This is a genomic window from Salipiger sp. ABF4_146 (genome assembly GCF_056161345.1).
In genome coordinates this window covers 167,756-224,693 of the sequence record NZ_JBSWYX010000006.1, presented here as the reverse complement: position 1 = coordinate 224,693, position 56,938 = coordinate 167,756, and the positions used below count along the sequence as shown (strand labels likewise).

Here is a 56,938-nt window from a genome sequence, read left to right as displayed (position 1 = left end):
CACGGACCTTGGCACCGATATCGATCAGCAGCGCCTCGGGGTCGGCTGCACGGTCGAGCCGATGCACGGTGAACCGCGCCTCAAGCTCGGTCTGAACGTCAGGCTGAAGGGCGGTGATGGTCAGGATCTCGGCGGGCATCGGTCTCTCGGTCAGGTCGGAAGAAGGGGGCGCCGCCCCCGGCCAAAGCCGGAGGCGGTATGGTCGCGTCGGCCTTAGCCAGCGCCGACGATGGCCTTGTATTCGAGGAAGTCGGCCAACCCGTAGCGGCCGTACTCGCGGCCGTTGCCGGATTGCTTGAAACCACCGAAGGGGGCGGCGGCATCGAAGTCGGGGTAGTTGAGATGCACGCAGCCGGCGACCAGCTGCCGCGCCATCGCCATCACCCGCGCCTTGTCCTTACCCTGCACATAGGCGGCGAGGCCGTAGACGGTGTCGTTGGCCAGTGCGATGGCCTCGTCTTCGGTCTCGTAGGGCATCATCACCAGCACCGGGCCGAAGACTTCCTCGCGGGCGATCTCCATCTCGGGGGTTACATCGGTGAAGACGGTCGGCGCCACGTAATAGCCCGCCTCAAGCCCCGCCGGCTTGGCGGTGCCGCCGGTGACGGGCCGTGCGCCCGCCGCAATCGCCCGCTCCATCATCGCGGTGACGCGGCCATGTTGCAGTTCACTGACCAGCGGGCCGAGTTCGGTGGCCGGGTCGGTGGGATCGCCGGTCACCATGGCCTCGGCGGTGCGCTTGGCGATCTCGACGGCCTGATCGAACAGCGCCGCGGGCACCAGCATGCGGGTCGGCGCGTCGCACGATTGCCCGGTGTTGAGCATGCAGGAGGTCACGCCGGTGCTGACCGCCTCTTCAAGATCGACGTCGTCGAGCAGGATGTTGGCGGATTTGCCGCCGAGTTCCTGATGCACGCGCTTGACCGTATCTGCGGCAGCCTTCGAAACGGCCGCGCCGGCGCGGGTCGAGCCGGTGAGCGAGACCATGTCGACCTGCGGGTGCGACGAGAGCGCCGCGCCGACCACCGGGCCGTCGCCGTGGATCATGTTGAGCACACCCGCCGGAACGCCGGCCTCATGCATCACCTCGGCAAAGAGGATGGCGTTGAGCGGCGCCACTTCTGACGGTTTCAGCACCATGGTGCAGCCGGCGGCGATGGCCGGGGCGATCTTGCAGGCGATCTGGTTGATCGGCCAGTTCCACGGGGTGATCAGCGCGGTGACACCGATCGCCTCGCGGCAGATCAGCGTGGTGCCCTGCATCTGCTCGAATGAAAAGTCGCGCAGCGCGTCGATCATCGCCTCGAGGTGGGCGGTGCCGGCGGCGGTCTGCTCGGACAGAGAGATCGAGGCAGGCGCACCCATCTCGCGGGTGAGGATCTCGGCAATCTCCGGCTCGCGGCGCTTGTAGACCTCGAGAATGCGCTCGAGCAGCGCGAGGCGCTCTTCGCGCGTGGTGGCGGCGAAGGCGGGGAAGGCACGGCGCGCGGCCGCGACGGCGGTGTCCACGTCCTGCGTGTCGCCCATGGCGATGCGGGCGAAGGGCTGGCCGTCGGCGGGGTTGACCACCTCGCAGCTGTCGCTGCCATGCGGGGCGACCCACTGGCCGTCGATGTAGAAACTGTTGGCGTTGGGGAAGGTCATGTCGGTCATGGTGTCCTCAAATATCTTGAAGTTCAGACGTCGGCGCGCGGCAGCGGCGTCTTGCCCGCGATCATGTCGGCGGCCTTTTCGGCGATCATGATGGTGGGTGCATTGGTGTTGCCGGTGGTGATCGTGGGCATGACCGAGGCATCGACCACGCGCAGCCCCTCGATGCCATGCACGCGCAGCTGCGCGTCGACCACCGCCATCGGATCGGTCTCGGTGCCCATCTTGCAGGTGCCGACTGGATGATAGCCCGAGATGGCGTTGTCCTTGATGTACTCGAGGATCTGCGCATCGGTGGTGCGCTCGGCCCCGGGCGAGACCTCGGCCCCGCGATAGCGTTCGAACGCCGGCTGCTCGCCGATCTCGCGCGCCATGCGAACGCCCTCGATCATCTCGCGGCGGTCCTTTTCCTCGGTCAGATAGCGCGGGTCCATCAGCGGCGCATCGCCCATCTTGCCCGAGGCGAGGGTGATCCGTCCGCGACTGTCGGGACGCATCTGGTTGATGTCGATCTGATAGCCCGCCGAAGCCAGCTTGCGGTGGTTCTCGGGGTCTTCGATCACCAGCATCGGGGTGAAGAAGAACTGGATTTCCGGCGGCACATCCGGGCTCGACGAGCGGAAGGCGCCGGCGCTCCAGAACGGGTGCGCGCCGGGGCCGGTCTTGGTCAGCAGGTAACGCAGGCCAAGGCCCACCGCGCGGTCGATGCGCTGGAACCGGTCGAAGGTCGCCTTCGGGTCGCGCGTTTCGTACTGCACCGGAAGGCCGAGATGGTCCTGCAGGTTTTCGCCCACCCCGGGCAGTGCGTGGCGCAGGTCGATGCCGTGCCGCGAAAGTTCCGCCTCCGGTCCAATGCCCGAGACCATCAGCAGCTGCGGCGAGTTCAGCGCGCCGAGGCAACAGATCACCTCCTTCGCGGCGTGCAGGGTCTGCACCTTGCCCTTGCGCGATACGGTGACGCCGGTGACACGGCTGCCCTCCATCTCGAGCTTCTGCACGTAGGTCGAGGACATCACGGTCAGGTTCTTGCGATGCTGCACCGGGCGGATGTAGGCCGAAGCCGTGTCCGAGCGTTTGCCGTCCGCAACGGAGACGTCATAGAGCCCGACGCCCTGCTGGCGGGCGCCGTTGAAATCCTCGTTGTAGTCCATGCCCGCCTGCTTGGCCGCCTCGAGGAAGGTCAGGTCGATCGGCGCCGCACCGCCCGCGCCGCCGGTCTTCAGCGGGCCGCCGGTGCCGTGATAGGCGTTCTCACCGCGGTGGCTGTGCTCGAGCCGTCGGAAATAGGGCAGCACCTCGGCATAGGACCAGCCTTCCAGCCCCTGCTGGCGCCAGCCGTCGTAATCGGCGGCGTTGCCGCGGATGTAGACCATGCCATTGATCGTCGAGGTGCCGCCGAGCCGCTTGCCGCGCGGCCAGTGCACGCGGCGGCCGTTCATGCCCTCTTGCGGCGTGGTGCGGTAGGACCAGTCAAAGCCCTTCTTGCCGAAGATGAAGCCATTGGCCGTGGGCATCGAGATGAACAGGCTGCCCCGGCCCGAGCCGGCCTCGACCAGCAGCACCTTGCAGGCGGGGTCGGCGCTGAGCCGGTTGGCCAGCACGCAGCCCGCCGAGCCGCCGCCGAGGATGATGTAATCGTAGGTCATGGAACCCTCCGCTCAGTGAGACTTGGCAGGAATGCCCGCGGTGCGGTGGCCGACAAGAAAATCGAAGTCGCAGCCACGATCGGCTTGCAGCACGTGATCCACGTGCAGACGCTGGTAGGCGCGCACGTCGGGGATCACCGGGGTGAAGGCTTCGCGGCGCCGGGCCATCTCCTCGTCGCTGATCTCCAGCGACAGCTGGCGGTTCTCGACGTCGAGCGTGATGTAGTCGCCATCCTCGACCAGCGCGATCGGGCCACCGGCGGCGCCCTCGGGTGCGGTGTGCAGCAGCACCGTGCCGTAGGCGGTGCCCGACATACGCGCATCCGAGATGCGGATCATGTCGGTGATGCCCTTCTTCAGCACCTTCGGCGGCAGACCCATGCTGCCCACCTCTGGCATGCCCGGATACCCTTTCGGCCCGCAGTTGCGCAGCACCATGATGCAGGTCTCGTCGATGTCGAGATCATCATCGAGCACGCGCGTCTCGTAGTCTTCCAGCGTGTCGAAGACCACGGCGCGGCCACGGTGCTGCATCAGATCCGTGCTGGCCGCGCAGCGCTTCAGCACCACACCGCCGGGCGCGAGATTGCCGCGCAGCACCACGATCGAGCCATCCTCGACCACCGGATTGTCGAGCGGGCGGATGACATCCTCGTTGAAGTTCTGCGCCTTGGCGACGTTCTGCGCGATGCTCTTGCCGGTGCAGGTCGGCGCGTCGCCGTCGATGATCCCGGCGTCCGACAGCATCTTCAGCAACGGCGGCAGCCCGCCCGCGTTAAAGAACTCCTCCATCAAGTGCTCGCCGGTCGGCATGATGTTGACCTGCGTGCCAATGCCCGCGCCGAGCCGGTCCCAGTCCTCAAGCTCGAAGTCGAAGCCAAGCCGCCCGGCGATAGCCTGCAGATGGATCACCGCGTTGGTCGAACCGCCGATGGCGGCGTTGACCTTCACGGCGTTCTCGAACGAGCGGCGGTTGAGGAAGGTCGACAGCGGCACGTCCTCTTTCACCAGTTCGACAATCCGCCGTCCAGTCAGCTGGCCAAGCGCAAAGCGGCGCGCGTCGACCGCAGGGATCGCGCCATTTTCCGGCAGCGCCACGCCAAGTGCCTCGGACAGCAGTGCCATGGTCGACGCCGTGCCCATCGTGTTGCACGAGCCCACCGAGCGCGTCAGCCCGGCTTCGGCGTCCATGAACTCGTCAAGGCTGATGTCACCCGCCTTGTAGCTTTCGCTCAGCCGCCAGACGCTGGTGCCCGAGCCGACCGGCTTGCCGCGCACGTTGCCGCTCATCATCGGCCCGCCCGAGATCAGCATGGTCGGCAGATCGCAGCTTGCCGCGCCCATCAGCAGCGCCGGGGTGGTCTTGTCGCAGCCCGCCATCAGCACCACGCCATCGAACGGGTTGCCGTGAATGGTCTCCTCGACGTCCATGCTGACGAGGTTGCGCAGCAGCATCGCCGAGGGGCGCAGGTTGGCCTCTGGCAGCGGCGTGACGTGGAACTCCACGGGCATGCCGCCGGCCTCGTAGATGCCGCGCTTGACGAATTCCGCCAGCTTGTCGAGGTGGCCGTTGCACGACACGAGTTCCGACCAAGTGTTACAGATGCCGATCACCGGACGCCCGTCGAACATGTCTTTCGGGTAGCCAAGGTTCCGCATCCAGCTGCGGTGCATGAAGGCATCGACGTTCGCGCCTTCGTACCATTCGCGCGATCTCAGTTTCTTTTTCTGGCTCATTTCGGCTGTCCCTTTCGGTCCTGCGGGTGCCGAGCACCCGTCTGGGCGCAGGTTCCGCTGCGTGCGGCCCGCCGTTCGGGCGCTGTTTCCCACGGCGCGGCAATTTTTGTCAACAAATAACAGATAACTTTTATCGTCTGGCAAATCCCGAGAATCCTGCTAGGGTCAACGCAGATCACGCCGCATTCGCCCGCCCCTTGCCGGGGGCGGCGCATCCTCTGGTGCGGCCCGACAGACCTGAGGTGGGCATGAGCGAAATCGCCATCGACAAGCGCAGTCTTGAAACCCGCGCGACCGAGATCATCCGCGAGCGCATCCTGCGCGGCGAGATCCGCGCTGGAGATAAAATCATGGAAAACCATCTGGCTGCGGACCTTGGCCTCAGCCGCGGCACCGTGCGCTCGGCGCTGCACCGACTGGTGCAGGAAGAGCTGATCATGCAGGTGCCCTACTCGGGCTGGCGCGTGCCGGAGCTGACCGAGCAGGATGCTTGGGAACTGACCGGCGTGCGCAGCGCCTTCGAGGGGCTGGCCGCCAGACTGGCGGCGGAACAACTCACCGACGAGGGCCGCAGCCAGCTTCAGGCTGCCTACGATCACCTGCTCGCGTGCAGCGAGCGCGGCGAGTTGCAAGAGATCGCCGAGGCCGATCTGGCGCTGCACCGCACGATCATGGCGCTGTCGGGGAACACCCGCCTGCTGCGCTACTTCACCATGGTCGAGCACCAGATCCGCCTGATGATCGCCCAGTCCAACGCCGGCTGGAGCGGCCCGCCGCAAGAGATCGGCATCGGCCATGCACAGCTGGTCGAGGCCATCCTTGCCGGTGACGGCGACGCCGCCGAGCGCTACGGCAAAGCGATCTAACACTCCCCGCCACCCGGCGCCTTCCAAACCAACGCCCCGCACGACCCGCGGCGGCGAACACTCCCCCACGTCCCCGAAAGGAGACCCGAAATGACCTCTCACACCCCCGGTCCGACCCCTGCCCTGACCACCGGCCGCGCGTTGCGCGACAAGCTGGCGGCGGGCACCCCGACCTTCGGCCCTTGGATCAACATTGCCGATGCCAATGTGGTCGAGCTGATGGCGCGGCGCGATTCCGATTTCCTGATGATCGACGGCGAGCATTCCCCGATCGACGCCCGCGCCCTTGGAGCGCTGCTGCCAGCGGCGGAACTGCACGGCATGCCGACGCTTTACCGCGCGCCGTCGCAGGCCAGCGCGACGATCAAACAGGTGCTGGATGCGGGCGCCAGCGGGATCATGCTGCCGATGGTGGAAAGCGCCGAGCAGGCGCGCGCCATCGTCGCCGCCGCCCGCTACGCGCCCGTGGGAAAGCGCGGCATCGGTCCGTGGCGCGCCTCGGGCTACTACGATGATGCCGACGCCTATTTCACCGAAGCCAATGACGCCACGACGCTGATCCTGCAGATCGAAAGCCGCGCCGGGCTCGACAACCTCGACGAGATCGCCGCGGTCGAGGGCGTCGACGTGCTGTATGTCGGCCCCGCCGATATGGCCAGCTCGCTGGGTCTGCCGCAGGGCGACTGGGGCGACGAGATGATGCGCGTCTTCGAAGCGGTCGCCCGCGCCGCCCGCGCCAATGGCAAGCGTGCGGGGCTGGACCTGTCCTCGACCGAGCGCCGGGCGGATTTGATCGCGATGGGGTTCGATGTGTTCACCTTTGGCGCCGATTACGGCTTCCTTGCCGCCGCGGCGGATGACAGCGCCGCCGACATGCGGCGTGCTTTCGCGGCGACCTGAGGGCCAGCGCGTTGGGGCGGGGCCGCGGCGGCCCCGCCCTGCGGGTTCATTCGGCGGCCAGCGGGCTCCAGTCGGGGGCCACACCGGTCGCCGGACTTCCGTCAGGGCGGACAAGTACTTCGCCCAGATCGGGATCTTCGAGGTCAAGCACGCCGACCTGCCCCATCAGCGTGTCAAGCTCGGTGCGCAGCATGCGCAGCACGTCCTCGCCGCCCGCCAGACCGTCCGCCGCGACACCAAGAAGCGTCGGACGGCCGCCAAAGACGAAATCGGCCCCAAGGCACATGGCGGTCAGGATATCGGCACCGCGGCGAATGCCGCCGTCGAGCATGATCGGCACGTCCGGGCCCAGCACCTCGCGCAGACGCGGCAGCAGCACCGGTGCCACCACCGAGCGGTCGAACTGACGCCCGCCGTGGTTCGACACGATGATGCCGTCGGCGCCCAGATCGACCGCGCGCCGCGCATCGCCGGGATGCATCACGCCTTTCACCACCAGCTTGCGCGGCCACAGTTCGCGGAACAGCTCAAGGTGCTCCCACGTCTGCACGGCGAAGGAATGGTCGTTGGCAAATTGCGCCACCTGCACCGCATTGCTGCCTGCCGGTGCGTAGGGCGCCCAGTTCTCCATCACCGGCATGCCGCCCGCGCGCAGGTACTGCAGGCTCCACGCCGGGTGCAGCATGCCGTCAAGCAGCACCTTGGGACTCAGCTTCGGCGGGAAGGTGAATCCGTTGCGGATATCGCGCTCGCGCGGGGCCTCGACGGGGATGTCCACCGTCACCACCAGCGCCTCGCAGCCCGCCGCCTCGGCGCGGCGGATCAGGTCGCGGGTGATCTCCAGCGTGCCGGCGGCGTAGAGCTGGTACCACAGCACATCCGGTGCAACCTTGGCCGCCGCCTCCATCGAGCTGACGCTGGTGCCCGACATCATGAAAGGCACCCCGGCATTCTGCGCCGCCTCGGCGAGCATCAGGTCGGCACCGGGGCGGAACAGACCCGCATATCCGGTGGCCGAGATGCCGTACGGCATGGCACGTTCACGCCCGAACAGATGCTTGCGCGGGCTGCGCGCCTCGACGTCGATCAGATAGCGCGGCAGGAAGCGGTAGTCGTCGTAGATCGAGCGGTTCTCGCGCAGACCCAGTTCATCGCCAGCGCCGCCGTCAATCCAGTCGAAGAGGATTTTCGGCAGGCGGGCGCGGGCCCGGCGGCGGTAGTCGGAAACGGTGACGGGTTTGGCTCTCATGTCGGATCTCCAGCATGACGGGGCCGGCACGCCGGCCAGCGGCGCGTCGGGGAAAAACAGATAAGGGTTGGGTGGCGGCGGTCAGCCCAGGCGGGCTTCCGGCACCTCCTCCGGGACGGGACGGGCGAAGGTTCGCGGGAACAGCGAGGCCAGAACGATCCGCGCCGCACGCCGTGCTTCTTCGCGGTTCACCGCATTCGGGGCCAGACGCAGGTTGAACCACAGGCCCTCGATCAGAGAGCTCACCGCGAGGGTGATCAGGTGCACGTCCTCATCCGCGCGCCCCTCTTCGCGCAGGATCGCGGCGCAGAGCTCTTCGGTGAGGCCGTATTCCTGCTCCTGCAGCTCTGCGAAAAGCTTGCGGTAGCTGGCGTGCAGGTGGCACTCGGAGAGAAAGGAATGCCACAGGGCGATCTTGCGCTTGCTCGCGACCTTGCGGTCGAAGCTGGCCGAGACCAGCGCGTCGAGCCGCTCCGCCGGGCTCGCGCCCGGCTGGTCGGTGGCCGCGCGACGGTGCTCGACATACTCCGAGGTGACGCGGGTGAGCGCCGCAAGCAGCAGCGCGCTCTTGGTCTTGAAGCGGAAGGTGACATTACCATAGCTCAGCCCCGCCTGCGCGGCGACATCGGCAAGCGTCGTGTTGGCGAGCCCCTTCTTGCCGATCACCACGATGGCGGCTTCGATCAGCTCCTCACGGCGCGACTCCGCCGTGGCCCGCTTCTTCGGCGGCGGCGTGTCGCTGGCGCTTTTTGCTCTGCGTCCCATGTCCCAGGTCTCTCCAAGTTTCCGGTCGCGCGCGGCGTCAGGCCAGCGCGCCGCAATCCACCGGATGATCCGCGCCGGTGACGAAGGCGGCGTCATCGCCTGCCAAGAAGGCGATCACCTCTGCAACTTCGCCCGGCGCGATCTTGCGTGCAAGCGGTTGCGTCGCCAGCCATTCCTCCTGCGTCGCGCGCGGTCCGGCGGCAAAGAACCCCTCGACCATGGCGGTGTCGACGACACCGGGGCTCACGCTGTTGCAGCGGATGCCATTGCCGCGCCGCGCGCAGTCCATGGCGATCTCGCGCGTCAGGTTGACGATCGCCGCCTTGCTGGTGGTGTAGGCCAAAAGCTCGGCGTCCCCGCGCGAGCCCGAGACCGACGCCATGTTGACGATGCTGCCCCCCTTCGACATCTGCGGAATGGCCGCCTGACAGCCAAGGAAGGTGCCCTCGACGTTGACCTGCATGATCTTGCGGAAGCTGTCGAGAGAGGTCGACCACAGGGTCCCCTCGGCAAGCAGCCCGGCGCAGTTGACCAGAATGTCGAGCCGGCCGAAGCGGGCGACCACCTCGTCCACCGCAGACGCCCAGGCGGCGGCGTCGGTGACATCAAGGGTCAGGAACGCCGCGCCTTCGGGAAGCACATCGGGCGTCGCGATATCGGCGAGCACCACCGTGGCGCCAGCCGCTGCGAGCCGCGCGGCCGAGGCCGCACCGATGCCCGACGCGCCGCCGGTGACCAGAGCGACCCGCCCTGCAAGGTCTGTGTCGATAGCTTGACTCATGCGCGGTACCCCGGCTCCTCGACGTCGAGGATGGCGCGAATTTCGCGCAGGTGGTTTTCGGCGAAATCGGGGTAATCGATCCACTGCTGCGCGGTCTTGCGCGCCACCTCGTCAGGCGCGATGCGCAGCGGCTTGCCGGTCATGTAGGCGGTGACCAGCGTTTCGCAGGCGCGCTCGAAGTAATACAGCAGGTCGAAGGTCTCGGCGACGCTGCGTCCGGTGACCAGCACGCCGTGGTTGCCCATGACGACGATCGGGCGTTCGCCAACCATCGAGGCCAAGCGCTCGGCCTCTTCGCCCAGCCCCATCCCGTCGAAGCCCTCGTCCACCTGCACCTGATCGAAGAAACGCATGGTATTCTGGTCGATCGGGTAGATCGTGGAGTCCTCGAGCGAGGCGATGATGGTCGCGTATTTCGAGTGCAGGTGCATGATGCAGCGCGCCTGCGGCACGCGGCGGTGGATCGCGCCATGGATCGCCCATGCCGTGGGATCGGGCGCATCGGGCCGTTCCATTGCCGTGGGATCGCCAGCATCAAGGTGCAGCAGATCCGACGCGCCGATGCGCGAGAAGTGTCGCCCGTTGGGGTTCATCAAGAACTCGCGCCCGTCGTCGGAGACGGCGAGCGAATAGTGGTTCGCCACGGCCTCATGCATCCCCAGACGCGCGGTCCAGCGGAACGAGGCAGCAAGGTCCTCGCGCGCGGTCTGCAGGTCAGGGGTGTTGGCGGGCCAGGTATCAGTGGTCATCAGAAGCCTCTCTTGAAGTCGTGTGGTCGGGGTCAACGGGCGAGGTAGCCGCCGTCGACCACGTATTCCGATCCGGTCACCGCCCCGGACGCATCCGACGCAAGAAACAGCGCGACGCCGGCAAATTCGCCCGGCTGGCCGAGACGCCCCAGCGGCTGCGCGCCTTCGACGCGCCCGCGGGCATCTTCGGGATCGGCATGGGTGTCGAAGTAATCCAGCACCATGGGCGTGGCGAAATAGCCGGGCAGGATGGCATTGCAGCGCACGCCGGTGCCGGTTTCCGCAAGGAAGCGCGCCGAGGAGCGGGTAAGCATGCGCACCGCCGCCTTGCTTGCGCCATAGGCCGCGACGCCTTCGGCGACGATGCCGCCGTCGCCGGTCGCGCCGTTGATCGAGGCGACATTGATGATCGAACCACCACCGGATTGGGCCATGCTCTGCGAGGCGAGCTTGCAGCCGAGGAAGGTGCCGTCGAGGTTGACCTGCATGGTGCGCGCCCAGATCTCGGGCGTGCAGGTCTCAACCGCGTCGCCGTCGAGTGCCACGCCGGCAGCATTCACCAGCACGTCGACCTCTCCCGCCTCAGAGCGGATCAGGTCGAGGACGCGCTGCCAGTCTTCCTCGCGGGTCACATCCATTTGCAGGCAGCGGCAGTGCAACCCGTCGATCGGACGGATGTCGGCGGCAAAGACAGTGGCGCCCTCGGCATCGAAGCGCAGCGCCGTGGCCTGCCCCAGCCCCGAGGCAGCGCCGGTCACCAGTGCGATCTTTCCCGATAGTTTGCTCATGCGGCGGCCTCCTGCGGTCGTGCGGCGGCGCGCTCTGGCGCCGAGAAATGGAATTCCGCCGGGTTCACGCGCAGCGTCTCCCACCAGTAGCGCAGCGTGCTGCCCGACCAGTTGGTGACGATCCGTCCGTCGGCGGTCTTGTACCAGCTCGAGCATCCGTCGACCCAGACGGTCTTTTGCAGGTCGCGGTCGAGCTTTGTGTTGAAATCGGACATCGCCTCGGCGCGCGGCACCATGACGCCGCCGCGCGCGGCCATCTGCTTGTAACATTTGACGATGTATTTCGCCTGACACTCGAGCATGAAGATGGTCGAGCCGTGGCCGAGGTTAGTGTTCGGCCCGTAGAGCATGAAGAGGTTGGGAAAGCCCGCAACCGAGATGCCGCGATGCGCGATCGCTCCCTCGGCCCAAGCGGCATGCAACTCTTGGCCGTCCAGACCGCGGATTCGCATCGGCGCCAGCATGTCCTGCGACTTGAAGCCGGTGGCAAAGATCAGCACGTCGGCGGGCACGTCCGCCTCGCCGCTGCGCACGCCGGTCTCGGTGATCGCCTCGACGCCTTCGGTGCGCAGCGAGACATTGTCGCGCGCCATGGTCTTGAACCATTCGTTCGACAGCAGAATGCGCTTGCAGCCCGCCGGGTAGTCCGGCGTCAGCGCGCGGCGCAAAGCGGGATCGCTCACCGCCGACTCCAAGCTGTTCTGGCTCTGCTTCTGCCACGTTCGGCCCAAGGCACTGCCCTTGAGGAAGGCGCGGAAGGTCAGCTCCAGCGTAATGTAATCCCACCAGCGCTGCGCCCGCATCAGGAAGGGAAAGCGGCGGAACGCGGCTTTTTCGGTCTTCGAGATCACCCGGTCAGGCTTTGGCGTGACCCAGTTCGGGGAGCGCTGGAACAGCGACAGATGAGCCACGCTTTTGGCGATCTCGGGCACAAACTGGATGGCACTGGCACCCGAGCCGATCACCGCGACCCGCTTGCCGCTCAGATCGACGCCGTGATCCCACTCAGCCGAGTGAAACGCGGCGCCGCCAAAGCGCTCAAGCCCCTGGAAGTCAGGGATATTCGGGCGGTTGAGCTGGCCGGTGCAGGTCACGAGGCTCTGACCGAGGTACTCGACGCCCTCGGTGGTCGCGACGCGCCAGAGGCCGGCCTGCGAATCCCAGTCCGCCCCGGTCACCTCGACGCCGAGGTGCAGATGCGGCCCCAGCCCGAACTTGCGCACACAATCTTCAAGGTACGCCTGTATCTCGTCCTGCTTGGCGAAGCGGCGATTCCAGTCGGGGTTGAGGTCAAAAGAGAAGGAGTAGAGCTGCGAAACGATGTCGCAACCCGATCCGGGGTAGTCATTGTCGCGCCAGGTGCCGCCTACGCGCTCGCCCTTCTCGAGAATGACGAAGGGAATCCCCGCTTCCTTGAGCTTGATCCCCATGCACAACCCACCGGCGCCGGCACCGATGATGACAACCGGATGCGGCGCGGACAGCGGTCCGCTGAGGGGGCTTGCAGGCGAGTCTCCTGACATTTCGACAGCTCCTTGATCAGTCGCCTATTGCCTAAAACTGACCAACATGACAGTCAAATGTTTATTTTAAATTGTCTTATACCAATGGCTTAGGGCCTATTTTTTGATTTACACAAACTTTATAATAGAAAAACATCTGATTTCGTTGCACCTTCCGCCGCGACTGAACCGGCCAAAGACGGAGATCGCATGACCACACCTATGGAGACAGGTTCCGACCGCAAAACGGTCGCCGGGAACGCGGCGGACACGCCGCCGGTTCGACCGCGCATCCCCCTCGTTCGCTTCGGGACGACCGAGGGGGCGCCGCGATGACCGACACACCACAGAACGCTTCGACCGCGATCGAAAGCAGACACGTCTGGAAGCTCTTTGGCTCCCGGCAGAAAGAGGCCCTCGCGGCCATGAAATCGCAGAACCTCAGCCGCCAAGAGGCGGTCGAGCAGTTCGAATGCGTCGCCGGGGTCGCAGACGTCAATCTCAGCATCCGCACCGGCGAGATCTTCTGCATCATGGGCCTGTCTGGGTCAGGCAAATCCACGCTTGTCCGTCACTTCAACGGGCTGATCCCGCCCACCGACGGCGATATTCTCGTGCAGGGGCAGAACGTCGCGAAGCTCTCGCCCAAGGCGCTGCGCAAGCTGCGCGCCGAGAAAATCGCGATGGTGTTCCAGAACTTTGCGCTGATGCCGCATCGCACGGTGCTCGACAACGTCGCCTTCGGGCTGGAGCTGCGCGGCGTCGATCCCGCAACACGCCATGACCGCGCCCGCGAGATGCTTGCCCAGGTCGATCTCGACGGCTGGGAACACGCCTGGCCCGAAGAACTGTCCGGCGGCATGCAGCAGCGTGTGGGCCTTGCCCGCGCCTTGGCGGGTGATCCGGAAATCCTGCTGATGGACGAACCCTTCGGCGCGCTCGACCCGCTGATCCGGCGGCAGCTTCAGGACCAGTTCATCGAGCTGTCGCGCAGGATGCGCAAGACAACCGTGTTCATCACCCACGACCTCGACGAGGCCATGCGCATTGGCGACCGCATCGCGATCATGCGCGACGGCCGGGTGATTCAGGTCGGCACCCCCGAGCAGATCCTGCGCGAGCCGGCGGACCAGTATGTGGCCGATTTCGTCGCCGGGGTCTCGGACCTCGAAAGCCTGACGGCGCGCGACCTGATGCAGCCCGCCACGGCGGACGTCGGCAGCGCCCGCGTCGCGCCGGACGCCTCGGTCGCCGAGATCGCCGCGCTGGCAGCGCAGACCGAAGCCCCGATCGCCGTGACCGAGGCCGACGGCCAAGTCATCGGCTCCGTCGACCGGGTCGCCATCCTCAAGACACTGGGTGAAAGGAGCACCGGATGACCGACCAGCCCATGCCGCAATCCACCCGCGCGGCGCAGACCGCAGAGCCTGCCCGCCCGCGCGGCGCCGAGGTGCTCTCCCATGCGATCGGTGGCCCGCTGAAAGCAGCGCGCCTTGGACTCTGGGGCGTTTTCGGCCTGCTCTCGGCCGCCGAGCTGGTTGGCCTCGTCGCCATCTTCGCCAGCCTATTTGACGCGCCCTCCGCGGGCCCGGTGATCTCTGGCCTGCTGCTGATCGTTCTGGCCCGCGCCGCCTTTGGTGCCGCGCTCGCCTACGGCCTGCTGTCGCCCGAGCCGGCCTCGGAAACCGAAGGCAAACGCGTGTCGGTCGCCGCCGTGATCCTTGTGTTCACCTATGTGTTGACCCTTTACCGGTTTCTTGCCGCCGACCCGATGGCCGGCGTCGAACGCTTCCCCGCCCCCGACGGGCTCGACTCCGCCACGGCGCAGGTGTTCGACAATGCCGTCAACTGGATGAAGACCAACTGGTCCGGCTTTTTCGACGTCCTGACGCAAATCCTGCGCGGCACCCTGGGCTTCATCGACACGCTGTTCGTCGGCACGCCGTGGCCGGTGGTCGCGCTGATCCTGCTGCTGATGGCCTTCCACCTCTCTGGCCCCCGCGCCACGGTCTTTACCGCTGTCGCACTGGCCTACCTCGGCTTGTTCGGCTTCTGGGAAAAGAGCATGTCGACGCTCGCCATCGTGGCGACCTCGGTTCTGATCTGCGTCATCGTGGGCCTGCCGATGGGCATCCTCTGCGCCAAGAGCAAACGGGCGCTGGCGGTCTTCGAGCCGGTGATGGACGTGATGCAGACCCTGCCCACCTTCGTCTACCTGATCCCCGCGGTGGCGTTCTTCTCGGTCGGTCAGGCCCCCGGCGTGATCGCCACGGTGATCTTCGCGCTGCCGCCGGTTGTGCGCCTCACCGCGCTTGGCATCCGGCAGGTGCCCGAAAGCGTCACCGAGGCGGCCAATGCCTTTGGCGCGACCGGCGCGCAGCTGCTGTTCAAGGTCGAACTGCCGCTGGCGGTGCCCTCCATCCGGCTGGGCGTGAACCAGACCATCATGATGTGCCTTTCGATGGTCGTCGTCGCGGCGATGATCGGCTCGGGTGGCCTTGGCCTCGACGTCATCCGCTCGCTGCAAATGCTGCAGACCGGTCGCGGCCTGCTGGCCGGCCTCGCCATCGTGTTCTGCGCAATGATGCTCGACCGCATGCTGCGCGGGCGCGAACGCAAAACCAAGAAGGGGCACTAAGCCCCCTCTCCCCTCCCAAAAAATACTCTTCGACAGGAGAAAAAGACATGACCAAGACCCTCCAAGTCAGCACGCTCGCGGTGATCGCAGCCCTCGGCGGCACCGCCGCAAGCGCCGACACCCGCGTCGTTATCGGCGAGCTCAACTGGCAGGGCTCGCGCGCCCTTGAGCAAGTCCTCAACCAAGTGATGACCGAGCATTTCGACGCCGACGTCACCACCATTTCGGCAACCCAGAACGCCCTTTACGAAGGCATGGACCGTGGCGACGGCAGCGTCGACGTGGTGGCCGACATGTGGACCGACAGCCTGCCTGCGCAGATGCAGAACTACGTCGTCGAGGGCAGCCGCGAGACCATCTTGCTGAACGAAACGCCCTACATCGGCACCGAAGGCATCTACGTGCCCGCCTATGTCGCCGAGGAAATGGGTGTGACCCGGCTCGAGCAACTGGCCGACCCGGCCGTCGCGGAGCTTTTCGACAACGACGGCGACGGGCTGGGCGAGCTTTGGGCCGGCGCTCCGGGCTGGGAGTCGACTTACCAGAACCTCGTGCGCGCCAAGTCCTATGGCTTTGACGAGACCATGCAGATGTCGCAGGTCGACCAAGCGGTCGCCATGGCGCAGCTTGATGACGCCTATAGCGATGGCCGCGCCTTTGCCTTCTACTACTGGACGCCGGAGTGGATCTTCGCGAAATACGATCTCGTGCGCCTCGAAGAGCCCGAGTTCAGCGGCTTCACCACCGCGGATTTCGAAGGCACGCCGCAGTACAATCCCGATGGCTGCTACACCCATTACCAGCCGGCTGAACGCAACGACTGGCTCGAGGCAGGCTCGATCACCTGCTCGAACCCGCCGCAGAGCATCCACGTCGCGCATTCCGCCGAACTGGCCGAGCGCGCCCCGGAAATCTCGCAGTTCCTGACGCAGGTGCACTTCGAGGCCGACGACGTCAGCCAGATGGTGCTGGAGATGGAACAGGACGGCCGCGCCGTGGAAGACGTTGCCGCAGACTGGATCGACGCGCACGGCGAGATGATCGAGACCGAGTGGCTCGCGGGTCTCAAGTGACCCCCTGCCCTGCGGTGCTCGGTCACCGCAGGGCGCACTCACTTTTACTCAGAGGTTTCTGAGAAGCTCGGGTTGGGTGTTCCTGAGATTTCCAAATGCCACGCTTTGGACGGCTGCCGAGCCTGGCAGCGGGGCTGATCACCGTAGCGCTTGGCGCAGTGATCGCCCTTGCCGGCACAGATCTGCCCCTGTTTTGGACAACACCGGCTCTACTCTTGGTTGAATGATACTTCGCCTACACCGGCGCGACGGTGATGATTTCGCCCGCCTCGTCCGAAGCTGGGTCGGTGGCGCTGCAGGGCCTCGGTGACTTTATGACCTTCGCATTCGTCGCAACATCATCACTGCTGGCCGGCCCGATCTTTCAACTTAGTGAATGGGCGACGATCAAGGTGATTGTTCTGGTCTCACTGGTTCTGGTGCTTGTGCTGACGTGGAGCGAGAGGCCCCAGCCCCTGCCGAGTGAGCCTCGGTCGCGTGCGCCCGTCCAGCACCGGAGCGCGCTAGATTGTGCATCTATCTGATCTGCTCGGGCAATATCCGGGCCGTGCCGCGCAGGCCCGCGACAGTCAAACCAGTGAGCCGCCGCAGATGGGTACGATCGGGCTCGGCAAGTGCGGCACTTCGGGGCCACGCCGGCAGACAGCGGCGCGCCGGACATAGATGCCGGAGACCCCACGGCACTCATCGCGGCTTGCCGCGTTGCCTGTGACATTCCCCGCATCTGTCCCGGCCCCGGCCGCGCCACATGTTCGGTCCATCCCAGTTGCGCTAGGCTGACGGGTCTTTTGCGACGCGTGGCGCGGCTTTTGCGCGCGATCTTTGGGGCCGGCAACACCCGAGGACTTTGCGCCTGCCGGATCTAAGGACCGGCAGGGGGCACTCTTTATCTTCCGCTGGTGGCCTCGGCGCTCCCGTCGGTCGTAAAGGTCAGCGTTGTGGCGTCGCTGCCGTGGGCGGGCCACTCGGGCAGCCCGGCGCCATTGGGCGCACCGTTCTTCACGAAATTGGCAAGATACCCTTTCGCAGTTGCGCTGGCGCTGCGGTCGAGATCGGTTGTGTCGTCTCCGAAACGCCCATCGAGTGTGCCGAAGAAAAACGGGATCTCAGAGGCATGCGCCGCGCCACCCGGATTGCTCGCACGCTGGCTCTCGGCCACATAGTCGTAGACGTAGTGCCAGACCGGCATGCCCTGCGCCTCCATGAGCGACGCCAGATCCCGCGCGCCCCGCAGCATCATCCCATCTGGCCCACCGATGTCCGCCGAGGTTGCGCCGATCATCACCGGAGTGTCGGAGAAACGCCCGCTTTCATAGGCGTCGATCGTATCGACCACGACCACACCATCCGTCACCGGCATGTGGAAATCCGGCGGCGTGTCATGGCCGCGCTGGAACAGGACAGACAAGTTCAGACCATCGACGATTGCGTCCTCGTCAAGCGCCCGCAACGCGGAGGCGGCCTCCGGGCCTGTGCCCTTGATCCCCTTGCCCTCGGCGAAGGCACGCGCAGCCTGTGCGGCTGCGTCGGGCGCTGCGGACATGCCACTGCCGCCATCGCCCCCGGATTGGATCACCGCGCCGGACGCCATGCCGCGGGTCAGCGGAGACGTCAGAAGGATGTGCACCGAGCGGCCCCCGGCGCTTTCGCCGACCAAAGTGACCTGCGCCGGATCGCCCCCAAAAGCCGCGATGTTCTTTTGCACCCAGTCCAGCGCCGCCGCCTGGTCTAGAATGCCAAAGTTGCCGCCTCTTTCCTCCTCGGTCGCCTCTGCCGAGAGCGCCGGGTGCGCGAAGAAACCGAACCGCCCAAGCCGGTAGTTCAGGCTCACAACCACCATCCCGTCGCGCGCCAAAGCCGCACCATCGTAGACCTGCGGAGAGGCGCCGCCATTGATGAAACCACCGCCGTGTATCCAGACCATCACCGGCAGTTTGTCTGTCTCGGACACGCCTTCGGGCCGCCAGATATTGAGGTAGAGGCAGTCTTCCGAGGGCTCGGCGCCCAGTGGCGCCGCGTCTGAGGGAAAGGGTTTCTGCGCGCAGTCGTGACCGTAAGTTGTCGCCTCGAAACTGCCCGACCATGGCGCGACCGGCTGTGGCGCCTTCCAGCGCAGCGCCCCCACCGGGGGCTGCGCGTAGGGCAGTCCAAGAAACGCCTCCACGCCCCTCTCGACCATGCCAGTGACCCGTCCGTTCGAAAGTGTCGCGCTTGGATCCGCCAAGACCGTTCCTCCCATTCCGAGCATTGCGAGGGTTGCTATGCCGATGATTTTCAAAGTTCTCATGAGTTTTTCCTTTTGGCCCGCGGTCTCGTCACGGGCGGAATCTGTGCTCGGGCAGCGCAAGGGGGCTGCGCAGCACCATCTTCGTCGCGTCCGTGCCGACGCAAATCTCGTACTCTCCCGCGGCGATCTGCCATCCACCCCGCCAGCGGGCGAACATGCGCGGCTCCAGATCGATGCTGATGCTGCGGGTTTCACCTGGCTCCAGCCATGTCTTGGCGAACCCGGCGAGACGCCTGCTGAGATCGGGCCCAGAGACATAGATCTGCGTGACCTCGGCGCCGGCGACGGTGCCGGCATTGTGGACCTCCACACGGGCGGTCAGGCTACGGCCCTGCACATCGACGCGCAGCGCTGCATGGTCGAACTTGGTGTAGGACAGCCCGAAGCCGAAAGGGAACAGCGGGGCATGTCGTTCGCGGGCAAACCAGCGATAGCCCGTGTCTGCGCCCTCTACATCGTAATCGATATGAAAGATCTCGCCGATGCGCGCCATGCCGGGGTTCGAGGTGGTGGTCTCGGGCTCGCGCTGCTCAGGGTGCGGCAACTGCGCCTCGGAGGCTGGGAAGGTCACCGGCAGCCGTCCCGACGGGCAGACCCGGCCAAAGAGGATGCCCGAGATTGCCTCGGCGCCGCCTTGGCCGGGATAAAACGCCGCAAGCACGGCCCGCACGTTTCCGAGCCACGGCATCAGCACCGGTCCGCCGGTCTGTAGCACCACGATCGTCTTGGAGTTGGCAGCGCCGAGGGCTTCGATCAGAGCATCCTGCCCGTCCGGCAGCGCTAGGCCCGACTGGTCAAGTCCCTCTGATCGCCATTCCTCGGCGAAGACGATCACAAGGTCTGCAGCTTGTGCCGCTTTGGCCGCCGCCTGCGGATCACGCCCGTCGCTGAAGCTCACCTCGGCAGCGCCGGATTCCGCCCGTACTGCCTCGAGTGGAACAGAGGGGTGGAAAATCCGCTGCACCGGCATGCCCATGATGTCCGTGCCCTTGGTCGCAAAGCTGCCGATGGGATTGACGTTCGAAGAGCCACCCCCCGACAGCACGCCCTTGTCAGCGTGATGACCCACCACAAGAATCCGCTGCGCCGCGCCTTTTTCCAGCGGCAGCAGACCATCGTTCTTCAGCAGCGTGATCCCGCCCTCGGCAGCGCGCTGCGCCAGCAAACGATGTGCAACATGGTCTATCGCGCCAGCAGGCTTCGGCGGCTGGTCTATCACGCCGGCGGCGAACAGGCTGCGCATCTGCCGCCGCACCGCATCGTCGATCCGCGATTGCGGCACCCGTCCCGAAGCCACAGCCTGCCGTAGCGGCGCGCCGAAGAACGGCTCGGGGTCAAGGTTTGCTCCCGATTGCACGTCGAGGCCGGCCAAGATGGCGGCCTCGGTCGAATGGGTTGCGCCCCAATCTGCCATGACCCAGCCGGGAAAGCCCCACTCGGTCTTGAGCACGGCGTTCAGGGTGAATTCATTCTCGGAGGCGTAGCTGCAGTTGATCAGATTGTAGCCAGGCATGATCGCCCCCGGTTGGCCGATCTCGATGCCAATCTGGAACGCCAGCAAATCACTCTCGCGCATAGCGTCTTCGGACAGGTCCGAGCTGACCATCACGCGCCCGGTTTCCTGCGCATTCAGCACAAAGTGCTTCATGGTCGACACGACGCCCTGTGATTGGATACCCGCGACCGAATGGCCGGCAATTTGCCCGGTGAGGAGCACGTCCTCGGAAATGTACTCGAAGTTGCGCCCGCCACGCGGCTCGCGCACCAGATTGGCACCGCCCGCAAGCTGGACGGCAAACCCTTTGGCCCGTGCCTCGTGCCCGACCATCGCGCCAGTGCGGCGCGCCATCTCGATGTCAAAGCTCGCACCGAGCAGCAGCGAGGCCGGCAGCGCGGTGCTGTTGTCGCCGGGCCGTACGTTGCCGAGATTGCTGACCCCGAGACTCGCGTCGGCCTGCTGCATCGCGGGAATGCCCAAGCGTTCGATCGCGGGATAATAGGCGGCAGAGCCAAGCGCGCCATCGGGTTTCGGAGTGTCGCCGAGCGGGATCGCCATCGGCCCGGAGAGCCAAGAGAACTTTTCGTCTTGGGTCATCTCGTCGACGACCAGCCGGGCGCGGGTATCAGGATCGAGCGTCTTGTCGAGCCATGCAGGTTGACCGGGATTCATCGTTTTCTTCTTTCTACAGGGTCGCCCAAGAGGATGATTTCAAAGCGCTTCCGGTCAACTCACCAAACCGGGAGCACCTCGCGCATTGAACACGCGGCGCCGCCTTCAGTTTCATGAGCACGCTTCATGGGTGTCAGTTCCGCCACGTTCCTTTCCTGCCCCGAGGCGCTGCCTAGCTCGTGCAGCAATCCCGAGACGGCGGGATACGCGCCGTCCCACACAGATCGAAGAGAGGCTGACCATGCAGTATACCATCCTCGGAACATCCGGCCTGAGCGTTTCGAAGCTCGCGCTCGGCACGATGACCTTCGGCGCGGAATCCACCGAAGAGCAATCCTTCGCCGTTCTCGACGCCTTCATCGAAGCGGGCGGCAACCTGATCGACACCTCCAACGTCTACGCCGGTGGCGAGACCGAGGCGATCATCGGGCGCTGGTTCGCCGACCGCCCGCTCGATCTCACCCAGCACGCCATCCTCGCCACCAAGGGTCGCTACAGCGTTCGCCCGGAGATCAACGCGCACGGCCTGTCGCGGCGCGCTCTGCACAATGCGCTTAACGAGTCGCTCGAGCGGCTGCAGGTAGAAAGCATAGACCTCTATCAGTTGCACGCGGCCGACATGCTGACCTCGGTCGAGGAAACCGTGCATTTCCTCGCTGACGCCATCCGCGCCGGCAAGATCCACACCTACGGTCTGTCGAATGTGACCGGCTGGCAGCTGCAGCTCTTCGTTTCCACCGCAGAGCGGCTCGGCCTTCCCAAGCCGGTCTCACTGCAGCCCCAGTACAACCTGCTCTCGCGCGAAATCGAATACGAGATTCTGCCGGCCGCGCAACACAACGGCATCGACCTGCTGCCATGGTCTCCGCTGGCCGGCGGTGTGCTGACCGGTAAGTACGAGCGTGGCGGGTCGGCTCCGGAAGGCACCCGCGCCGGTGACGGCAGTGCGCTCTACGAATGGTCGACAGCGGAGTTCCTCGATGGCCCGCGCAGCTGGGACATCGTTGGCGCCGTCTCCGAAATCGCCCGCGACCACGGCGCGACGCCGGCGCAGGTGGCGCTGAAATGGCTTGCGGACCGTCCCGGCGTCGCTGCCCCCATCGTCGGCGCGCGCAATGTGGATCAGCTCAAGGCGAATCACGCGGCGGCAGACCTGACGCTCGACGTCGCGGCGACCGACAAGCTTGACCGACTGAGCCGCCCTGTGCCGCGGAATACCTACCCCTATGGCGACTTCGGCGTCGCTCAGCGGGAGCGGTTCCTCGACAAGGGCGCGCAGGTCGTGTTCGAGGTCGTTAAAGACGGCTCTGATGCCCCGCTTGATGGCAAGGTGACGTAACACCGTACGCCGCGCCAGGAGCCTTCTGGCGCGGCGCTTGCCGGGGCGTTTCTACACGACTGTCCCACCAGCTACGGCTGCAACCTTCGCTTCTAGGGCAATGATCGTCTTCAGCAGGGCCACGACCGCTGTGCGCGGCGTGGCTGAAGCCCGGGCCAAGGCATCGCGCATCTCATGAATACGGTTGCCCGTAAGGGTGGCACCGCCTTGCTGATGAGGCGCCCGCCTTGCGTGACTTGAGGCCTGCGGGCCCTGTCGGAGATAGCGAGTCGCCGGATTGTTCGGATGCGCCAAGGTCACCAGACGCTGTGGCGCGTCCCGGTTCACGCGCTGCCGCAGTGCCGGAAACCGCGTGGACTGGCTCTGGCGCGCGCCAACGGGCGCGCAGGCCCGTCTGCAAAGCGCCCATCTCGGCATCACAGGTGGTTTCTTGGTGTGAAACTTTTGTTGTGAAAGCCTTGCAAGAATACCAGAGATTCCGCGAGTTAGCCGAAAACATTCTCCTTTTTATAAAACAAAACCATTAACTAAACAGATTTTCCCGCCTTGGCATTTTCAGACCAAAGTGGCGCGAAAAAATCATCAAAAAGCCTGCAAATTTCGTGCGATTAAATTTTGTGCAATTGCGAAATCCGGCGTTCCTCAGGCTTGCCCGACCGCCGAAACCTGCTGTTTGTGAACCTATCCCGCGCTGAAAAAGCGCCTCACGAAACGCAGAAGAGCCCGACCATGACCCTGACCAATCTGGCTGAAGCCAACACCGTGATGCCCCGGATGGAGCGCCTTCTGGACGGTTTCGAGCCGGATTTCGAGTTCCAGCCGGTGCCGCCACTTCCCGAGGGCGAATTCGCTGACCGCCTGCGCCGGATCCGTCAGGAAGCGAGCGCAGCCGGCCACGATGTGCTGCTGGTCCATGCCGACAGCATCGGCTCTTACAAGGTGTCGAATTCCTACCTGCGCTACATCTGCGACTGGGCCCGCGAAGGGATGCTGATCATCCCCACCGACACCGACATGCCGCTGGCGCTCTACACCGTGTTCTCGAGCTCGGTGGTGCTGCCGCCGGCGGGCGAGCCGGTGCTGGTCGACAACATCTGGCAGATCGGCACATGGGGCCGCGAGACATACAACCGTCCGGGCCGCGCGCTTGATCGGGTTGTCGACGCGACCGCCAAGCACCTCGAGAGCCTCGGTCTTGCCAAGGCCCAGATCGGCCTGATCGGCGATGCCACCTCGGCCCCGTATTGGGCTGGCCTCGCGACCGTGCTGCCGGGCTCCCGGTTCGAAAAGGCCCATGGCATCGTCGACCGCATGCAGCGCCGCCGTTCGAAGGCCGAGCAGGCCGTGGTCCGCGCCGCGGCGCAGCTGGCGTGCATCGGCATGCAGGCCGCCTACCACGTGATCCGCCCCGGCGTGACCGACCACGAGATCTATGCGGCCTTCACCTTCGCCCAGATGGCGCGCGGCGGCGAGACCGGCGATGGTTATCAGATCGGGATCAACCCCTACGGCACGCATTGCGGTAAACCTTATGGGCACGTCGTGCGAGACGGGGACCTCATCAACCTGTATATTTCCGCCGTGCAGTACCATGGCTACACCGCGCAGATCGCGCGCATGATCGCCGTCGGCACCATCACCGATGAACAAGAAGAGGTTCTGGCGATGTGCACCGAGGGTGTCGAGGCCGCGGCCGCGCTGGTCAAGCCTGGCGCGCTGATTTCTGACGTCGCCAACGCCTCCTTCGAGCCCTACATTTCGCGTGGCTACCTGAGCGATGCCGACAGCCGGAACATGCCCTACAACTGGAGCGCCGGCGACGACGGCGCACCGCTGCAGGTTCCGAGCCAATACGTCCCCAACCCCGACTGGGAGGCCAAGGGCCGCCGCATCAACCACGTCTGGCCGGCCACCAAGGGGCCGCACAACCCCAACGTCGGCCACTCGGTCTCGATGCCGAAGATGCCGCCCTACAACATCCAGTCGAACAACCATGCCAAGCTCGAAGAGGGCATGACCTTCGTTCTTCACTCGCAATGGCTCGAGCCGCTGAAGGCAGGCGCGAACATCGGCGATTGCTATCTCGTGACGGAAACCGGGGCAGAGAACCTCTCCCGTCACGTGCCCCTCGCGACGCACCGCGTTCCCGCATGACGTCGCACCCACACCCCCAAAAGGTCCAACTAGAGGATACTTCCATGACTCTCACCCGACGCACCCTGATGGCCGGCTCCGCCGTTCTGGCGATGGCGGTCGGCGGCCTTGGCGCCCCGGCTTCCGCACAGGAAGAAGTGACCCTGACCATCGCCAACACCCAGTGGCTCGACGCGCTGCGCGGCGAGAACCTCTGGGCCGCCGTGAAGAAGTTCGAGGACAGCCACCCGAACATCACGCTCGAGCAGCACACCATCTCGCGCAACGAATTCAACGACCGTCTGATCACCGAGATGGGCGCGCGTCAGGGCCCCGACATCATCATCGCGCAGGACGGCCTGTTCTACACGCTGATCGGCGCCGATTTCCTGATCCCGCTCGATGACGTCACCGAGGGCGTCGACAACCTCAACGCCACCAACGAAAACGGCGTTGTCGACGGCACCCGCTACGGCATCGGCTGGCACCGCGCCGTCTATGCGCTGATCTTCAACAAGGCGATCCTCGAAGAAGCCGGCGTCGAACAGCCGTCGAATGTCGAAGAGCTGATCGCGGCCGCGCAGACCGCGTCCGAGGCCACCGGCGCCATCGGCTTCACCGGCCGTCACTCGATGAACGAGTTCAGCCCGTGGTCGAAGGACTTCCTCAACTGGGCCTATGGCTACGGTGCGGAACTGGTCGACGACGAAGGCAAGATCACCTTCGACACCCCGGAAATGGCGCAGGCGTTCGAAGCGTTCAAGGCGGTCTACTCCAGCGGCATCATGCCCGTCGGCGACCAGATGAGCACCCAGCGCACCCGCTTCAAGGAACAGCAGGTTGCCTTCTCGCTCGACAACTCGGGCGGCTCGCTGAACATCGCCACCGGTGGCCCGCTGCCGGGTGACGAGCTTGGCGCCAGCGCCCTGCCCTTCCCGAACCCCGGTGCGCACCAGCAGATCTTCCTTGGTGTGAACACCTGGTCGAGCGAAGCCGAACAGGACGCCTCGAAAGAGTTCCTCAAGTGGCTGATCTCGGAAGAGGGCCAGACCTCGCTGCGCGCCGCCTCGGGCCCCGACGCTCTGGCGACCGACGTGCCGGTGACCGATGAGTTCGTCGCCGCCAACCCTTGGGCGACCACCTTCGCCGAGATGGCTGCGGACTCGCGCTCGACGCTGATCCCGGGCTACGAGCTCGAAACCCAGTCGATCCTGCGCCCGCTGATGAACAGCCTCGAGAAAGTGCTGCTCGACGCCGCAACCACCGAAGAGGCACTGGACGAAGCCCAGGCCGAAATCGACGCCGACTACAACTAAGACGGCCCCGCAGGTGAAAGGACCGCGACCTATGCCAAACCCCCTCGTTTCGCGCGAGCGTCTTTTGGGACTTGTTCCCTACGCGTTCGTCGCGGTCCCCATGGCCTATATGGCGGTGTTCGTGTTCGGCCCGCTCATCCAGCAAATCTGGATGAGCTTCACCGACACCCGCCTCATGAACCCAACCCAGGGCGATTACATCGGCCTGGAAAACTACCGGGACCTGCTCTCGGACAACCAGTTCTACACCTCGCTCAGCGTCACCATCGTCTACACGATCCTGACTGTTGTGCTGGGGGTGCTCGTCGGCACCGTCTCGGCGCTCGCACTCGACAAGCCGTTCAGGGGCCGGGCCATCCTGCGCACCATCCTGCTGTTCGGCTGGGCCGTGCCATCGGTCGCCGCGACGCTGGTCTGGTTGTGGATCTTCAACGGTCCCTCGGGGGTCGCCAGCGACATCACCGAAGCGCTGGGACTGGGCCGCATCCCGTGGCTGACCTCGGTCGACTGGGCGCTGACCTCGATCATGTTCGTAACCATCTGGCAGGTGTCGCCCTTCGTGATGCTGGTGATGATGGCGGCGCTGCAATCGGTGCCCGAAGAGGTCCGCGAGGCCGCCCGCATCGACGGCGCCGACAGCCTCAACGTGTTCCGCAACGTGACCCTGCCCTGCGTCATGCCGACCATGCAGATTGTCGCGCTGCTGGTCGCGGTCTGGTCGATCCGCCGCTTCGAGGTGATCTACCTGCTGACCGGCGGTGGCCCGATCGGCTCGACCTCCACGCTGGTCGTGCAGTTGCGCCTGACCGCCTTCGAAGACTTCGAGCTTGGCATGGCCTCGGCCTATGGTGTCGTCGGTCTGGTCCTCGCGCTGCTGGTCGCCTTCGTCCACTTCCTCTTTGAGCGCCGCCGGGCGCAGGTGATGTCGAAATGAAAACCAACCCGTTCTCCACTCTGCTTCGCGTGCTGCTGATCGGCGTGCTGGTCACCTTCGCCGGCTTCCCGATCTACTGGATGGCCTCCACCGCGCTCGGCACCGACACGCAGCTGTTCAACACCGGTCAGGTGCCCTACCCGCAGCTGTCCAACCTGCCCGACCTGATCGTTGCGCTGAGCCAGCTGCCGGTGTTGCGCTGGCTGACCAACACCGCGGTGATCGCCGCCGGCAACACCATCCTGAGCCTGATGCTGGGCTCGGTGCTGGGCTACGCGCTGTCGCGCTTCAAGTTCCACGGTCGCGGGATCATCGGCTTTCTTATGTTCATGACGCAGGTGATCCCAGAGGCGCTGCTGGTGGTGCCGCTCTACGCGATGTTCATCTCGCTCGGCCTGCTCAACAGCCTCTGGGGCGTGATCCTCGCCAACGTGGGCTTCTCGCTGCCCGTGGCCGCCTTCATCCTCAAGGGCGCGATCGACGCGATCCCCTACGAGATCGAGGAATCCGCGATCATCGACAACTGCCCGCGGCTTGGCATCCTGTCGTTCATCGTCTTCCCGCTGATCGCCCCCAGCCTCGCCGCCGCGGCCGTGATCTGCTTCTTCGGCGGCTGGAACGAGTTCCTCTTTGCCGTGACCTTCCTGATGGACCCCGACCTGTGGCCCGCCGCCGTCGGCCTCGCGAGCTTCATCGGCGAATACGAAACCCCGCTGTCGGCAGTGATGGGCACCGCGCTGATGTTCTCCATCCCGGCCGTCGTCTTCTTCCTTCTCGTCCAACGCAAGATCGTCGCAGGCCTGACCTCCGGCGCAGTTAAGGGGTGATCCCATGCCCAAGATCGACTTCAACGGAATCTCCAAGACCTTCGGCACCAACACGGTCATCCGCCGGTTCAACGCCAGCGTCGAGGACGGCGAGTTCCTCGTGCTGCTCGGACCGTCGGGCTGCGGCAAGTCCACCCTGCTGCGGATGATCGCCGGTCTGGCCGACATTTCGGGCGGTGAGCTGCTGTTCGACGGCCAGCGCGCCAACGACTGGAGCCCCAAGCAGCGCGGCGTCGCCTTCGTGTTCCAGAGCTACGCGCTCTACCCGCATATGACAGTGCGGTCCAACATCGCCTTCCCGCTGGTGATGGACGCCTTCAAGAAATGGCACCACATCCCCGGCATCAACCTGCTGCACCGCTGGCAGGTGATGAACCGCCCCGAGGTCAAGCAGGCCGTCGATCGCATCGCTGAACAGCTGGAGCTGACGCCGCTGCTCGATCGCCGCCCCGGCAGCCTGTCGGGGGGCCAGCGCCAGCGCGTCGCCCTCGCCCGCTCGCTGGTGCGCGACCCGTCGCTTTACTTGCTCGACGAGCCGCTGTCGAACCTCGACGCGAAGCTGCGCACGCAGATGCGCTCGGAGATCACAACCCTGCACCAGAAGGTGAAGAAAACCTTCGTCTACGTCACCCACGACCAGGTCGAGGCGATGACCATGGCGACCCGCATCGTGGTGATGAACGGCGGCGTGATCCAGCAGATCGGCACCCCCGACGAGATCTACGACATGCCCGCCAATACCTTCGTGGCGAAATTCGTCGGCGCGCCGCCGATGAACCTGATCCCGGTGCAGATCGACGGGGCGCGCCTCGCCGCGACCGAAACCGTAAGCTGGGCCCATCAGGGCGGCAGCCCCGAGGACTCCAGCGCGGCCATCTTCGGCATTCGCCCCGAAAAGCTCGAACTGCGCCCGGCCGGCGAAGGCCGCATCCCGGGCCGCGTGGCAGTGATCGAACGGCTTGGCGCGGAAACCATCATGGGCTGCCGGCTCGGGCTCGAGCATGCCGGCGACGGCATCTCGACCGAAGACCTCGTCTTCGTGCGTATGCCCGGCCACCCCGGCCTGTCGCATGGCGACGCCTGCGCGCTCGACTATGACGACGCCGACGCGGTGTGGTTCGACAAGCCCACCGGCCAGCGCGTGGCGCCGGTCGGCGGCAGCCTTGCGCCCGCCGCTGCAGCCAGCCTCGCCTAACCAAAGATCAAGGAGACAAACGTGGACCGCTTCCTCGTTTCGGCCACCGGCCACAGCCTCAACTACCTGCCGCACTACGTCGCCGAGACGCAGGGCTTTTTCGCCGACGAGGGGCTCGACGTTTCCGACGTCGTGCCGCGTCCGTGGGACCTGGTGCTGGATCACATCCGTGACGGCGACGCCGAGGCGGCGCTTGGCGGCATCTGGGTGCCGTCCATGTTCCACGGCCGGGGCCGTCGCCTTGTGCCCTTCGCGCAGGTCGCCAACCGGGCACCGCTGGCGCTGGTGGGCCGCGCGGCATCCGACGCCTTCGATGCCGCCGCCCTCGTCGGCAAGACGGTTCTGATGAAAGGGTCGAACGGCGCCAGCGTCGGCATCTACCTCAAGATGATGTTGCGCGAAGCGGGCATCGATCCGAAATCGGTCAACTACATCCAGGACCTCGACGCCGGGATCCTGCAAGACTGCTACGCCCGTGGGATGGGGGATTACCTGCTGATCGACCTGCCCGGCGCGCTGGCCTACCAAGCGGCCGGCAAGGGCAAGGTCGCGGCGGTCTTCGCCCGTGACGGCGGCGATATTCCTTGGAGCGTCTATTACACCGAAGGCCTGCCCGAGGGGGACACGCGCCCCGAACGGTTCGCCCGCGCACTTGATCGCGGCATGGCATGGGTGAACGCCCGCGAGGCCGACAGCTTCCGCGACTTCCTGGTCAAAACCTTCCCCAAAATCGACGCCGATATCGCGGTGTCCGTGGTCGACCTCTACCGCGCGTGCGGCATGTGGAACACACCGCGCATTCCCGATGCGTCCTATGCCCGCTGGCAACAGGGCATCGCGGATGCCTTCCTGACGACCGCGCCCATCCCCTATGACGACCTGAACGACAGCGCTCCCACGGCAGCCCTTGCGGGGCCGGTCAGCGCATGATCCGCATCGCCATCACCAACCCCAACACCACCGCCTCGATGACCGAGGGCATCGCGCGCGCGGCCCGCGCCGCTGCCGCGCCCGATGTCGAGGTGATTGCGGGCCAGTCCGCCAGCGGTCCTGATGCCATCGAGGGGCCTTTCGACGGCGCGATGGCCGTGCCCGGGATGCTGGCCCGGATGAAACAGGCCGAGACGGAAGGCGCGCAGGCGCATGTCATCGCCTGTTTCGACGACACCGGGCTGGACGCGGCGCGGGCGCTGCTGGACGGGCCGGTGGTCGGCATCGGCGAGGCGGCGATGCATGTTGCCTCGCTGCTCGGGCACAGCTTCGCCGTGGTCACCACGCTGTCGCGCTCGGCGCCGGTGCTGGAAGACAATGTCGCGCGCTACGGCTTTGCCAGTCGCTGCCGCGCGGTTCTGGCCAGCGACATCCCGGTGCTGGCGCTGCACGATCCCGCGACCGGCGCGGCGCAGAAAATCTCGGACCACATTGTCGAGGCCAAGGCCCGTGGGGCCGAGAGCATCGTGCTTGGCTGCGCCGGCATGGCAGACTTTGCCCGAGATCTGGAAGCGCAGCACGGCCTGCCGGTGATCGAAGGTGTCGGCGCCGCCACCGGGCTTGCCAGCCTGCTGGCCCGCTCGAAAGCCAGCAGTTCGCGCACCGGCATCTGGGCCCGCCCCACCCGGGCCCACCTGCTGGGGTGAGCATGCAAGACGGTCCCGGCCAGCCCGCAGCGCGGTCACTCCCGCGGCTGTGGCACCGAGACGTTGTCGAGCTTGCGCACCAACTGGTCGATGCGGCGATAGCGCTCTATCGCCGCGTCGCCCATCATCGCGTGCACCTGCCACGACAGGCAGTTGATCAGCGTCACCGCCGCAGTGAACGTGTTGAACGGCGCCGGGCTCTGGGTGCGGCAGCGCAGGGTGATGTCGGCGGTCCGCGCGCTCGCCCCGGCCGAGAGGTCGGTGATCAGCAGCGTCCGCGCGCCTTCATCACGCGCCGCTTCCAGCAGTTCGACCAGCACCTTGGGCCGGCGGCGAAAGGCGATGACCAGCAGCAGATCGCCCTCGTCGAGACTCCCCACGTCATGCGAGAGCGACCCCGCCCCGAAGTTCATCAAATGCACATCGCCGCGGATAAGCGTGAGATAATGCGCCATGTGCAGCCCGAGCCCATGGCCGCTGCGCAGGCCGATGATCCACACCCGCCGTGCGCTTGCGATATCGTGCGCAGCCTCGGTCATGCGCGCCTCGGGGATGGCGCTGAGCGTCAAGCGGATGTTCTCGAGATCGTCCTCCATCATCCGTTTGACCGAGGCCTCCTGCGGATGCTCGGCCCGACTGAGCCCGCCCTGCGGCGAGCCCCAGAACTGCTCGTTGCGGATCGCCCGCTTGGCCTCGGGATAGCTGCGATACCCCAGCACGCGGATCAGCCGCGCCGCGGTGCTTTTCGACACGCCTGCCTTGGCCGCAAGCTCCGCGGCGGTGTAGATCGGCAGATCCATCTGATGCTCAAGCAACACATCCGCAAGTCGCTGCTCCGAGCGCGTCAGGTCGGGATACGCGCGGTAGATCCGGCCCTCCAGAGTCTGGTCACCATGCTTTGCCGACTGCGCCTGCCCTGCTTTCGAGGCGGGGGCGCTGCGGGGCGCCCTACGGGGAATTTCCTTCGTCATGCCAACATCTGAACAGGATCACTCACGGATGAAAAGCTATCATATCGTCAAACCCTCCGCCGACCAAAGCCAAGAGGTCCTGGCGGCCTTTCCCCGCGCTTCGGAGTTGCAGACCGACCTGCAAGACGCCTTCGTCACCGCGTGGACCTCGATGATCGCCTCTTCGGTTTACGATCGGCTTGCCGACGTGCCGTTTTCGCATGGCTCACAGGACACGCTGGTCGATCACACCAACGACGTCACAGAGGCGGGGCTGGCGCTGCTGCCCGTGGCCGAAACGCGCTGGGGCTGGCAGGTTGATCGGCAAAGGCTGCTGGCGGTGCTGCTGCTGCACGATCTCGACAAGCCGCTGCTGATGGAGCGCCGCCCCGAGGGCGACCTCGACACGCCGGTTGCCGCACGCATCCCGCATGGAGTTCTGGGGGCGCTTATGCTCACCGAGCTTGGCGTGGATGAGGCGATCGTGGCCGGAGTTGCGACGCACGCCACACACGCCCCGCTGCGCGGCCCGGATCCCGAAGTGATGATCCTGCATTATGCGGACCTTTTTGCCGCTGACGGGGCGCTTTCCAAAACAGATCGCATGCCTTTCTTCAGACGCTGCCGAGGGCGTTGAGGAGGGCACAACCCCGCATGCGATCGGGCCTGTGAGCGCCTAAGTTCAGGGCCCGTTGCCGCGCCACGCTAGAAGATGATGCCCAACGCGATCGCGCTCTCTGAGAAACCGGTCTCTGGGCAGCGCCCATACCATGTCGCGATGCGCCGCCAGGTCTTCAGCCTGCCGCAGATGTTCTCCAAGCGGGCCGATCTGGTCACCCCGTAGCCAAGCCAGTTCGACGCCGGTATGTTGTCGAACCCGATGACGCACAGGTCCTGCGGCGCCGCAATCCGCAAGTCCTGCCGGACCGCATCGATCAGGCCACAGGCGACGAGGTCGGTGATGCAGAAAAGCCCGTCCGGACGTTCGCGCCCGGCAAACAGGCTGCGCGCCGCAGCCGGCCCGTCTTCGGCGCCGCTTCCCGGCGCACGCCACACGATGGGCTCGACACCCTGCGCGCAGCAGCATGTGAACCGAGTCTTCCATCGCGGTGCGATCGTCGAACTGTACGTGGTGCACGCCCGGGCAGGTCTCGCCTCGGTTGATCAGATCACCTTCTGACCCGCCTCGAGGCAACTGGCCATGGTAGGACTGGGTCAGGTTCGAGGCCAGCAGGCCGACCGGGCGGCTCTCATCCTTTGAGATGCCGCGGGCCAATTGAATGACGTGATCATTCAGGTCCTTGGCCGCCGCCATCACCTTGGCACGGGTGCGCTCCGATACGCTCGCCCGGTCGCTGAAGGTGCGTGAGACCGCAGAGTGGTGAGCCCCCGCCAGCCGCGCCCCCTGCTGGCGGGGGCGCAGCCGGACGGCTCCCGTGGGACCATGCTCTTTCGCCATAATCGTTATTCAGTCTCGCTTTCGTTATTCAAAAGCGGGCCCAAGCGGGTGTGATGCCGGTCGCGTGATATTTTGCAACTAAGTGCAAGTGCAAAGGTGATACTCTTGCCAAGGCAATTACTTTGCCGGTTCAATGACCTGCACCTATGCCCGCAGCAAGGCGGCCAGAGCGCTCAAGCACTGTGATCCGACAACGGCTCTGCTGCCTGATCAGTCTGGCGTGAAAGCAAGCTTGGCGGCGAGCAGCGCGAAAGCGCCCGCAAAGCCGCCGCGCAGCCAGGTCATCACTGCCGGGCGCGAGGCAACATGGCCGCGGACCTGCGCGGCAAGCGCGCCGTAGCCCACGAAGACGACGAAGGTCATCGCCATGAAGACCGCGCTGAGCGCGAGCATATGGACGACCGGCTCAGACGCCTCGGCGGGCACGAACTGCGGCAGGAAGGCAAGAAAGAACACCGCGAGCTTCGGGTTGAGGATGTTGAGGGCGAACCCGGTCAGCGCCACCCGTCTCAGAGGCTTCTGGCGGTGCTCTGGCGCTATGTCCAACGCGCCTTTCTCACGCACCACGGCCCAAGCCATCCAGAGCAGGTAAAGCGCGCCGGCGACCCGGAAGATCTCGAATGCCAGCACACTTGTTTGCAGCAGCGCGGCGAGCCCGAGGATCGCTGCAAGCATCGCAGGCAGGATTCCCAAGGTGCAGCCAGCAGCCGCCACGACGCTTGCCCGCCTGCCCTGAGAGAGCCCGATGGCCAGCGTGTAGAGAACCCCGCTGCCGGGCGCGAGCACGACGATCAGCGAGGTCAGAAGGAAAGCTGAGTCCATGCTCAAGCCTCCTGTGCGGCGATATCTGTTGCCGCCCCCGCGCGTCCCGACACCGCGTGGGCCGCTGTCCCCTGCGGGACGCATGAACTTCTAAGTGAACCGGAAAAGCGCATCGCACCCTCATCGCTGCATTGCGGATGCCTGAGGGATAGAGCATCGCAGCGTGGCGCGGCTTGAAGAAAATTGCCTTTAGGTGCCAGTGGCTGCCCTGAACCGTCCGGGCGGGAGGCCGAACTGTCGCGCGAACGCTCGGGTCAGATGGCTCTGGTCGGCAAAGCCGGCCGCCAGCGCCGCCTCTGCGATCGGCAGGCCCGCGGCGATTGCCGAACGCGCACGTTTCACCCGATGTTGGGTCAGATAAGCATGCGGTGTGGCGCCCACCTCCCGCGAAAACCGACGCAGGAAAGCGTAACGGCTCATTCCGGCTTCCGCCGCGAAATCCGACAGCGAAAGCGATGCGCCCCAGTTCTGTGCGATCAGATCAAGCACCCGCGCAACCGATTTGGAAGACGCCTGCCCGCGCGAGGGTCCCATGTCGACCGGGCGATCTCCGCGAAGGCTCCGGATCGCGACAAATAGCGCCTCCTCAAGCCCGGCTTGATCCGGATGCTCTGCCGCCACCGCCGCAAAGGCCTGCGCCACGGCGCCGCGTGTCGGGGCATGCGAGATCACCGGATCGCGCCATTCCACACTTGCCGCCGCCATATCGCCGAAACGAGACAGCGCCTCTGGGGTCAAAAACAGCATCCGCCAGTGGCGCGGCGCGCCGGGACGCCCCCGACCATCGTGCATCTCGCCCGGGTTCACGGTGATCACGTCGCCCGGCCCGGCCTCGACCAGCCCCCGCCCGCTCCAACTGTCCTGACCGCCCGAGACGAGATAGCCGAAGCCAAACTCGTCGTGGCTGTGGCGCGGAAAACTCCGGTCCGAGCGGAGCGCCAAAGCTTCGATCCCGTCTGCCGCGATCTGATGGTGCAAGGCTTCGTGCATATTTTCGACTAGAGGTCCTGCAATCTGCGTGTGGCCCTATCGGGCGTCAAAATAAGCATAGGGCGACAAGTCGTCTCCGCGCACGGGAAACATGGGTTTTGCCGGACACAGGGGCGCGAGCCCCGGTCAGACAGTACTGCGCAGCCCTGCGATCAGCGTGTGAAGCACATCTCTCAGGCGGGTTTCGACCTCTTCAGAGTCGGTCTCGAGGTATTCCAAGACCAGTCGGGGATGATGGAAGCCGTACATCGCAGATTGCACCAGCCGGGCCGCATAAATGGGGTCTTTCAGGTCGGGGATCGCCTGAAGCAGCAGCATCGCCATCTGATCGCGCCAGATGTCCTTGTAGCGCTGCACCACGTCGCGCAGCCGGTCGGTGGCTTGGCAATAGGCCTCGTAAAGTTCGGGGTCCTTCACCGCCGCCGCGCGTTTCAGGCGCAGCCGCTGGATCAGCCATGTTTCGAGCCGTTCCTCCGGAGTGCCGGGGCCTGTGACGGCGGCGCGCAATTCCTCGTGCGCCATGTCCAGCCAGTGCCCCACAACCGCATCAAGGATCTCTGCCTTGCCGGAGAAGTGCGCATAGAGCGCGGCATGGCTGACGCCGAGTTCAGCCGCGATATCCGTCACCCGCAGCTTGCTGTAGCCAGCCGACTTGATGCGCAGGTTGGCCACCTCGACCGCACGTCGTTTCAGTTCTTCGGGGGCAAGTCCCGTTCGCGGCATCGCCCTGGCCCTCTCCTCTGGCAGCGCACTTGATTGTCTTCTTCTTACAAGTTACAGATTTTGTAAATTGTAATTCCTCCCCGTATGTACAGGTGCCTCCCATGGGTTCTCTTCTGAAGGACCGTCGCGCCGTCGCGTTGCTGCTTGCTGCCACGCTGACGGTCATGTCCAATGCCATTATCAGCCCCGGCCTGCCGGGGATCGGGGCGTATTTCGCCGCAACTCCCAATGCCGACCTGCTGACCCGTCTGCTGATCACCGCGCCGTCGCTGACCGTCGCCGTGATCGCGCCCTTCGCGGGGCTCTTCGTCGATCGCGTGGGCCGCAAACCCATGCTGATCACCGGCGCAGCGCTCTTCGGCCTCGCGGGCAGCGCCGGGCTCTGGGCCCCTTCCCTGCCTCTGCTGCTGGGGACCCGCCTGATCCTCGGCGTGGGCGTTGCCATGCTGATGACCGCGATGACCGCGCTGGTCGCGCAGTATTTCCACGGGGCCGAACGCGGCAGATTCATGGGCCTGCAAATGACCTTCATCAACTTCGGCGGGCTGATCTTCATCGCGGTGGCGGGGCAACTGGCCAACCATTCAGCCTTTTATCCTTTCGCACTCTATCTGGCGGGCCTGCTGTACCTGCCGATCCTCTACGTCTGCCTCGAAGAGCCCAAGAGTCATTCTCACGAAGACGGCAGCCATCCGACCGCGCAGGGGCAGGACGGCTGGCAGATGGTGTTGGCGCTGGCACTGCTTCTGCTGGGGCTGACTTTCGCCACCTTCTACATCCTGCCGACACAGATCGCTTTCTATCTCGGAGAGCTTGGCCACACAGACCCAAGCACCGCCGCGATGATGATGGTCTGCGTGACCTTTGCCGCCGGTGCGGTGGCCATGATCTACCCGAAGCTGCGCGGAGTCCTTGGTCGCGGCGGCGTGCTGGCCGCGGGCTTTCTCATGCTGGCCGCCGGGTTTCTGCTGATGAGCTACGTCACGCTGGTGCCGATGATTGCGGCAGCCTCGCTACTCGTGGGCATGGGGCCGGGCCTGATCGTGCCGACGTTGCTGAACTCCACATTGGACGCGGTGCCGATGCGGCATCACGGCAAGGCCTCGGGGGCGCTGACCTTCAGCCTCTTCATAGGTCAGTTCATCTCGCCCATCCTGACACAGCCGCTGATCAAGGTGGGCGGCTTCCACATGGCCTTCATGGTCTTCGGCGCAGCGGCACTGGTGGGCGCGGCACTGGCGATCGCGATCTTCCGCGAGCGCAGCGCGGGCCTTGCGCGCGCCTGAGGGTGCTGGAGCGCGACATGCGAGGGACCGGTGCCAACGCGCCGGCCCCTTTTATCATAGGCCTGTAGACTGGACGCGAAGGCCGTTGCGCACTCCACTTTTCACGCGGGACGGCCCGCCATCGCGCGGCCAATCGGGGCGTCAGGCGATTGCATGAACCCCCGCTTCTTGCCTCACGACCTCGGCCTCCCTCACAGCGAGGGCACCCGAGCGGTTTTCAGGCCCCCCTGAGGTCCGCGACGGCGCCCGCGAGGCGACGCACCGCCTCTTCCAGCTTCTCGGGCGTGTTGGCGGTGAAGTTGAGCCGCGCGCCTCTGCGGTTCCGGCCCATGGGGTCGAAGACCGAACTCGGCGAGATGCAGACGCCATGATCAAGACCGACCTTCATCAGCCGGTCGGTGTCCAATGTCGGATCGGTCGCGGTGATCCAGACGAACATGCCACCGACGGGCCGGGTCCAGGTAAAAACGCCCGCAAGGTGCCGCTCGAGCGCGTCGCACAAAGCGTCGCGGCGAGGACGGTAGGTGTCGAGGCTACGCGCCACGGCGACGTCCATCAGCCCTCCGGTCATCGCCGAGGCGACGATGCGTTGCGACAGGCTTGAGGTGGCCAGGTCCGACCCCTGCTTGACCACGGTCCCCGCCGAGATGATCTCGGGCGCGGCGATCATCCACCCGGTGCGCAGCCCCGGTGCCAGTTCCTTGGACACCGTGCCAAGGTAGATCACCGGACCATCGTAGAGCCCATCGGCGCGGGCCGAGCCGTTTGCCTTGGCGTCCAGTTCGATCATCCGCGGCAAAGCGGCCCCATCGTAGTAAAGCGCGCCATAGGGATCATCCTCGACCAGCGGCGTGCCGGCGGCCCGGGCATCGGCGACGAGGGCGCCGCGCGTGGCGGTATCAACCAGCGCGCCGGTCGGGTTCGAGAAATTCGGCACGGTATAGGCAAAGCGCGCGCCTTCGAGCGCACCCGGTTCGCCAAGCTGCGCCATTTCCAACGGTCGGTAAGATGGGTAGCGCGGTCGCCAGGCATCAAGTGCACCAAGATAGGTCGGTGACTGCGCGGCCAACACGTCGCCGCGGTCAATGAACAGCTTGCCGAGTAGATCGAGGGCCTGCATGCCGCCCGAGGTCACCAACACGTTCTCCGGCCCCAGCTTTAGCGGTCCACGGCTGTAGCGCGTGGCGATCGCGGCCCGCAGCGCCGGCAGCCCCTCGATCGGGGCATAGGCGAGGCTTTCTGCGGGATGATCGAGCACAGCCGTATGCGCCAGCTCGGCCAGCGCCTCGGCAGGATAGGTCACAGGATCGGGCAGCCCGCCGCCGAGGTTGATCAGCCCCGGAATGCTGCCGGCGTTGAGGAAGGTGCGGGTCACCTCGTTGGTGTCTTCGAGCCACGCGGCGCACGCGACCTGCCGGGTATCCTGCGAACAAGCGGAGAGACTGTCGGTCATCGGGCGGGCTCCTGTGCGGTCGGCGTTTTCGGGCCGTACAGACCCTTGCGCGGCAGGCCCCCTTCGAAGACGAGGTTCACCACGTTCCACCCCACCGTGCCAGACATGCGTGCCGCCCTGCCCGGCGCGATGGCGCGCAGCGGAAAAAGGCGGCACGCAGAAAGCAAATTCTCTGCGCGCGCCCGGCATCCACGATTGCGATCGCCGTCATTGCGCAGTCTAAACGGCAGCACCTTATTTCGCAGCATCGAGGCCCCGGATGACCCCGCAAACCTACCGTGTGAAAACAACCAAGCATCCGGTGCGGGCCCGCGGTGGCCTTGTCACGGCGAACCACCCGCTGGCCGCGGCTGCCGGGTCCGAAATGCTGTCGGCGGGCGGCAACGCGGTGGACGCGGCGGTCGCCACGCTGCTGACGCTGACCGTGGTCGAGCCGATGATGGTGGGCATCTGCGGCGGCGGCCTTGCGCAGTTGCGCCTGCCGGACGGCAGCCATGAGATCATCGAGGGGCTCTCCTGCGCCGGCTCCGCCGCCGAGCCTGAGATGTTCACGCCCGTTTCGGACGAGCCAGCGCGCTACATGGAAACCGCCGGACGGCGCAACGATGTCGGCCGCGCCGCCGTGGCGGTGCCGGGCAGCCTTGCCGCTTGGGCGAGGATGCACGCGCGCCATGGCCGCCTGCCGTTTGCCGATCTGGTGCAGCCGGCCATCCGCCACGCCCGCCGCGGCTTTGTCGCGACGCACTACCTTGCCGGGGCGTTGCAAGACAGCCTCGCCTATGTCGAGGGCGAGGTGGACCCCGAGTTCGCCCGCATCTTCATGCCCGGTGGCCGCGCGCTGCGCCACGGCGACCGGCTGGTGCAGGAGGACTACGCCCGATCGCTCGAGCTTATCGCCGAGCAGGGCGCCGCGGCGCTCTACGGCGGTGCGCTCGGCAAGGCGCTGATCGAGACGCTCGCCCAAGGCCCCCTGCCCGCGGCGCATCTGACCGAGGCTGACCTGACCGACTACGCGCCCCAGATCCTCGAGCCGATCCGCGGCAGCTACCGCGGCTTCGACGTCTACGGCCCGCCGCCCCCGGCGTCCTCGGGCGTACATGTCCCGCAGATGCTCAACATGCTGTCGCAGTTCGACCTTGCGGGCATGGGCTTCGGCAGCGCCGAACGCGCGCACCTGCTGGGACAGGTCATGCGGCGCACCTTCGTCGACCGCAACCGCTACAGCGGCGACCCACGCTTTGTCGATGTGCCGGTGGCGCGGCTGATCTCGGACGACTACGCACAGGCGTGTCTCGCCGATCTGGAGGCCAGCGATCCGCAGATGCCCGACCGCGCCGGCCGCGAGAGCCGCGACACCACCCATATCACCGTCGCCGACGCGGATGGGCTGATCGTCAGCGCGACCTTCACCATCAACGGACTCTTCGGCGCGAAATTCGTGGTGCCCGGTACCGGGATCATCCCCAACAACTACAACTGGAATTTCGACCCGCGCCCCGGCAAGGCACTCTCTGTGGTGCCCGGCAAGCGGGTCCCAACCTCGATGGCACCGCTTATCCTGACGAAAGGCGGCAAGCCGTTCCTTGCCCTCGGCCAGCCCGGCGGCACACGCATCTTTCCTTCGGTGATGCAGGCAATCCTCAACGTTGTCGATCACGGCATGGACCTGCAGGAGGCGGTGGAGGCCCCCCGCGTGTGGTCGCAGGGGCAGGACATCGAGCTAGAGCCCGCCTTCCACCACCTCGCACCCGACCTGGAAGCGCGTGGCAACGAGGTGAAGAAAGTGAAGCTGGTGGGCGGCGGCCTTAACGCCATCCGCTTCCACGACGACGGTAGCATGGAGGGGGCGTGTTGCTGGCGCGCCGACGGCACGGTCACCGGCCTCGGCGGCGGTCTTGCTGCCGAAGGGGTGCGGTTCTCTCTGGAGATCAAGGACGAGGACGAAGACGCAGCGGGGTGAGCCCCCACCAAGACCCCCGCCAAGGCCCCATCAGCTCGGGTCGGTGACCCGGTTGGCGGCGCGGAATGCCTCGATCTGCTCGATGCGGCGGCGGCGCTGCGGGTCCTCGCTGGTCAGCATCTGGGCGACCAGCGCCTCTATCTGCGCCAGCGCCGGGGCCATCGTGTCGTAGGGCGACTGCACCTCCACCGGGCAGACAAGGCTGACGTCTGCCTTGGCGGCCAGCGGGCTCTGCCAACGGTCGGTGAACAACACCACCCGCGCCCCTGCTTCTGCTGCCTGACTGACAAAGCTGTTCACATCGGTCTGATAACGCCGGTAGTCGAACGCCAGCACAAGATCGCGCCGCCCAAGGTCAACAAGACGGTCAAAGCTGCTCTGCGTCACCTGCGGCATCCAACTGACGCCGGGGCGGAACTGTTCGAGGTGCTGCACGAGCATCCCCGCGAGGAACCGCGAGAACCGCCCGCCGATGGCCAGCACGCTGCGGCTTTCGGTGATCAGCCGCGCCGCCTTCTCGTAGGAGCGCTGCGGCGTTAGCCCCGCCGTGTCGCCGACCGCATCGCGCGCCGAGGCAAGATAGCTGTCGGCCGGGCTGTCCGACCCCCCGGTGGCGCGGCTGTCCATCATCGACAGCGGCGAGCGCAGCCGGTCCTCGACCTCGCTCAGCAGGCTGGCCTGAAAGTCGGGAAAGCCGTCGAAGCCGAGCTTGACCACAAGGCGGATCACCGTCGGGTCCGACACGCTCGCCCGTTTCGCAAGGCTGCTCGCGGTGCCGAGCCCGGACGTCGGGTAGTCGTTCAGCAGAACCTGCGCGATGCGCGCCTCGGCCGGGGTCAGGCTGATCTCTTCGCGCGTCAGCAGATCGCGAATGCTCATGCGGTCGTCTCCTTGCGCGCCACCGCACTCATCCGCGCCCATGATCCGGCCTCAGATCTGCGCAAGCACGTCGGCGATTACATCTGTCCAGGCGTCGATCGCTGCCGGTGCCGCCAGGGTATCATTGCGCAATTCCAGCAACAGGGCGTCGTTCCCGCGGGCGTCGCCATGGATCGGAATCGCGTAGTCGTCACCATCTCCGACCGCGTAGGGTTCGTCCAGCGCGACGCAGAGGCCGGGGGTGTGAAGGCGTGTCTTGCTGACGAATTCCTCGGCAAGCGCCCGCGACTCGCCGGCCAGCACGCCCAAGTGCCAGGGCCGGGTCTCGCCATGGTAAACCGGCGTGAAACTGTGCACCGCAAGGATCCGCGTGCGCCGACCCTCGGCCTGCCGCCGGTCGAGGATCGCCGCAAGGCGCTCATGAAATAGGCGGTGAATGCGGTCGATGCGCTCGGCGCGGGCGCTCTCCGTCAGCCCTTGGTTGCCCGGCACCTCGATGTCTTCGGAGCGCTGCGGGATCAGGCTGGGCATGTCCAGCGGGCGATTGAGGTCGATCAGCAGCCGCGAATAATTGGCCAGCGCGGCCTCGGCATTCAATCGCTGCGCCAGCGCGCGGGTCAGATCCGCCGCGCCCGGGTCCCACGCGACATGCGCCCGGCGCTGGTGCTCTGGCAGGCCAAGGCGCTGAAATTCCTCGGGCATGTAGGACGACGCGTGTTCGCACACCAGCAGCCAGTCGGAGGTTCCGCCCTCGTTCATGACGGTGCAGGGCGCGGGCCAAGCCTCGGCGGGATTCGCCTGCGCTCTTGGCGCGGACGCCTGTGCTGTCTGTGTCATGGGCGGGTCTCCAGATAATTCACCGGGCAGTAACACGCCGCGCAGAATGTAATGCAACCTAAATTTTATCTGCCTGTCGTATTTCTGAAAGATTATTGACATGAGGCGCAGCGCGTTCATAGTTGCCGCAATCCCGCGCGCGGCGGGGGCGGCACGCCCTGAAGGACCCCAGTTTGAGCCAGACAACCGACATCGCCACGTCCAGCCCCGACAGCCAGCAGGCCGCGCGGGACAAGGTCTGGGCCGTGCTCGACGCCGAGCCCGACTGGTCGGTTGAACTGGCGGCGCAGCTGGTGCGCATTCCCTCGGTGAACCCCAAGTTCCCCGCAGGCACCGCCGGCGTCGACATCGCAGGCCGTGAAGCCGAGGTGCAGGCACTGCTGGAGCGCGAACTGACCGCGCTCGGGCTTGACTGCCGCCAGTGGGACGCGCTGCCGGGCCGTCCCAACCTCGTAGCCAAGACCGAGGCCGGAGAGCCTGAACGCTCGCTGATCCTGTGCGGCCATATCGACGTCGTACCGGTGGGCGATGCCGGGGAATGGAGTTACGATCCGTTCTGTGGCGAAATCCGCGACGGGCGCGTTCTGGGGCGCGGCGCAATGGACATGAAGGCCGGGCTGGCCTGCTGCGTTGCTGCGATGCGCGCCGTGCGCAAAGCGGGCGTGCGTCTGCGCGGACAGGTCGCGCTGCATTCCGTGGTCGACGAAGAAGCTGGCGGTTTTGGCGCGATCTCGGCGGTCGAGCAGGGCGAGACCGCCGCCGCCGCGATCATCGCCGAGCCGGCACAGGGCGAACTGCACCTGTGTCAGGGCGGGCTGGAATGGCTGCGCGTGACCATCCGTGGACGGCAGGGTCATTCGGCCTATCGGTACAAGGGCTACTGGCCGCAGCCGCACGATCAGAAAGGCGCGCCCGACCCGATCAGCGCCGCCGACATCGCCACCCGCTTTCTTGCCGCGCTGCGCGATTACGAGGCCGCCGTGGCCCGCACCCATTCGCATCCGCTGATGCCTGCCGGGGTGAACCATTTCGGCGTCGGCAACGTGCAGATCGGTGCGGGCATGGGGCCGGATGGGCTGCCGCAAATCATGAACAACCCCGGCATCACCCCCGACGTCGCGGTGATCGACATCGATATGAAATTCATGCCCGATCAGACGTCGACCGAGGTGCGCGCCGATTTCGAGGCCTTCGTCGCCGGTTTCTGCGCCTCGGACCCGTGGCTCCGGGCGCATCCGATCACGGTTGACTGGAAGCTCTACGGCCTGCAGTTCCCGCCGATGAACACCAGCCCCGACCATCCGCTGGTCGGCGCGATCCGCAACAGCCGCCGCACGCTGACCGGGCAGGACACACCGCTGCGCGGCTCGATCGGCGTGACCGATGGCGCGCATTACGCCGCCGCCGGCGTCACGGCGCTGCGCTACGGTCCGGCCGGAGCCAACCAGCACGCCGCCGACGAATGGGCCGACGTGGCCTCCATCCGAGAAACCACAAAGGTCTTCGCCGCCGCCATCCTCGACTGGTGCGGGGTGGCCGAGACTGAGCTTGCAAGGACATGACCATGACCCTCCCCGCGCGCGATGCCGCCTTCGTTCCCGGCGAGACCGGCCTGCTGCTGGTTGACATGCAGCGTATCTGGCTCGACCGCGCCTATGCCGGCCACGAGGCTGGCGGCGGCCCGAAGGATGAGTTCTACGATGCCGTCGAGCAGGTAACGATCCCGGCGTGCGAGAAACTGATCGCCGCCGCCCGCGCCGCGGGGGTCGAGGTGCTGCACACGATCATCCAGAGCCTCACCGAAGATGGCCGCGACCGCTCGCTCGATCACAAGATGACGCCGATCCATCTGGCGAAATCCGATGACCGGGCGCTGCCCGTCCCCTCGCTGATGCCGGAGGGTGACGAGATCCTGCTGCCGAAGACCTCTTCGGGCGTGTTCAACTCGACCAATATCGACTACCTGCTCAAGAACCTCGGAGTGAAGCAGTTGATCGTCTGCGGCGTGATGACCGATCAATGCGTCGACATGGCGGTGCGCGATGCCGCCGACCGCAGCTACAGCGTCTACGTCGCTACCGATGCCTGCATGGCCGCCACCGCCGAGCGCCACGAGACCGCGCTGAGCGCCTTCGGCGGGTATTGCTTCGAAGGCACCACCGATGACATCTGCGCCCGCCTCGCGGCGATGGCCAACTGACCGCAAGGAAGGACCCCAATGACCACCCCGACCGCCACCAACCTTGCCGCCGTCGTCACCACCGACCTTACCGCGATCACGCGCGGCCGCTTCGTGCCCGCCCCCCGCATCGCGCGCATGGGGCAGACCGGCGTCGGCTGGGTGCCCGCGAACCTGTCGCTGAAGCCCGACGGGCACATCATCGACGCCGACATCTGGGGCTCCTCCGGCGACCTGCGCCTGCTGCCCGACCCCGACGCCCGCTTTTCCACCGAACTGACCGGCGCACCGACGCCCTTCGACATGGTGATGGGCAATATCACCGAGCTCGACGGCACGCCTTGGTCCGGCTGCGCCCGCAGCGCGCTGATCGCGGCGCTGGACGCATTCAAGGCCGCCACTGGCCTCACGCTGATCGCCAGCTTCGAGCAGGAGTTCCAGATCCTCGGCGCCGATTGGGCCCCAGCGCATGTCTTCTCCTATCAGGCGATGCGCCGCGCCGAACCCTTTGCCGGGCAGTATTTCGCCGCGCTCGAGGATGCAGGGATCGACCCCGAGGTGCTGATCGCCGAATACGGCGAGAACCAGTACGAGGTCACCTCCGGCCCGATCGACGCGCTGACCGCCGCCGACCGCTGCGTCGCAATCCGCAAGATCACCCGCGAGATGGCCCGTCTTGCCGGATGGCGCGCGACGTTCGCGCCGAAAACCGCGCCGGATGCCGTCGGCAATGGCGTGCACATCCACTTCAGCTTCCTCGACGAAGCGGGCAACCCGGTGACCTTCGACGCCGCGCGCCCGGGCCGGCTGTCGCAGGCCGCAGGTGCCTTCTGCGCGGGCATCGTTGAGCATATGCCGGCGCTGCTGGCGCTGACCGCCGCTGCGCCCTCGTCCTACCTGCGCCTGAAGCCGCACAACTGGTCCTCGGCATGGACTTGGCTCTCCGAGCGCGACCGCGAGGCGAGCCTGCGCATCTGCCCCACCGTCGAGATCGGCGGCAAGGATCCGGCCAAGCAGTTCAACGTCGAATACCGCGCCGCCGACGCCACCGCGAACCCCTATCTGGCACTGGCCGCGCTGGTGCGCGCCGGGCTCGACGGCATCGAACGCGGCCTCGAGCCGCGCGTGCATGCGGGCGATCCGGAGGCGCTTTCGAGCGAAGAACGCGCCGAGAAGGGGTTGGCACGGTTGCCCGAAACCCTTGAGGCGGCGCTTGATCTGATGGCCCAGAGTGAGGCCGTGAAAGGCTGGTTCCCGGCGCCGCTGCTGACCACCTTCGAAAACGTCAAACGCGCCGAGGCGGCAGATGCCGCCGCGCTGACCGACGCCGAGATCTGCGACAAGGCCGCCGGGGACTACTGACTGATGACCGCTCCGCTGACCGCCTTCGGCCCCGACTTTCCCTTCGCCTACGATGACTGGCTGACCCATCCCGCCGGAATGGGCAGCCTGCCACCCGAAGCGCGCGGACGCAGGGTCGCGGTCATCGGGGCCGGTGCCGCAGGCATGGTCGCCGCCTATGAGCTGATGCGCATGGGGCTGCACCCGGTGATCTTCGAGGCGGGCCGCATCGGCGGGCGCCTGCGCTCGGAGCCGTTCGACGGCACCGACGGCATCATTGCCGAACTGGGCGGGATGCGCTTTCCCAAATCCTCGGCGGGCTTTTACCACTATCTTGGCAAGCTTGGCCTGAAGACACGCCCTTTCCCCAACCCGCTGACGCCCGCCTCACCGTCGACGGTGATCGATCTCGAGGGCGACACGCATTACGCCGAGACGGCTTCAGATTTGCCGCCGCTCTTCGCCGAGGTCGCCCGCGCCTATGACGCCGCGCTTGAGGAAAGCGCCAGCTACACGGCGCTGAAGGATGCCATCCGCAACCGCGACGCCGCCCGCGTCAAAGAGCTGTGGAACCCGCTGGTGCACGAGTGGGACGAGAAGACCTTCTACGATTTCGTCGCCTCCTCCAGCGCCTTCAAAGCGCTGAGCTTCCGGCACCGCGAGGTGTTTGGCCAGGTCGGCTTCGGCACCGGTGGCTGGGACAGCGATTTCCCCAACTCGATGCTGGAGATCCTCCGAGTCAACCTGTGCGAACTGGACGACAATCAGGAATACGTCGAAGGCGGAGTCGAGCAGATGCCGCAGCAGCTCTGGCGTCACGCGCCGGACGACTGCGTGCACTGGCCCGCTGGCACCACGCTGGCGCAGCTCAATGGCGGCGCCACCCGCTCGGGCGCCTGCGCTATCAAGCGCCGCGACGAACAATGGATCGAGGTCACCGACCGCTGGGGCCGCAGCGAGGCCTTCGAGGCGGTGCTGGTGACCGCGCAGACCCACCTGCTGACCACCGCGATCCGCACCGAAGAGCGGCTGTTCGACCAGAAGCTCTGGATGGCGCTCGACCGAACCCGCTACATGCAGGCCAACAAGGTCTTTGTGATGGTCGACCGGCCATTCTGGAACGAGCGCGATCCCGAGACCGGGCGCTTCCCGCTGTCGATGACGCTGACCGACCGGATCACCCGCGGCACTTATCTGTTCGACAATGGCCCCGACAAGCCGGCGGTGATCTGCCTGAGCTACTCATGGATGACCGACGCCCTGAAGTTGCTGCCGCATGGCACTGAAAAGCGGGTGGAATTGGCTCTGGACGCGCTGGCGCAGATCTACCCCGGCGTCGATATTGCGAGCCACATCATCGGCCAACCGATCTCGGTCAGCTGGGAGGCCGACGAGCATTTCCTTGGGGCCTTCAAGGGCGCCCTGCCGGGCCACTACCGCTACAATCACCGCATGTACCGCCACTTCATGCAAGGCGGCATGCCTGCGGCGGAACGCGGTGTTTTCCTGGCGGGAGACGGCATCAGCTGGACCCCGGCCTGGGTCGAAGGCGCGGTGCAGACCGCGCTCAACGCAGTCTGGGGGATCATGACGCATTTCGGCGGGCACTGCGCGCCGGAGAACCCCGGTCCGGGCGATGTCTTCGACACGCTTGGGCCGATCGCGCTGGATGACTGAGGCGGACGATTGATTTGCGCTCGGCAAGCCCGTAAGGCGCCTGCCGCGGCGTCAGACAGGGCGGCCAACCGCCAAGCACCACGCAACCATCAACAGGGCCAAAGCCCGGACCGGCGATCCCGCCACAACAGAGAGGACCACCATGTTCAACACCGCCCCGCTGCGTACCGGCGCACTCGCGCTGCTGCTGGCCGGAACGGCCCTGCCCGCCGCCGCCGCCACCCTCAACTGGGCGCGCAGCAGCGACGTCCAGACACTTGACCCGCACGCCTACAACCATGGTGTGACCAATGCCTTCAACCACCAGATCTACGAGCCGCTGGTGCGCCGCTCGGACGACGGCGAACTGGTGCCGGTGCTGGCCACCGAGTGGACCAACCTTGCCGAGGATCCGACGATCTGGGAGGTGAAGCTGCGCGACGGCGTGACCTTCCACGACGGCACCGCCTTCGAGGCCGACGACGTGGTGTTCTCGATCGCCCGCGCGCAAAGCGAGACCTCGAACATGAGCAGCCTCGTCGCCGGGATCACCGAGGTCGAGGTGGTCGACCCGCTGACCGTGCGCCTGCACACCGACGGCGTGAACCCGATCCTGTTCAACAACCTGATCAACATCTTCATCATGAACCGCGAGTGGGCCGAGGCCAATGGCGCCGAAGCGCCGCAGGACTTCAGCAGCGGCCAGGAAAGCTATGCCGCCACGCATGAAAACGGCACCGGCGCCTACGCACTGGTCTCGCGGGAGCCCGACACCCGCACGGTGCTGCAGGCCTTCGACGGCTACTGGGGTGCCGATCAGTTCCCCATGGACATCGATGAAGTCGTCTACACTCCGATCCAGTCGTCGGCGACCCGCGTCTCGGCGCTGCTGTCGGGCGAGGTGAACTTCCTGCAGGACGTGCCGCCGCAGGACGTCGAGCGCCTGCAGTCCACCGACGGCATCGAAGTGGTCACCGGGCCGGAAAACCGCTCGGTCTTCTTTGGTATGAACGTCGGCGCCGACGAGCTGACCTATGGCACCGCCGAGGGCAACCCGCTTGCCGACAAACGGGTGCGGCAGGCGATGAACATGGCGATCGACCGCAACGCCATCCAGCGCGTTGTGATGCGCGGCCAGTCGACCCCGCTGGGCACCATCGCGCCGCCGTTCATCAACGGCTATTCCGACGACATGGGCACCGTGCCCGAGGTCGACATCGAGGCCGCGCAGGCGCTGATGGAAGACGCAGGCTATGGTGACGGGTTCTCGATCACCCTGACCTGCACCAACGACCAGATGGTCAACGACGAAGCGATCTGCCGCGGGCTTGTGTCGATGCTGGCGCGCATCGGCATCGAAGTGAACCTCGACGTGCAGCCCGGCGCCGTGCAATGGCCGGTGATCGCCAAGGGCGACACCGATTTCTACATCATCAGCTGGGGCGTCTCGACCTACGACAGCCAGTATATGTTCGACAACCTCGTGCACTCGAAGTCGAACGGCAAGGGCGCCTGGTCGGTCACCAACTTCGACAACGCCGAGATCGACGCAAAGATCGACAGCCTCGGCTCCGAGGCCGACATCGAGACCCGCAACGCCACGATCGCCGAGATCTGGGACACACTGCAGGATGAGACGATCTACCTGCCGATGCACGTGCAGGTGCTGGCCCGCGCCATGCGTGACGGCATCAACGTGACCCCGAACCTCGGCAACCAGGTCTTCGTCAAGACCATCACCGTCGACGAGTAAAGAGAGCATGCTGATCTTCCTCCTGAAACGCCTCGGCCAGGCCATCCCGGTGCTGCTGGTCACGGCCTTCCTGTCCTTCGCGGCCTTCCGGTTCATCGGCGATCCGATCATGAACCTGCTGGGTCAGGATGCGACGGACGAGAGCCGTGCCGCGCTCGAGGCGGCGCTCGGTCTCGACCAGCCCTTCCCGGTGCAGTTCTGGCACTTCATCTCCGGGGCGCTTCAGGGGGATTTCGGCATCTCCATCCGCATCGGTCGCCCGGTGCTGGATTTGATCCTCGAACGCCTTCCGGCGACGCTCGAGTTGGCGTTCATTTCCTTCGTGGTGGCGCTGAGCCTCGGGCTGGTGCTCGGCGTGTTCACCGCACTGCGCCCGAAAAGCTGGGCGGCGCAACTGGTGATGACCGGCTCGCTGATCGGCGTGTCGCTGCCCAACTTCCTGATCGGCATCGGGCTGATCTGGGTGTTCGCAGTCAACCTCGGCTGGCTGCCTGCCTTCGGACGCGGCGAGACCGTCAAGATCGGCTGGTGGACCACCGGCCTGCTGACCGTCTCGGGCTGGAAGGCGATCATCCTGCCCGCCATCTCGCTCTCGCTCTACCAGTTGACGCTGATCCTGCGGCTGGTGCGCGCCGAAATGGCCGAGGTGCTGCAGGCCGATCACATCCGCTTTGCCCGCGCCCGCGGCGTGCCCGAGCGGCGCATCAACTTCGCCTACGCGCTGAAAAACACGCTGGTGCCGGTGATCACCGTCTCCGGCCTGCAACTCGGCTCGGTCATCGCCTTCGCGGTGGTCACCGAGACCGTCTTCCAGTGGCCGGGCGTGGGGCTGCTGTTCATCAACTCGGTGAATTTCTCGGACGTGCCGATCATGGCAACCTACCTGCTGCTCACCTCGCTGATTTTCGTTGCGATCAATCTGATCGTCGACGCGCTTTATTACCTGTTCGATCCGCGGCTGCGCGGTCGGGCCACCGGACGCTGAGGAGCCCCTGATGCCCGATCAAAGCCCCGCCCGTCCCGCCTCGGCGCTTGGCCGCTTCCGCGACAGCGACCTTGGCCACGCATTCCTGCGCTCGCCGGTCGCCATGATCGCCTTTGCGCTGCTGCTGCTGCTCGCGCTCGGCGCCCTACTGGCGCCGTGGCTCGCCCCGCAGGACCTGCGCAGCGGTGCCAGCTACGACATGATGGATGGCTTCACACCTCCGTTCTCGGCCAATGAGTTCAGCGGCAACTTCTTTGTGCTGGGCACCGACGATCAGGGCCGCGACATGCTGTCGGCCGTGCTCTTCGGCACCCGCGCCTCGTTGCTGGTCGGGCTGGCGGCGGTGGCGCTTTCGGCTCTGATCGGCGTCTCGCTGGGGCTGATCGCTGGCTATGCCGGCGGCCGCACCGACGCGCTCATCATGCGCGCCGCCGACGTACAACTGGCCATCCCCGGCATCCTCGTGGCGCTGCTGATCTTCGGGCTGACCCGCTCGATGCTGCCGCAGGACCTGCGCGACGCGGTGGCGATCTACGTTGTGATCCTTGCCATCGGCCTGTCGGACTGGGTGAGCTACGCCCGCACCGTGCGCGGCGCGGCCATGGTCGAGATGCGCCGCGAATACATTCAGGCGGCGATCATGATGGGCCGTCCCGCCCGTGCCATCCTTTACCGCCACCTGTTGCCCAACGTCGCGCGGCCGATCTTTGTCATCGCCACGATCAACTTCGCGCTGGCGGTGATTGCCGAATCCACCCTGTCCTACCTTGGCGCGGGCTTGCCGCCGACCCAGCCCTCGCTCGGCACGCTGATCCGCATCGGCCAGCAATTCCTGCTGTCGGGGGAATGGTGGCTGCTGGCGGTGCCCGGCGCGGCATTGCTGGTGCTGGCGCTGTCGATCAACATCCTTGGCGACTTTCTTCGCGACACGCTGAACCCGAAAGGCCGCGCATGACCGATCCCGTTCTGAAGATCGACGGCCTGAAGGTCGACTTCCCCACCCGCCGCGGCACCGTCACCGCTGTCGAGGCGGTTTCTCTGACCATCGGTGCGGGCGAGGTGCTGGGCGTCGTCGGCGAAAGCGGCGCGGGCAAATCCACCATCGGCGCGGCGATCACCGGGCTGCTGCAAGAGCCGGGCCGCATCGCCGACGGCACCATCCATCTTGCCGGCAAGCAGATCGACGCCACCGACGCCGCCGCGATGAAAGCGCTGCGCGGCTCGTGGGTGTCGACCATCTTTCAGGACCCGCTGACCTCGCTCAACCCGCTGTTCACCATCGAGCAGCAGCTTGTCGACACCATCCGCACCCACCGCCCGATGTCGCGCGCCGCGGCGCGGGCCGAGGCGGTGCGCCAACTGGCATCCGTCGGCATCCCCGAGCCCGAGCGCCGGGTGAGCCAGTTCCCCCACGAGTTCTCCGGCGGCATGCGGCAGCGCGCGGTGATCGCGCTGGCGCTCTGCTCCGAGCCGCAATTGCTGATCGCCGACGAGCCGACCACGGCGCTCGACGTCTCGGTGCAGGCGCAGATCCTCGAGTTGATCCGCACGCTGGCGCAGGAGCGCGGCATCGCGGTGATGCTTGTGACCCACGACATGGGCGTGATCGCGCAGATCGCCGACCGCGTTGCGGTGATGAAGAACGGCCATCTGGTCGAGCTCGGCGACACCCGGCAGGTGCTCACCGCACCGCGCCACGATTATTCACGCGCGCTGGTCTCGGTGGTGCCCCCCGCCGACCGCAAGCTCGAACGCTTCCCGGTCACCGGCCTTGGCGACGGCGCGGGCGCGGCGCTGGAATGGCTGTCGTCGGGCCCCGCGCATCAGCCGCAAGAAGGTCGCGCGCTGATCGAGCTTTCGGAGCTGACACAGGTCTATGGCGCCCGGCGCGGCCTCTTCGGTGGCAAGCCCGGCTTCACCGCGCTGCATGGCATCGATCTGAAGATCCGCGAAGGCGAGGTGCTCGGCCTTGCCGGTGAAAGCGGTTCGGGCAAATCCACCATGGCGCGCATCCTCGCCGGCCTTTCGGCACCGGCTTCTGGCGAGATGCTGTTCGACGGCAGGGCGGTCTATACCGCCGGGCGCATGGCGCGGCCCGAGTTGCGGCAGGAAATCCAGATGGTCTTTCAGGATCCCTATTCCTCGCTCAACCCGCGCATGACAGTGGGCCAGATCCTCGCCGAGCCGATGTTGCACCACGGCCATGTGGCCAATGCCTCCGAGGCGGCAGAGGTGGCGCAGTTGCTGCTTACCGCCGTCGATCTGCCGCCCGAGGCGGCGCGGCGGCATCCGCACGCGTTCTCGGGCGGGCAGCGGCAGCGCATCTCTGTGGCCCGCGCGCTGGCCTCGCGCCCGCGTTTCCTGATCTGCGACGAGCCGACCTCGGCGCTTGACGTGTCGATTCAGGCGCAGATCCTCAACCTGATGAAAGACCTGCAGGCGCGGCTCGGGCTGACGATCCTGTTCATCAGCCACGACCTGCCGGTGCTGCGCCAGATGTGCGACCGCATCGCGGTGCTGAAGGACGGCCGCCTGTGCGAACTTTCTGACACCGAGCAGCTGTTCACCACGCCGCGCGACGCCTATTCCCGCCAGTTGATCTCGATGATCCCCTCGCTGTCGTCGCTGACATCCGCACTGCCCGGGGCCCCTGCCTGACGTCCCAGCCGCCAAGTCCACGCGCAACACGTGACCTTGGGCGGCGATGCCACAAGAGGCCAAGCCAGCGCGAACACCGCAGGCACGTGCCCGCAACCCGACCGATCATTCCGCGGGGGTCAGCGTCTGCCCCAGCCGCGGTGCCGCAGGCAGCGCCAGCAGCATTAGCGCTCCGATCAGCAGGAAATGCGCCTGCACGAGCGTATCGTAGTCGACCAGCGTCGCCAGACCCCCAAGCCCCAGAACCGCTGCGGCCGCGCTGCCATAGGTGATCGCGGCGTAGATCGAGGCCAACCGTCCCTGCCGCGCCGGCGTGGTGCCGCGGGTGATCAGCACCAACGACAGCCGGTAGCTCATGCCTCCCGTGTAGCCAAGCAGTGCGAAGCCCGGCAACGCCGGTACGCCACTGCCCAGTTGCGCCGCCGCGACGATCAGCGCCAGCCCCAGCGCCCCCGTCAGCATGCCGTGCGAACGCCGCAGCCGCGGCGCCAGCCACGGGCTGCCGATCTGCCCGGCGAAACTAGAGACCAGCATCACCGGCACCCCCCAAGCCTGCGCCAGCGGCAGGCCCGCATGGGCAAAGAGCGTCGGCGCAAGCACAATGGCCGAAGACAGCCCGACCCACGCAAGACAGCCTGTCGCGAGGTATATGAGGTGGCCCCGCAGCACGCCGCTCACGCCGCCGACCTCACCGCTCGGACGCACGTCCTGCGCGTTCTGCGTGCGGCGTCGCCAAAGCACGCAGGCCAGTGGCACGGCCAACACGAAACACAGCAGCGCATGCAGCCGAAATGTCAGATGCACCGCCTCGGCGGCAAAGCCCAGCAGCATCAATTGTGAGCCCACCGTGCCGACGATCGCCCCCGCGAGATTGCCCGTCGCCGACAGGCCGCGCCCGCGCTCGCCCAGCACTGCCGTGACCAACGCAGCCGAGGCCCCGGTGCCGCAGCCGCCCGAAAGGCCCGCAAGAAAGCGGCCCGCCAGAATGCCCTTGGTGGTGCCGGTCGAGAGCAGGAGGTCACCGAGTATGGCAAGCGCGAGAGCCCCCAGAAGCATTGCGGCGGGACGGCCCGCCGGGCCGCGCCCGTCTCTGCCCGGCCGCGCTGCCCAGACCAGCGTCGCGATCAGCGCCCCGACATAGACCGTGAAGGTGAGCGTCAGTTCAAGCGCCGAGAACCCGAGCACAGCGTTGTAGACCGGCAGCAGCGGTGTCGTCGCGTTGGTGCCCGCCAGCAGCAGGCTGAACGACATTGCGGCAAGGATGCCTTGCAGAAGGCCAAGCGTACCAATCGGGCGGCGTTGCTTCGCATCGGGCGCGCGCTCTGGAGAGAGCCCCTCTCTGGCGCCGTCCGCCGGATGCGCGGCGCAGACGTCTGAGCGTATGTCAGCGCGGCCCGGCGGCAAGAGGGCGAGCAGCCGCGAGCCGCGATCGGGAGGAAGTCATGAGCGGTCCTTCGGGATGAAATGGCACGCCCCTGCGTATGGTAGAGGCATGCGGCAGCGCGGGAGGATGACCGCGCCTAGCACGCGGAACAGCAGGCATTCTTCCGAGGAGGAGCCAAAAATTTCAGCGGATGGCCACGCCGGTGTCTCGGCACCGCGGCCGCGTGCCGAGCCTTGCTTGCCTTGGATCGCCATGACGATAACGCTTCAAAGTGGAAAGAAACCGACACTTTGTAAGATCACCCACAGGGAGCCTCTCATGCCATCCGGCCACCCTATGCGCGACGGCCAGCCCGAAACATGGAACAGCTACGCCGAATTCTACCTCGGCTCGGCCTATGCCGCCTTCCCGCAAGAACACCGCCGCGCCCCCGGATCGTTTGACGCCCGGCTGATCACAGTCGATCAGGAGCCGCATGATTTCGTCGATCCCGAGGTCGCCGAGACGGTGATTGCCCTGTTTCTCGAGGTGGAGCCGGGCTGCACCGTGCAATGGGCGATGGACGACGTGCAGCACATGCGCAAGGTCGAGCCGGGGCAGATGATGGTGGTGCCCGCCGATGGCGCGTCGCGATGGAAGGTCAGCGGGCGGCGCAGGCTGTTGCTGCTCAACATCCCCAACGCCACGGTCCGCGCCGTGCTCGGCCTGTCCTGCCCCAGCCACCTGCGGCGGGCGTTCTGGAAGCTGGGTCAGGACGTGGTTACCGATCCGATGGTGGCGCTTTTGATGCAGCGGCTGTGGGATTGCAGCGACGCCGCCGCCGAAGACTACGCGCCCTATCTGGCAGACGGGCTTTTGGCCTCGATCATCAGCCAGATGCTGATCCTTGCCGAAACCCGGATCGAGGACGACCGCGGGATCGCCCTGCCGCAATGGCGGCTGCGACGGGTCACCGACTATGTCGCCAGCCATCTCGATCAGGCGATCTCGCTCGAAGATATGGCCAATGCAGCCGGGCTCAGCCGCCGACACTTCGCCCGCACCTTCCGCGAGGAAACCGGCCTCACACCGCACAAGTGGCTGATGCGCCAACGGCTCGAGCGGGCGCGGGCGCTGCTGGAAGAGACCGACATGCAGATCAGCGAGATTTCCCTCTCCTGCGGGTTCTGCAGCCAAAGCCATCTGACCACGCAGATGCAGAAGACCTTCGGCCTCACCGCGCTGAAGTGGCGCCAGACCTACCGGCGCTGACGGATGGACCAACGCCTGGTGCGCCGCACGCCCCTCCCCATCGAGCACGCAGCAGGCTGCAACCGGGGCGTTTTTTCGCGCTTTTTATCGTGCAGGATCGAAACGGCACGGAGTCACAAGGCCAAATGCCGCCCCGGCACTTCGACGTAAATTTGGTCTTTCCTGCGGTAGACCCCTGTTTGGGGACGCGGCAAGACTGCGGGACCATCGAGACCCGGCACAGAACCGGACCGATGATTTCGCTGCAATCGAGAGGCGCGCCGCATGACCAATCCGATCAGAGCAACCGGAAGAGCGCATGAGACCGGAGCCGGAGACAGGTCATGACGCTTTACGACGGTCCGATCATCGACGCCCATCACCATCTCTGGGACTACGGCATGGGCCGCCACCCTTGGCTTTTGCCCTCGGGCGGCACGCCACTGACCGGGATGGATCTGCTGCAGCGTGACTACCTCGCGCCCGATTACGCCGCCGACATGCAAGATGCCGAGGTCGTCGCCACGGTGCACGTCGAAGCGCTCTGGGACTCCTCGGACCCGTTGGGCGAGACGCGTTGGCTCGACGGTCTGGACCGCTCGGGTGGGGTCGACGGGCTGGCGCAGGTCTATGTCGCTGCGGCGCCGCTGACCGAGGCAACGGGGCCCGAGATCGTCGAAGCGCAGGCCGGGCACGACCGCGTGCGCGGCATCCGCGCCGTGCTGAGCCACCATCCCGATCCCAAGCGCTCCTTCGTGTCCGACCCGGACCTCGCAGACCGAACGCAATTCCGCGACAGCCTTGCGGTGATGCAGGATCGCGGGCTGGTGCTCGACGTTATGGCCTTTCCCTGGCAGGCCGAGAAACTGTGCAAGCTGGCGCGCGACTTTCCGAAGCTGCAGATCGTGCTGAACCATTGCGGCAGCCCGGTGGATCAGGACGTGGACGGTATCGCGCGCTGGCGCGGCATGCTGCTGCACCTCGGGCGCGAGAAGAACGTCGCGGTCAAACTGGCCAACGCCGGAATCTACGGCAGCGGCACCCCCGAAGAGCGCGTGCGCCGCGACGTGCTGGCCTGCCTTGCGGCCTTTGGTGCCGAGCGCTGCCTCTTCGGCACCGATGTGCCCGTCAGCCTGCGTCATCGCCCGGCGTCAGAAACCCTGCGGTTGGTGCGCGGCGCGGTGGCGGACCTGCCGCGCCCGGAGCAAGGGTCGCTCTTCGAAGGCGCGGCGCGCCGCATTTACCGGATCTGAGTCGCGGCGATCTGCGTGTTCCCCGTGAGGAAAAACCAAGCACGGAAAGCACGCGGTGCGCAAAGCCAAACGGCGGTCAGGCCACAGCGCGGCCGGGCAGCGTGGCGCAGAGCATTTCGATCCGCTGCACCGCGGCTGCGAGTTGCTTATCCGGCACCGTCAGCGCGACGCGGACAAGTCCCGGGCCATTGCTGCCAAACGCGCTGCCCGGCATCACCGCCACGCCCTGCTCGTCCAGCAGCCGCCACGCAAAAGCTTCGCCGTCGAGCCCGGTGCCCGAGACGTCGAGCATGAGGAACATGCCGCCGCGGGGCATCTGGGCCGACAGGCCCCGCGTTGCGTTCAGCCGCGTGCAGATCTCGCGGGCGCGGCGCCCGAAGGCGTCGCGCATTTGGGCCGAAGTGTCGAAACTGCCGCGCAGGGCCGCTTCGGTCATGTCGGCGATGAACGGCTGGTTGCCGAACAGCATGGTCTCGGACACCGGCAGCAGCGCGGCGCAAAACTCCGCCGGTCCTATTGCCCATCCGCTGCGGAACCCCGTGGCCGCATGGCTCTTGGAGATCGATGAGACCACCACCACACGCTCGCGCAGTGCGGCAATCTCCAGCGGCGAGGTGAAGCTGCCATCGAAGATCAACTCGGCGTAGACCTCGTCGCAGACAATCCACAGGTCGTGCGCGGCGCAGATCGCCCCCAGGTCCTCCAGTGTCGCGCGGTCGATCACCGCGCCGGTGGGGTTGTGCGGCGTGTTGAGCAGCAGCACCCGGCTCTCGGGCGTCAGAGCGGCGCGCAGATCGGCGGGTTGCAGCACGAAGCCTTCCTCCATGCGCAGCGGCACCGGCTGCACATGCCCGCCCGCCGCCGCGACCACGCCCTCGTAGGTGGCGTAATAGGGATCGCCGATCAGCACCCCCTCGCCCGGCCCAACCAGCCCAAGCATGACCGTGAACAGCGCGGT

At 66.2% G+C, this 56,938-nt stretch carries 49 protein-coding genes (2 of these 49 cut by a window edge); 26 read left to right on the top strand and 23 right to left on the bottom strand.

Going from position 1 to position 56,938, the window contains the following annotated elements; translation table 11 throughout:
- The 4 genes from ACXAJT_RS11000 to ACXAJT_RS10985 form a co-directional block, all read right to left on the bottom strand.
- Positions 1-139, bottom strand: partial view of a 2-hydroxyacid dehydrogenase gene (locus ACXAJT_RS11000; RefSeq protein WP_475235239.1) — the beginning only. Its footprint begins 782 nt before the window's first position; 139 of the gene's 921 nt are visible here — the first part of the coding sequence; it begins with the start codon at positions 137-139; its stop codon lies beyond the left edge, outside the window.
- Positions 140-213: 74 nt separating this feature from the next.
- Positions 214-1,644, bottom strand: a complete 1,431-nt coding sequence (locus tag ACXAJT_RS10995) for an aldehyde dehydrogenase family protein (protein ID WP_475235355.1) — start codon at positions 1,642-1,644, stop codon at positions 214-216.
- Between the two features lie 32 nt (positions 1,645-1,676).
- A complete protein-coding gene (locus ACXAJT_RS10990) occupies positions 1,677-3,296 on the bottom strand; it encodes a GMC family oxidoreductase (RefSeq protein WP_475235238.1) in 1,620 nt (539 codons plus the stop codon).
- Between the two features lie 12 nt (positions 3,297-3,308).
- On the bottom strand, positions 3,309-5,033 hold the full coding sequence (locus ACXAJT_RS10985) for an IlvD/Edd family dehydratase (RefSeq protein WP_475235236.1): 1,725 nt from the start codon (positions 5,031-5,033) through the stop codon (positions 3,309-3,311).
- Between the two features lie 248 nt (positions 5,034-5,281).
- Between ACXAJT_RS10985 and ACXAJT_RS10980 the strand changes: the two genes are divergently transcribed.
- Entirely contained in the window at positions 5,282-5,899 is a 618-nt protein-coding gene (locus tag ACXAJT_RS10980; protein ID WP_475235235.1) for a GntR family transcriptional regulator, read from the top strand.
- Positions 5,900-5,989: 90 nt separating this feature from the next.
- Positions 5,990-6,799: an HpcH/HpaI aldolase family protein gene (locus ACXAJT_RS10975; RefSeq protein ID WP_475235234.1), complete on the top strand. Its 810-nt coding sequence runs from the start codon at positions 5,990-5,992 to the stop codon at positions 6,797-6,799.
- Between the two features lie 46 nt (positions 6,800-6,845).
- Here ACXAJT_RS10975 and ACXAJT_RS10970 read toward each other — a convergent pair whose 3' ends face one another.
- From ACXAJT_RS10970 to ACXAJT_RS10945, 6 genes are all read right to left on the bottom strand, one after another.
- A complete protein-coding gene (locus tag ACXAJT_RS10970; RefSeq protein ID WP_475235232.1) occupies positions 6,846-8,048 on the bottom strand; it encodes an alpha-hydroxy acid oxidase in 1,203 nt (400 codons plus the stop codon).
- A gap of 81 nt (positions 8,049-8,129) precedes the next feature.
- A complete protein-coding gene (locus ACXAJT_RS10965; protein WP_475235230.1) occupies positions 8,130-8,813 on the bottom strand; it encodes a TetR/AcrR family transcriptional regulator in 684 nt (227 codons plus the stop codon).
- Positions 8,814-8,850: 37 nt separating this feature from the next.
- Positions 8,851-9,594 carry an SDR family NAD(P)-dependent oxidoreductase gene (locus tag ACXAJT_RS10960; protein ID WP_475235228.1) on the bottom strand — a complete coding sequence of 248 codons (744 nt, stop codon included), beginning with the start codon at positions 9,592-9,594 and terminating at the stop codon, positions 8,851-8,853.
- Positions 9,591-10,343: a class II aldolase and adducin N-terminal domain-containing protein gene (locus ACXAJT_RS10955; protein WP_475235227.1), complete on the bottom strand. Its 753-nt coding sequence runs from the start codon at positions 10,341-10,343 to the stop codon at positions 9,591-9,593. The genes ACXAJT_RS10960 and ACXAJT_RS10955 overlap by 4 nt, the downstream gene beginning before the upstream one ends.
- 32 nt (positions 10,344-10,375) lie before the next feature.
- Positions 10,376-11,131 (bottom strand): SDR family NAD(P)-dependent oxidoreductase, encoded by a 756-nt coding sequence (locus tag ACXAJT_RS10950; RefSeq protein WP_475235224.1) that lies wholly within the window; start codon positions 11,129-11,131, stop codon positions 10,376-10,378.
- Complete coding sequence (locus ACXAJT_RS10945; RefSeq protein WP_475235222.1) at positions 11,128-12,654, bottom strand: flavin-containing monooxygenase; 1,527 nt, start codon at positions 12,652-12,654, stop codon at positions 11,128-11,130. Before ACXAJT_RS10945 ends, ACXAJT_RS10950 begins: the two co-directional genes overlap by 4 nt.
- A gap of 311 nt (positions 12,655-12,965) precedes the next feature.
- Between ACXAJT_RS10945 and ACXAJT_RS10940 the strand changes: the two genes are divergently transcribed.
- Genes ACXAJT_RS10940 through ACXAJT_RS10930 form a run of 3 tightly spaced genes read left to right on the top strand, consistent with a single transcriptional unit; the run spans position 12,966 to position 16,344 of the window.
- Complete coding sequence (locus ACXAJT_RS10940; RefSeq protein ID WP_475235221.1) at positions 12,966-14,012, top strand: quaternary amine ABC transporter ATP-binding protein; 1,047 nt, start codon at positions 12,966-12,968, stop codon at positions 14,010-14,012.
- The gene (locus tag ACXAJT_RS10935) at positions 14,009-15,271 is read left to right on the top strand and encodes an ABC transporter permease (protein WP_475235220.1); all 1,263 of its coding nucleotides are present in this window, start codon (positions 14,009-14,011) and stop codon (positions 15,269-15,271) included. Before ACXAJT_RS10940 ends, ACXAJT_RS10935 begins: the two co-directional genes overlap by 4 nt.
- A gap of 47 nt (positions 15,272-15,318) precedes the next feature.
- Entirely contained in the window at positions 15,319-16,344 is a 1,026-nt protein-coding gene (locus ACXAJT_RS10930) for an ABC transporter substrate-binding protein (RefSeq protein ID WP_475235219.1), read from the top strand.
- 886 nt (positions 16,345-17,230) lie between these two features.
- Here ACXAJT_RS10930 and ACXAJT_RS10925 read toward each other — a convergent pair.
- Positions 17,231-18,568: a carboxylesterase/lipase family protein gene (locus ACXAJT_RS10925; RefSeq protein WP_475235217.1), complete on the bottom strand. Its 1,338-nt coding sequence runs from the start codon at positions 18,566-18,568 to the stop codon at positions 17,231-17,233.
- A gap of 91 nt (positions 18,569-18,659) precedes the next feature.
- The gene (locus ACXAJT_RS10920) at positions 18,660-20,801 is read right to left on the bottom strand and encodes a glycoside hydrolase family 3 C-terminal domain-containing protein (RefSeq protein WP_475235216.1); all 2,142 of its coding nucleotides are present in this window, start codon (positions 20,799-20,801) and stop codon (positions 18,660-18,662) included.
- A gap of 241 nt (positions 20,802-21,042) precedes the next feature.
- On the opposite strand from ACXAJT_RS10920, the gene ACXAJT_RS10915 reads away from it, so the two are divergent.
- The 8 genes from ACXAJT_RS10915 to ACXAJT_RS10880 all read left to right on the top strand — a co-directional run bounded on the left by ACXAJT_RS10915 (position 21,043) and on the right by ACXAJT_RS10880 (position 30,182).
- On the top strand, positions 21,043-22,140 hold the full coding sequence (locus tag ACXAJT_RS10915) for an aldo/keto reductase (protein ID WP_475235215.1): 1,098 nt from the start codon (positions 21,043-21,045) through the stop codon (positions 22,138-22,140).
- 729 nt (positions 22,141-22,869) lie between these two features.
- Entirely contained in the window at positions 22,870-24,294 is a 1,425-nt protein-coding gene (locus ACXAJT_RS10910; RefSeq protein WP_475235214.1) for a M24 family metallopeptidase, read from the top strand.
- A gap of 44 nt (positions 24,295-24,338) precedes the next feature.
- The gene (locus ACXAJT_RS10905; RefSeq protein ID WP_475235212.1) at positions 24,339-25,589 is read left to right on the top strand and encodes an ABC transporter substrate-binding protein; all 1,251 of its coding nucleotides are present in this window, start codon (positions 24,339-24,341) and stop codon (positions 25,587-25,589) included.
- 31 nt (positions 25,590-25,620) lie between these two features.
- Positions 25,621-26,523, top strand: coding sequence for a carbohydrate ABC transporter permease (locus ACXAJT_RS10900; RefSeq protein WP_475235210.1), 903 nt, complete (start codon positions 25,621-25,623; stop codon positions 26,521-26,523).
- Positions 26,520-27,350 (top strand): carbohydrate ABC transporter permease, encoded by an 831-nt coding sequence (locus ACXAJT_RS10895; protein WP_475235209.1) that lies wholly within the window; start codon positions 26,520-26,522, stop codon positions 27,348-27,350. The genes ACXAJT_RS10900 and ACXAJT_RS10895 overlap by 4 nt, the downstream gene beginning before the upstream one ends.
- Before the next feature lie 4 nt (positions 27,351-27,354).
- Positions 27,355-28,545, top strand: coding sequence for an ABC transporter ATP-binding protein (locus ACXAJT_RS10890; protein WP_475235208.1), 1,191 nt, complete (start codon positions 27,355-27,357; stop codon positions 28,543-28,545).
- 21 nt (positions 28,546-28,566) lie between these two features.
- Entirely contained in the window at positions 28,567-29,475 is a 909-nt protein-coding gene (locus ACXAJT_RS10885) for an ABC transporter substrate-binding protein (RefSeq protein WP_475235206.1), read from the top strand.
- The gene (locus ACXAJT_RS10880; protein ID WP_475235205.1) at positions 29,472-30,182 is read left to right on the top strand and encodes an aspartate/glutamate racemase family protein; all 711 of its coding nucleotides are present in this window, start codon (positions 29,472-29,474) and stop codon (positions 30,180-30,182) included. The genes ACXAJT_RS10885 and ACXAJT_RS10880 overlap by 4 nt, the downstream gene beginning before the upstream one ends.
- 35 nt (positions 30,183-30,217) lie before the next feature.
- On the opposite strand, the gene ACXAJT_RS10875 is transcribed toward ACXAJT_RS10880, so the two are convergent.
- On the bottom strand, positions 30,218-31,153 hold the full coding sequence (locus ACXAJT_RS10875; protein WP_475235204.1) for a MurR/RpiR family transcriptional regulator: 936 nt from the start codon (positions 31,151-31,153) through the stop codon (positions 30,218-30,220).
- Between the two features lie 28 nt (positions 31,154-31,181).
- Between ACXAJT_RS10875 and ACXAJT_RS10870 the strand changes: the two genes are divergently transcribed.
- Positions 31,182-31,769 carry an HD domain-containing protein gene (locus ACXAJT_RS10870; protein ID WP_475235203.1) on the top strand — a complete coding sequence of 196 codons (588 nt, stop codon included), beginning with the start codon at positions 31,182-31,184 and terminating at the stop codon, positions 31,767-31,769.
- Positions 31,770-31,837: 68 nt separating this feature from the next.
- Here ACXAJT_RS10870 and ACXAJT_RS10865 read toward each other — a convergent pair whose 3' ends face one another.
- From ACXAJT_RS10865 to ACXAJT_RS10850, 4 genes are all read right to left on the bottom strand, one after another.
- Positions 31,838-32,248: a substrate-binding domain-containing protein gene (locus tag ACXAJT_RS10865; RefSeq protein WP_475235354.1), complete on the bottom strand. Its 411-nt coding sequence runs from the start codon at positions 32,246-32,248 to the stop codon at positions 31,838-31,840.
- Between the two features lie 553 nt (positions 32,249-32,801).
- Complete coding sequence (locus ACXAJT_RS10860) at positions 32,802-33,413, bottom strand: LysE family translocator (protein ID WP_475235202.1); 612 nt, start codon at positions 33,411-33,413, stop codon at positions 32,802-32,804.
- A 189-nt stretch (positions 33,414-33,602) separates the two neighbouring features.
- Positions 33,603-34,403 carry a helix-turn-helix domain-containing protein gene (locus tag ACXAJT_RS10855; protein WP_475235201.1) on the bottom strand — a complete coding sequence of 267 codons (801 nt, stop codon included), beginning with the start codon at positions 34,401-34,403 and terminating at the stop codon, positions 33,603-33,605.
- 126 nt (positions 34,404-34,529) lie between these two features.
- Positions 34,530-35,126: a TetR/AcrR family transcriptional regulator gene (locus tag ACXAJT_RS10850; RefSeq protein ID WP_475235200.1), complete on the bottom strand. Its 597-nt coding sequence runs from the start codon at positions 35,124-35,126 to the stop codon at positions 34,530-34,532.
- 101 nt (positions 35,127-35,227) lie between these two features.
- Here ACXAJT_RS10850 and ACXAJT_RS10845 point away from each other — a divergent pair, with 101 nt between their 5' ends.
- Positions 35,228-36,412 (top strand): MFS transporter, encoded by a 1,185-nt coding sequence (locus tag ACXAJT_RS10845; RefSeq protein WP_475235199.1) that lies wholly within the window; start codon positions 35,228-35,230, stop codon positions 36,410-36,412.
- Between the two features lie 217 nt (positions 36,413-36,629).
- On the opposite strand, the gene ACXAJT_RS10840 is transcribed toward ACXAJT_RS10845, so the two are convergent.
- Positions 36,630-37,865, bottom strand: coding sequence for an aminotransferase-like domain-containing protein (locus ACXAJT_RS10840; RefSeq protein ID WP_475235198.1), 1,236 nt, complete (start codon positions 37,863-37,865; stop codon positions 36,630-36,632).
- The gene (locus tag ACXAJT_RS10835; RefSeq protein ID WP_475235194.1) at positions 37,862-38,113 is read right to left on the bottom strand and encodes a hypothetical protein; all 252 of its coding nucleotides are present in this window, start codon (positions 38,111-38,113) and stop codon (positions 37,862-37,864) included. Before ACXAJT_RS10835 ends, ACXAJT_RS10840 begins: the two co-directional genes overlap by 4 nt.
- Before the next feature lie 11 nt (positions 38,114-38,124).
- Here ACXAJT_RS10835 and ggt point away from each other — a divergent pair, with 11 nt between their 5' ends.
- Complete coding sequence (gene ggt / locus ACXAJT_RS10830; protein WP_475235192.1) at positions 38,125-39,825, top strand: gamma-glutamyltransferase; 1,701 nt, start codon at positions 38,125-38,127, stop codon at positions 39,823-39,825.
- Between the two features lie 30 nt (positions 39,826-39,855).
- Here ggt and ACXAJT_RS10825 read toward each other — a convergent pair whose 3' ends face one another.
- Both ACXAJT_RS10825 and ACXAJT_RS10820 read right to left on the bottom strand, forming a co-directional pair.
- Positions 39,856-40,704, bottom strand: a complete 849-nt coding sequence (locus ACXAJT_RS10825) for a MurR/RpiR family transcriptional regulator (protein ID WP_475235191.1) — start codon at positions 40,702-40,704, stop codon at positions 39,856-39,858.
- Between the two features lie 51 nt (positions 40,705-40,755).
- Positions 40,756-41,541, bottom strand: coding sequence for an N-formylglutamate amidohydrolase (locus ACXAJT_RS10820; protein WP_475235188.1), 786 nt, complete (start codon positions 41,539-41,541; stop codon positions 40,756-40,758).
- 173 nt (positions 41,542-41,714) lie between these two features.
- On the opposite strand from ACXAJT_RS10820, the gene ACXAJT_RS10815 reads away from it, so the two are divergent.
- From ACXAJT_RS10815 to ACXAJT_RS10780, 8 genes are all read left to right on the top strand, one after another.
- On the top strand, positions 41,715-43,103 hold the full coding sequence (locus ACXAJT_RS10815; RefSeq protein WP_475235184.1) for a M20 family metallopeptidase: 1,389 nt from the start codon (positions 41,715-41,717) through the stop codon (positions 43,101-43,103).
- A gap of 2 nt (positions 43,104-43,105) precedes the next feature.
- Positions 43,106-43,741 (top strand): cysteine hydrolase family protein, encoded by a 636-nt coding sequence (locus tag ACXAJT_RS10810; protein WP_475235183.1) that lies wholly within the window; start codon positions 43,106-43,108, stop codon positions 43,739-43,741.
- Positions 43,742-43,759: 18 nt separating this feature from the next.
- Complete coding sequence (locus ACXAJT_RS10805) at positions 43,760-45,082, top strand: type I glutamate--ammonia ligase (protein ID WP_475235180.1); 1,323 nt, start codon at positions 43,760-43,762, stop codon at positions 45,080-45,082.
- 3 nt (positions 45,083-45,085) lie between these two features.
- Positions 45,086-46,738: a flavin monoamine oxidase family protein gene (locus ACXAJT_RS10800; RefSeq protein WP_475235177.1), complete on the top strand. Its 1,653-nt coding sequence runs from the start codon at positions 45,086-45,088 to the stop codon at positions 46,736-46,738.
- 142 nt (positions 46,739-46,880) lie between these two features.
- The gene (locus ACXAJT_RS10795; RefSeq protein WP_475235175.1) at positions 46,881-48,470 is read left to right on the top strand and encodes an ABC transporter substrate-binding protein; all 1,590 of its coding nucleotides are present in this window, start codon (positions 46,881-46,883) and stop codon (positions 48,468-48,470) included.
- 7 nt (positions 48,471-48,477) lie between these two features.
- Positions 48,478-49,455 carry an ABC transporter permease gene (locus ACXAJT_RS10790; protein WP_475235173.1) on the top strand — a complete coding sequence of 326 codons (978 nt, stop codon included), beginning with the start codon at positions 48,478-48,480 and terminating at the stop codon, positions 49,453-49,455.
- A 10-nt stretch (positions 49,456-49,465) separates the two neighbouring features.
- Positions 49,466-50,410 carry an ABC transporter permease gene (locus tag ACXAJT_RS10785; protein WP_475235171.1) on the top strand — a complete coding sequence of 315 codons (945 nt, stop codon included), beginning with the start codon at positions 49,466-49,468 and terminating at the stop codon, positions 50,408-50,410.
- A complete protein-coding gene (locus tag ACXAJT_RS10780) occupies positions 50,407-52,113 on the top strand; it encodes a dipeptide ABC transporter ATP-binding protein (protein WP_475235169.1) in 1,707 nt (568 codons plus the stop codon). The genes ACXAJT_RS10785 and ACXAJT_RS10780 overlap by 4 nt, the downstream gene beginning before the upstream one ends.
- A 105-nt stretch (positions 52,114-52,218) precedes the next feature.
- Here ACXAJT_RS10780 and ACXAJT_RS10775 read toward each other — a convergent pair whose 3' ends face one another.
- Positions 52,219-53,364: an MFS transporter gene (locus ACXAJT_RS10775; RefSeq protein ID WP_475235165.1), complete on the bottom strand. Its 1,146-nt coding sequence runs from the start codon at positions 53,362-53,364 to the stop codon at positions 52,219-52,221.
- A 451-nt stretch (positions 53,365-53,815) separates the two neighbouring features.
- On the opposite strand from ACXAJT_RS10775, the gene ACXAJT_RS10770 reads away from it, so the two are divergent.
- Together ACXAJT_RS10770 and ACXAJT_RS10765 are read left to right on the top strand one after the other, a co-directional pair.
- The gene (locus ACXAJT_RS10770; RefSeq protein ID WP_475235161.1) at positions 53,816-54,748 is read left to right on the top strand and encodes a helix-turn-helix domain-containing protein; all 933 of its coding nucleotides are present in this window, start codon (positions 53,816-53,818) and stop codon (positions 54,746-54,748) included.
- 323 nt (positions 54,749-55,071) lie between these two features.
- On the top strand, positions 55,072-55,980 hold the full coding sequence (locus ACXAJT_RS10765; RefSeq protein WP_475235156.1) for an amidohydrolase family protein: 909 nt from the start codon (positions 55,072-55,074) through the stop codon (positions 55,978-55,980).
- A 76-nt stretch (positions 55,981-56,056) separates the two neighbouring features.
- On the opposite strand, the gene ACXAJT_RS10760 is transcribed toward ACXAJT_RS10765, so the two are convergent.
- Positions 56,057-56,938: the 3' portion of a pyridoxal phosphate-dependent aminotransferase gene (locus ACXAJT_RS10760; RefSeq protein WP_475235154.1), read on the bottom strand. The gene runs 303 nt beyond the window's last position; only the last 882 of its 1,185 coding nucleotides appear in the window; the start codon falls outside the window, past its right edge; its stop codon occupies positions 56,057-56,059.

Excerpts from the sequence above, each read along its gene's own strand:
- ACXAJT_RS10995 (WP_475235355.1), bottom strand. The coding sequence starts at position 1,644 with ATGACCTTCCCCAACGCCAACAGTTTCTACATCGACGGCCAGTGGGTC.
- ACXAJT_RS10990 (WP_475235238.1), bottom strand. The coding sequence starts at position 3,296 with ATGACCTACGATTACATCATCCTCGGCGGCGGCTCGGCGGGCTGCGTG.
- ACXAJT_RS10985 (WP_475235236.1), bottom strand. The coding sequence starts at position 5,033 with ATGAGCCAGAAAAAGAAACTGAGATCGCGCGAATGGTACGAAGGCGCG.
- ACXAJT_RS10980 (WP_475235235.1), top strand. The coding sequence starts at position 5,282 with ATGAGCGAAATCGCCATCGACAAGCGCAGTCTTGAAACCCGCGCGACC.
- ACXAJT_RS10975 (WP_475235234.1), top strand. The coding sequence starts at position 5,990 with ATGACCTCTCACACCCCCGGTCCGACCCCTGCCCTGACCACCGGCCGC.
- ACXAJT_RS10970 (WP_475235232.1), bottom strand. The coding sequence starts at position 8,048 with ATGAGAGCCAAACCCGTCACCGTTTCCGACTACCGCCGCCGGGCCCGC.
- ACXAJT_RS10965 (WP_475235230.1), bottom strand. The coding sequence starts at position 8,813 with ATGGGACGCAGAGCAAAAAGCGCCAGCGACACGCCGCCGCCGAAGAAG.
- ACXAJT_RS10960 (WP_475235228.1), bottom strand. The coding sequence starts at position 9,594 with ATGAGTCAAGCTATCGACACAGACCTTGCAGGGCGGGTCGCTCTGGTC.
- ACXAJT_RS10955 (WP_475235227.1), bottom strand. The coding sequence starts at position 10,343 with ATGACCACTGATACCTGGCCCGCCAACACCCCTGACCTGCAGACCGCG.
- ACXAJT_RS10950 (WP_475235224.1), bottom strand. The coding sequence starts at position 11,131 with ATGAGCAAACTATCGGGAAAGATCGCACTGGTGACCGGCGCTGCCTCG.
- ACXAJT_RS10945 (WP_475235222.1), bottom strand. The coding sequence starts at position 12,654 with ATGTCAGGAGACTCGCCTGCAAGCCCCCTCAGCGGACCGCTGTCCGCG.
- ACXAJT_RS10940 (WP_475235221.1), top strand. The coding sequence starts at position 12,966 with ATGACCGACACACCACAGAACGCTTCGACCGCGATCGAAAGCAGACAC.
- ACXAJT_RS10935 (WP_475235220.1), top strand. The coding sequence starts at position 14,009 with ATGACCGACCAGCCCATGCCGCAATCCACCCGCGCGGCGCAGACCGCA.
- ACXAJT_RS10930 (WP_475235219.1), top strand. The coding sequence starts at position 15,319 with ATGACCAAGACCCTCCAAGTCAGCACGCTCGCGGTGATCGCAGCCCTC.
- ACXAJT_RS10920 (WP_475235216.1), bottom strand. The coding sequence starts at position 20,801 with ATGAATCCCGGTCAACCTGCATGGCTCGACAAGACGCTCGATCCTGAT.
- ACXAJT_RS10915 (WP_475235215.1), top strand. The coding sequence starts at position 21,043 with ATGCAGTATACCATCCTCGGAACATCCGGCCTGAGCGTTTCGAAGCTC.
- ACXAJT_RS10910 (WP_475235214.1), top strand. The coding sequence starts at position 22,870 with ATGACCCTGACCAATCTGGCTGAAGCCAACACCGTGATGCCCCGGATG.
- ACXAJT_RS10905 (WP_475235212.1), top strand. The coding sequence starts at position 24,339 with ATGACTCTCACCCGACGCACCCTGATGGCCGGCTCCGCCGTTCTGGCG.
- ACXAJT_RS10900 (WP_475235210.1), top strand. The coding sequence starts at position 25,621 with ATGCCAAACCCCCTCGTTTCGCGCGAGCGTCTTTTGGGACTTGTTCCC.
- ACXAJT_RS10895 (WP_475235209.1), top strand. The coding sequence starts at position 26,520 with ATGAAAACCAACCCGTTCTCCACTCTGCTTCGCGTGCTGCTGATCGGC.
- ACXAJT_RS10890 (WP_475235208.1), top strand. The coding sequence starts at position 27,355 with ATGCCCAAGATCGACTTCAACGGAATCTCCAAGACCTTCGGCACCAAC.
- ACXAJT_RS10880 (WP_475235205.1), top strand. The coding sequence starts at position 29,472 with ATGATCCGCATCGCCATCACCAACCCCAACACCACCGCCTCGATGACC.
- ACXAJT_RS10875 (WP_475235204.1), bottom strand. The coding sequence starts at position 31,153 with ATGACGAAGGAAATTCCCCGTAGGGCGCCCCGCAGCGCCCCCGCCTCG.
- ACXAJT_RS10870 (WP_475235203.1), top strand. The coding sequence starts at position 31,182 with ATGAAAAGCTATCATATCGTCAAACCCTCCGCCGACCAAAGCCAAGAG.
- ACXAJT_RS10860 (WP_475235202.1), bottom strand. The coding sequence starts at position 33,413 with ATGGACTCAGCTTTCCTTCTGACCTCGCTGATCGTCGTGCTCGCGCCC.
- ACXAJT_RS10855 (WP_475235201.1), bottom strand. The coding sequence starts at position 34,403 with ATGCACGAAGCCTTGCACCATCAGATCGCGGCAGACGGGATCGAAGCT.
- ACXAJT_RS10850 (WP_475235200.1), bottom strand. The coding sequence starts at position 35,126 with ATGCCGCGAACGGGACTTGCCCCCGAAGAACTGAAACGACGTGCGGTC.
- ACXAJT_RS10845 (WP_475235199.1), top strand. The coding sequence starts at position 35,228 with ATGGGTTCTCTTCTGAAGGACCGTCGCGCCGTCGCGTTGCTGCTTGCT.
- ACXAJT_RS10840 (WP_475235198.1), bottom strand. The coding sequence starts at position 37,865 with ATGACCGACAGTCTCTCCGCTTGTTCGCAGGATACCCGGCAGGTCGCG.
- ACXAJT_RS10835 (WP_475235194.1), bottom strand. The coding sequence starts at position 38,113 with ATGCTGCGAAATAAGGTGCTGCCGTTTAGACTGCGCAATGACGGCGAT.
- ggt (WP_475235192.1), top strand. The coding sequence starts at position 38,125 with ATGACCCCGCAAACCTACCGTGTGAAAACAACCAAGCATCCGGTGCGG.
- ACXAJT_RS10825 (WP_475235191.1), bottom strand. The coding sequence starts at position 40,704 with ATGAGCATTCGCGATCTGCTGACGCGCGAAGAGATCAGCCTGACCCCG.
- ACXAJT_RS10820 (WP_475235188.1), bottom strand. The coding sequence starts at position 41,541 with ATGACACAGACAGCACAGGCGTCCGCGCCAAGAGCGCAGGCGAATCCC.
- ACXAJT_RS10810 (WP_475235183.1), top strand. The coding sequence starts at position 43,106 with ATGACCCTCCCCGCGCGCGATGCCGCCTTCGTTCCCGGCGAGACCGGC.
- ACXAJT_RS10805 (WP_475235180.1), top strand. The coding sequence starts at position 43,760 with ATGACCACCCCGACCGCCACCAACCTTGCCGCCGTCGTCACCACCGAC.
- ACXAJT_RS10800 (WP_475235177.1), top strand. The coding sequence starts at position 45,086 with ATGACCGCTCCGCTGACCGCCTTCGGCCCCGACTTTCCCTTCGCCTAC.
- ACXAJT_RS10795 (WP_475235175.1), top strand. The coding sequence starts at position 46,881 with ATGTTCAACACCGCCCCGCTGCGTACCGGCGCACTCGCGCTGCTGCTG.
- ACXAJT_RS10790 (WP_475235173.1), top strand. The coding sequence starts at position 48,478 with ATGCTGATCTTCCTCCTGAAACGCCTCGGCCAGGCCATCCCGGTGCTG.
- ACXAJT_RS10785 (WP_475235171.1), top strand. The coding sequence starts at position 49,466 with ATGCCCGATCAAAGCCCCGCCCGTCCCGCCTCGGCGCTTGGCCGCTTC.
- ACXAJT_RS10780 (WP_475235169.1), top strand. The coding sequence starts at position 50,407 with ATGACCGATCCCGTTCTGAAGATCGACGGCCTGAAGGTCGACTTCCCC.
- ACXAJT_RS10775 (WP_475235165.1), bottom strand. The coding sequence starts at position 53,364 with ATGTCGTTCAGCCTGCTGCTGGCGGGCACCAACGCGACGACACCGCTG.
- ACXAJT_RS10770 (WP_475235161.1), top strand. The coding sequence starts at position 53,816 with ATGCCATCCGGCCACCCTATGCGCGACGGCCAGCCCGAAACATGGAAC.
- ACXAJT_RS10765 (WP_475235156.1), top strand. The coding sequence starts at position 55,072 with ATGACGCTTTACGACGGTCCGATCATCGACGCCCATCACCATCTCTGG.